Origin of the sequence: Acinetobacter sp. AR2-3 (assembly GCF_001878775.1) — a bacterium.
Lineage (GTDB): Bacteria > Pseudomonadota > Gammaproteobacteria > Pseudomonadales > Moraxellaceae > Acinetobacter > Acinetobacter lwoffii_D.
The window spans coordinates 1-53,569 of record NZ_MJIQ01000013.1 but is presented as its reverse complement, the minus strand read 5'-3'; the positions used below and the strand labels follow the sequence as shown (position 1 = coordinate 53,569).

The window sequence follows — 53,569 nt, the reverse complement described above, 5'->3', positions numbered from 1 at the left end:
AGATGTGTATAAGAGACAGAGATATGGTTTTATAACTAATATTATAGTCAGGGACAAAAGATTTATAACCATCCCCATTATGAACTGAAAAAACCTCATACCCTTTTCTTCGCAATGTGAGTGCTAAATTAGTATGGACTCCGGAATACTCGCCTAAAAGCAATATTTTCATATTAACTTACCTTAACTGCTTAAATACATTAAAACTCATTACTACCCAATACAATGCATAGTTTAATAAATAGGCAATTGAAACACCCTCAAAACCAAAAACTTGGACAAATATATAAGTTAATAAAACCAAACTAAGCGAGAATATAATTTCTGTAGTTACATACAGCTTCGTCATCGCTTTACTTAACATCAAATAGGCCAATATCCAACCACCAATTTTAAGTGAATCCCCTATCATTTGCCATAAAAACAAATCACGCATTGGCATAAATGCATGACTAAACAATAAAGTAATAATCCAATCACGCATAACATAAACACACAAACTTCCAATTACAGCTAAAGGAAAGATAAATTTATAGCCTAAATATACTTCTTTTTTTATTTCATCTAAATGAGTCAATTCAGCTAGTCTTGGTAAGTAATATACGCTTAGGGTTGTTGTAACCAACATTAAATAAGCTGCACTTAAGCGAATCATCGCTTCCCAATAGCCAGCGTAATTCAAACCAAACTCTTGTGATAAATAAGTACGGATTACCATTTGCGACAAAGGCACACAAATAGCACTTACTAATGCCATAAGTGCAAAAGCTGCAAATTTTTTAGCTATTTGTGATTCTATTTTTCCGAATAAATAAGAAAACTTAAACCAACTAGCCTTATAACACAAAAAAAGTGTTACAAAAAAGGCAATAGATTGATAGATTGATAGAGCAATTAAAGCACCGTATAAATGATATTGAACAGCTAAAATACCTGTTATTAATAATGAAAGTATACTACCTACAATATTTGCAGTGACTAATTTTAAAATTTCCTTTTTTCCATTCAAAATTGCCAAAAAAAGCGCATTTAAATTAAATAAAATCAAAGAGGCTGCAAACCAAACAAAAATAGACTGATAATCGGTAGTATGAAAAATATAAAGTGATAATTGTTTTTGAAAAGTTAAGATTATAAATGTAAAAATAAAACTAAAAATGAGGACTAAGCTACCCGCAGCTTTCCAAATTGCTCTTTGCTTAGTTTCATCTCCATGATATTCAGCAGTATATTTTATCACTGCTGTATTAATTGCACTTCCCGCAAAGGTTGTGACCATTTGTATAAAATTTTGAAACTGTCCTATTGCCGCATAACCTGAAGGGCCAACATATACAGCTAAAATTTTATTCAAAATAAACATTGTGGCTGTTTTAATTAAAACAGCCACGCCATTTAAGGCACTGGTCTTTAACAGATTCATCGTTTTTAAACTTGAAACTGATTACATAAAGTGATAATTCTCTCAGCATCCGCTATAGACAGAGTTGGCCCCATTGGTAAGCTCAACACTTCTCTATGTATCTGCTCAGAAATTGGATAATTCAAATCATTCCATTCTTTGTACGCTTGTTGCTTATGCGGTGGAATTGGGTAATGGATTAAAGTTTGAATACCATTTTCTGTAAAATACTGTTGTAAGTCATCACGATTTTTCGTTCTGATCACAAATAAATGCCAAACATGCTGCTCATAGGTTTCTGCATTTATATTTGTTAATGGAAGTTCAATGTTTGAGTGCTTAATTCCAGTCAAATATAAATTTGCAATTTGACGTCTATGTTGTATTTCCTCATTTAAAAACTTCAGTTTAATATCAAGCATTGCTGCCTGTATTTCATCTAAACGACTATTTACACCAGGGACTAAGTTTTTATATTTTTCATGTGAGCCATAATTACGTAGGGCTTTTAGCATGTTTGCCAACTCGGCATCATTCGTGGTAATTGCACCTGCATCACCCAATGCACCTAAATTTTTTCCAGGATAAAAACTAAAACCTGAAGCATCGCCCCAATTTCCAGCTTTTTTACCATTTAACTCTGCACCATGTGATTGTGCTGAATCTTCCAACACCAACAAATTATATTTTTTTGCAATTTCCATAATTTCAGGCATTGGCGCAATTTGACCATACAAATGGACAGGCAAAATGACACGAGTTTTAGCTGTGATAGCCTTTTGAATTCTAGTAGGGTCAATATTATAAGTATTAATATTAGGTTCAACTAATACAGGTGTTAAATTGTTAGCCGTGATGGCAAGAATACTGGCAATATAAGTATTCGATGGAACAATAACCTCATCACCATCTTTAAGTTCGCCCAACTCCTTCCATGCACGTAGGGTAAGGATCAGTGCATCTAGGCCATTTGCAACGCCTATGGCAAACTGTGTACCACAATATTCAGCAAAGTTGTTTTCAAAGCTTTCTAACTCTTTACCACCAATATACCAACCTGAATCAATAACACGACTACATGCATCTATTAACTCATTACGATATTGCTGATTAATATTTTTTAAATCAAGGAAAGGGATCATTATAAATTTACATCATTCAGGAATATAAAGTTCAGCCATACCCACAATACACTCTTGATCATTAGATATAGCAAGTGTCTTAAAAATGACGCGTTTCTTTTCTTGTAGAATATCTATAATTTCTACTTTAAAAAGAACTTTTGTATTTAAGTATATGGGTCTAAGAAATTTGTTTTCAGATTTTAAGTAAATACAACCAGCACCTGGTAAATTATTTGCAAATATAGAAGAAAATATACTTGATGCTAAAGCACCATGTACAATTCTCCTCCCAAAAGTAGTTGTTTTTGCATATTCTTCATCTAGATGTACTGGATTTTCATCGCCACTTAATTTAGAGAATAAATCCACATCATTTTCACTAAATGAGTGAGCAATTTCCGCACACATTCCTAATTTATATTCAGTAATCGACAACATATCTAATCAACCCAAAAACCGAGCATATTGAATCTTATTCTTTTCATATTTTTCTTTTGAAAAAATATAATATATATTTGTACTGTCTTCTGAAACTTTTTCAGCCCCCATTTTTAAATGAAATGAATGTACTTTATCATTACCTTTCATCACTTCATAATGACTTTGTTCAAAGCCAAGATAGGAAAATCCTGCTTCATAAACAAGTAGGGCACTCTCTACAGCTGCGTATTTTGTTTTGTTTTCTCCTAGAATCCAACTTCCCCAACAAAATGATTTTGGATTCTCCTTGAAATCGTAAAGCCGCACTGTGCCAACTGCTAAATCATCGCTATTTCTACAAATAATAAAATAATATTCCTCTGCAGCTTGTTCTCTTTTTTTATAATTTATAATCCATTTACGTTGAGCTTCTTCATCTGCTGTAGATTTAGAGATATAAGTATTTAACTCATCGTCATTTCTCAAATTACAAATAAATTCGGCATCATTTTCGTGTACTAACCGAAGATGAATCGTACTTGCTTTTAAGTTAAAATTTTTCATTTTAGCCTCTTATAGCCTGAAACTCTGCATATGTGCGAATATAATCACTCTCATCATAATGCTCACTTGCCAATACAAGTAAAATACAATCTTCCGAAAAATCATGCATTTCATGCCATACCATGGGGGGTATCCTTAACCCTTGATTAGGTTGGTACAATACAACCTTTTGCTTTTCTTTACCACTATCCATCAACATTTTACAACTACCTTGAATGCAAAAAGCAATTTGCTGTAATTGTCTGTGTGCATGGAATCCACGTGGAACATCAGGCTGAGCGCCAAAAATATAATAAAGCCTTTGAATATTGAATGGGATACTCTTATTAGCTTCAGCGACAACAAGGCTACCGCGATGATCACCTAAATTAGGCAATTCAATCCAATCGATAAGGCTCATATTTATTCACTCACCAATGAAATCAAATATTGACCATAATCATTTTTACTCATGCTTTGACCAATTTCTAAAACTTGTTCTTTACTTAACCAACCATTATTCAGCGCAATTTCTTCTAAACACGCGACTTTATAGCCCTGTCGCTTTTCAATAGTCTCTACAAACTGAGCTGCCTCAAGTAAACTTTCATGTGTACCTGTATCTAACCATGCAAAACCACGGCCTAGTAATTCCACATTTAGATCACCGCGCTCTAAATACATCTGATTAACTGTCGTAATTTCTAATTCTCCACGCTCAGATGGTTTTACTTGTTTGGCAATTTCAATTACATCATTGTCATAAAAATACAAACCGGTGACTGCAAAGTGGGATTTAGGTTGTTTAGGCTTTTCTTCTAAAGAAATTGCGCGCTTTTGTTCGTCAAACTCAACTACACCAAAACGCTCAGGGTCTTTCACCTGATAGCCAAATACCGTTGCACCTTTTTGACGTGCGACGGCTTGACGGAGCATTGGGGTAAAACCTTGACCGTAAAAAATATTGTCGCCAAGCACTAAGCAAACATTACTATCCCCAATAAAGCTTTCACCAATAATAAAAGCCTGTGCCAAGCCGTCTGGGCTAGGTTGGACGGCATATTCAAGCTGAATTCCAAATTGAGCACCATCACCCAATAAACGTTTAAAACCATCTATATCTTCAGGAGTACTAATAATGAGTACTTCACGAATACCTGCAAGCATAAGTACAGAAAGCGGGTAATACACCATTGGCTTGTCATAAATAGGCAATAGCTGCTTAGATACACCTTTAGTAATCGGATATAAACGTGTACCTGAACCGCCTGCTAAAATAATACCTTTTGTTGTATTTGACATTATGAATTTACACCTAATCTTTCGCGTTGGTAACTACCATCTTGCACTCGATGACACCAGTCTAAATTATTTAAATACCATTGCACCGTTTTACGGATTCCAGTTTCAAAAGTTTCTGCAGGCGTCCAACCTAGTTCATTTTGAATTTTTGTGGCATCAATCGCATAGCGTAAGTCATGTCCAGGGCGGTCTTTTACAAATGTAATCAGTGATTCATACGCCTGACCATTTGCCTGTGGTTTTAACTCATCCAAAATCTTACAAATAGTTTTGACCACTTCAATATTCTGCTTTTCATTATGACCACCAATATTATAGGTCTCACCTACTACACCCTCAGTGACCACTTTATATAAAGCACGCGCATGATCTTCTACAAATAACCAATCCCGAATTTGCTGACCATTCCCATATACAGGTAAAGGTTTAGCATCCAGTGCATTTAGAATCACCAATGGAATTAACTTTTCGGGGAAGTGATACGGACCATAATTATTTGAACAATTAGTCACAATTACTGGCAGACCATAGGTCCTATGCCAAGCACGTACCAAATGGTCTGAACTGGCTTTGGAGGCAGAATATGGAGAGCTTGGCGCGTATGAAGTTGTTTCTGTAAACAAATCTGTCGTGCCTTCTAAGTCACCATAAACTTCATCAGTTGAAATATGATGAAAGCGAAAGTTTTGCTGAGCTTCGGCGTCAAGCTCCATCCAATACTTTCGAGCGGCTTCTAATAAAGTATAAGTTCCCACAATATTGGTTTGAATAAATGCTGCCGGGCCATCAATTGAGCGGTCTACATGTGACTCTGCAGCCAAGTGCATAATTGCATGAGGCTGAAATGCATCTATTGCAGCTGTAATTTGTTCTGTATCGCAAATATCAATTTGTTTGAACTCATAGTTCGAGTGTTGATCAATTTCTTTTAACGATTCTAAATTTCCTGCATAAGTCAATTTATCAATATTAAAAACTTGATTATTAGTGTTTTGAATAATATGACGGATGACTGCTGAACCAATAAAACCGGCGCCACCAGTGACAAGAATTTTCATTTATATGACCTTAAATTTCTTTTTAAGAATTTTACCAACAGGAGTATAAAATTTTGCAGCTATTGTAGACATAAATTAAAAAAAAGATATTAATACAGTATTAAATTTTAACCAATCATCAAAAAAATAAAAAAATAAATATAAAAATCAAATAACTACATTAAAAATATAAATTAAAAATGTTTTGAAGATATTCAATAATTAGATTTTGCACTACAATCCTTTCTTAATAACGATGTATTAAAATTAAGGGCTTGAATGTGAAGTATCAACGCACATCCATTTTATTCACTATTTCAATATTATTCTCTGGTTGTACGCTTACTTCCGGCTTGCAAACCTATGATTTGCCTCCTCAAGGTAATTACAGAACCGATCAGGGCGCAGAGCTTTCAGTCATACAAATTACGCAAGACAATATTCCTCGTATCGAACTCAATAACGCTCAGAATTCCAATACTATTTTTCACTTATTTAACAAGCATCAACAAGTCTATAAATTGAGTTCAGGTGATGTTCTCTCAATTCAACTTTGGGCCTACCCGGAAATCACCCCCCCTATTCAGGATATTTCAAATGTAAAAGCTGCAGGTTATCCCATAGACTCTAGTGGCAACATACAATTACCTTTAGTGGGACAGGTACGGGTAGCCGGGAAAACACTGGCTGAAACCAATCGTTTTTTACGCAGTCAATTTGCACGCTATTTGAAACACCCTGATGTGGTGGTTCGAGTATTGTCTTATGAAGGTCGTCGCTATTTTGTCAATGGACAAGTCATGCGTAGTGGCCAATATACGCTAAATGATCAGCCCATTAGCATCTATACAGCACTCGGACAGGCAGGTGGTATTAATACTGAAACAGGTGACAATACCAATATTCAATTGATCCGGGAGGGTCAAACTTTTGACCTCAATGTACTACAACTAGAGAAACAAGGCCTATCTTTACATAATTTACTGATTCAACCGAATGATACTATTTTTGTGAATACTAAACAGAATCAAAAGCTTTATGTTATGGGTGAGTCGAGTAAAAGCCAAGCGCTGTCTTTACGTGACCAAGGTATGACCCTAAGTGATGTTTTGGGTGAGAGTGAAGGAATTAATCCTTACTCCGCAAGTGCGGCTAAAATCTATGTAATGCGCACCGATTTAGCCACCAAGCAGTCCACTGTGTATCACTTGAATTTAAGTAGTTTTGGTAATTTGGGCTTAGCTAATCAATTTCAAATGAAAAAAAATGACATCGTTTATATTGATGCGACTGGATTAACGCGCTGGCAACGTATTGTTAACCAGATTATTCCGTTCTCTAGTGCACTCTATAGCTTTGACCAACTAGGTAAATAAAATATGCAAATTCGGAATATTTTGGTCGTCTGTGTGGGAAATATTTGCCGTAGCCCTATGGGCGAGTTTTTTCTCAAGAAAAATCATCCTAATTTACATATTGAGTCTGCTGGTCTTTCTGCCATGGTAGGCCATAGTGCTGATGATAAGGCCATTGCAAGTATGACAAGAAAATCAATTGATATGAGATCACATGTCGCAAAACAAATTGATGCCAGCTTAATCAAAGCTGCAGATTTAATTTTAGTGATGAGTTCAAATCAACAAAAACATATAGAAAAGACATGGCCATTTGCTAAAGGTAAAGTGTTTCGTTTAGGACACTGGCAAGATCAGAATGTTCCTGACCCTTATAAGCTTGATCAAGCATTTTTTGAAGAAACATGTAATAACATCGAATCTTATGTTTCGGATTGGCAATCACATATTTAATTTTATCTAGTAGTTTATCCATGAATCAAAATTCAAGTACTAATGACGATACCATTGACTTAAAAGAATTATTTTTTTCGTTAATTGCACAATGGAAAGTGATCGCGCTTTGTATCATCCTGAGCTTAACCTTCGCATTACTTTATTTACGTGTTACTCCCTCAATTTATTCTGCTGATGCAATGGTTCTAGTAGAGGATAATAAAGGCGCTGGAGCTGCTGCCCTCTTGGGTGGGTTGAGTGATGCTATTCCAGGGGGAATGGGCGGAAAATCTCCGGCAGATGCTGAGATTGAAATCTTAAACTCACGCATGATTTTGGGACAAACGATTCAAAATTTGCACCTTGATATCCAAATTAAAGATAATAGTAATACTTTATTTAATCGTCTGATTAAAAACGACAAAGCTGAAGTTCTTTATAAAAAGGATAGGGTGGTTTTCCAAAAAGAAAATCAAGCCTTCTTAATCAAAACATTAAAAATTCCAAATTACTATCTAGATAAAAAGTTAGAGTTAAAATTCACGGATAACAACCAGTTTACTTTCTCTTATAAAGATGAAGTGATATTTAAAGGTCAATTGAATTCGAGTAATCAAGCCATAGATTCTAAGGGCCTTTGGGAAGTGGCAATATTTAGCAAATCTCCGTTTAAAGAAACATTTACTATTACTAAACTTGCACTACCTACAGCAATGCAGTTCTTAAAAAATGACTATGGTGTAGCAGAGAGAGGGAAAAACTCCGGTGTTATTGGTCTAAATTATAATGGCAATGATAAGGAACATATTACTCAAGTTCTGAATAATATTTTATCCGTCTATCAAATACAAAATATTCAACGCAAGTCTTTAGAATCTAAACAAACTTTAAATTTTCTAGACAAACAGCTGCCGGAACTTAAACAGCAACTTGAGGAATCAGAAATCAAGTTCAACCGTTTCCGTGAGCAATACAATACTATTGATGTAACTCAAGAAGCCGAGTTAATGTTAAAGCAAAATGTTGAACTGGAAAAGATGAAAATCCAATTACAACAACAGCAAGCGGAACTTTCTTCAAAATATACCCCTGATCACCCTCTAATGTCAGCCATTAATGCTCAACTTGCTGAAATTAATCAAAAAACATCAGAAATGACACAATCTATTAAACGTTTACCAGAAACACAACGATTATATTTACAGCTATATCGAGATGTGAAAGTAAACACTGAACTTTATACCGCTTTACTCAATAGCTATCAGCAATTAAAAATTGCAGAGGCTGGTGAAATTGGTAATGTTAGAGTTATTGACCAAGCTGTTGAACCTGTTAAACCAATTAAACCTAAGCCATTAATTACAATAATTTTATCAATTTTTGTTGGTGGTTTTATTGGAGTATTAATTGCACTACTACGCAATATGATGCGTTCAGGCATTAAAGACGCAGCGCAAATTGAAAATGAGCTTGATCTGCCAGTCTATGCCACTGTACCGCGCTCTGTTATTCAAGAAAGTCGTATTAACCTATTAAAGAAGAAAAAGAATATTCCTATTCTTGCGGTTAAAGATAGCAGTGATATCGCGATCGAAAGCCTCCGTAGCATGCGAACAGCAATTCATTTTGCCTTAATGAATGCGACCAATAATGTGATTGCAATTTCTGGCCCTGCACCTGAAGTTGGAAAATCATTCATTACCACTAACCTTGCTACTATTTTAGCGCAAGGGGGAAAACGGGTTCTGGTCATTGATGGTGATCTACGTCGTGGCTATTTACATAAGTACTTTAACGCCGAGGTACAGCCAGGTTTAGCAGAATTATTGAATCATCAAAACAGCTATGAACATGTCATACAAAGCTCTACAGTAGAAAACCTGTTCTTTGTGACACGTGGTAAGAGTCCGGTCAACCCATCTGAACTATTAAGTACTGATCAATTCAAGACTTTCCTGGATCAGGCCTCTGCTCATTTTGATCATATCCTGATTGACACGCCACCCGTCCTTGCAGTGACCGATGGTATTATTATTGCGCAATATGCGGGTGTAAATTTATTGATTGCCCGTCATGGTAAAACACAAATCAAAGAGCTGGAAATCACTGTGAATCGTTTTGAACAGGCCAATGTCAAAGTGAATGGCGTGATTCTGAATGATGTACAAAAAGGGGCGGCAGGTAGCTATGGTTATAATTATGCTTATGCTTATACCGCAAATAAAGACAATGACTAATTCATTGTAAGCTTTGATTTCACATCCTGCCTTGAGCAGGGTGTGAAATCACCCTCTATTACATTTATCTCAAATGATCATTGTTGAAAAAATCAACTAAAAACCCTATCTTGGTTACAGTTTAAAACTCCTGAGAATATACAAAAATGTTACCTAAAACACTGCTCGCCAGCTTGGCATTAAGTTCCTCACTAACCTTTGCTCAAGGCATCGTTTTAAATGACCAAAACCTGCGCACCGATTTAAACTGGTTAAATCAGCAAGGTGTGATTCAAGTTAGCACTTCGACCTGGCCAATGAGTGGTGATGAAATCCAACGCGCCCTTTCTCAGGCCCAAGTCAGCAATAATAATCAGCAAAGAGTCATTGATTCAGTCATGGCTCATTTGAATACCAACAACCAGTTACTTAAAGCATCACTATTTGCAGAGACAGATCAAAAAAATATTCCTCAAGTCTTTGGCGACCAGCAAAAAGCGCAATACCAAGCGGGTATAGAGTTAAATACAGGCAATCAAAATTGGGATGCCAGACTTCGCATAAATGCAGAAAAAGATCCCCAGATTGATAATGATCAAGATGTGAATGTGGAAGGGTCTTACCTCGCAGGTAAATTGTGGAATCAATGGCTGATTGCTGGACAAATTCCGACCTACTGGGGACCCGGCCATGATGGCAGCTTAATTCGGGGTGATGCTAGTCGCCCTGTATATGGTGTGACCATGCAGCGTGCTGAACAGAATGCTTTTGCGAATAAATGGTTCTCTTGGATTGGACCTTGGCAATATCAAGCCTTTGCCGGACAACTGGATGACTATGATGCTGTACCTGATGCTAAATTAATTGGCTTACGTCTCACTGCACAACCTTTACCCTATTTGGAGCTAGGTGCATCGCGTGCTATCCAATGGGGAGGTGAAGGACGACCTGAAAGCCTGAGCTCACTTTGGGATGCTTTTGTCGGTAATAAAGACAATGGTGGCACAGGTGAACCTGACCCATCCAATCAAATTGCCGGGTTTGATGCGCGCTTAAATCTACAGCCACTGCTGCAAGTCCCAATGGGGATGTATGCACAATATATTGGTGAAGATGAAGCGGGCGGCTTACCAGCCAAAAAAATGTATTTGGCTGGGGTAGATTATTCTTCTAGCTATAATAATATGCCTTTCCAGCTATATACCGAATGGGCAGACACCCGCACCAATGGCAAGGCCCAAGGTATTTCTTATAATCACACCAATTATATTGGTGGTTTTTATCAACATGGTTACCCATTAGCACATGCAATGGGTGGTGATGGTCAAATGGTTTCTGTGGGTGGTGATATTCGTTTCGATCGCCTGAACCGTGTTAATGCTCGAGTGCTGTTTGCCAAGTTGAATGAGTCTAACCGAACTACTAATTTAGCTTTTCCAGCGCAGGATGAATTAAAAGCTGTTGATGTGAGCTGGACCCATTATTTACGCCCAGATATTCCACTGAAACTAAATGGCTGGATCAGTGATTCAGACTTACGTGGTAATGATGGTGGTGCATCGATTGGAATTGAATTTCCTTTAGAAAAAAGCTTGTTTTCTTACTAAGCTCTTTGCAAAATACAATTTCGGTTAGAGCAATCTTTGTTCCTAGACATTCTCGAACAATGATTAAAATCTGAAAAATAAAAAAACCAGCCATTGCTGGTTTTTTTATATCTTCAAACTTCAACATAACTGCGGTGTCCACTTGCTAAAAAACCACCCATTCTGCAAGATTTCTCAAAATTTTCTGCTAAGATGGAATGAACCTCAACGATAACATTAGATTGGAATAATACATGAGTAAGGCCTTACCGATTGCTGTCGCTGTTCTTTTAGGCGGTGCCGCGCTAGTACCTGTTTACTATGCAACTCAAAACCCAGCTGCTCAAACCACAAAAGCATCTAAAGATGCCTCGGCTGTTTCTAAAATTAGCTATGCACTCGGTTATGAAGTCGCTCATCAAACTCCACCTGAGCTGGATATTAACAGCTTTGTGACAGGCGTTCGCGAAGGTCATGCCCGTACCGCTCCTGCTTATACTGAAGAAGAATTACAAGCAGCTTATGAGCAATTCCAAAAAGAAATGCAGCAGAAGCAAGTCGATAGTGCCAAACAGGCTCAGGCATCAAGTGATACTTTCCTGACTGAAAATGCCAAAAAAGCTGGGGTAAAAACTACCGCATCTGGTTTGCAATATGTAGTGACCAAAGAAGGTACAGGCAAACAGCCTGCAGCAACTTCAATTGTAAAAGTACATTACACAGGGAAATTAGTTGATGGTACCGTGTTTGACAGTTCGGTTGAACGTGGCGAACCGATTGAGTTCCCACTCAATCAGGTCATTCCAGGCTGGACCGAAGGTTTGCAACTGATGAAAGAAGGCGGTAAAGCAACCCTGTATATCCCATCTAAACTCGGTTATGGTGAACAGGGCGTGCCAGGTACGATTCCTCCACACAGTACTTTGATTTTTGATGTGGAACTCATCGAAGTAAAATAATCCACGAAAAGGAGAGCAACGCGCTCTCCTTTATTTTGAGAATTAATCATGAAAATACAAATAAGTTTGATGGTTTTACTGCTGAGTTCTGGCAGTCTGTTTGCCAAAGAAGTCACCAATAAGAGCCCTGAGGCTGAACAGGTCGGCTACAGCTTTGGTTATCTGATGGGAAAAAGTAATGCTGACTCCTTACAAGGCATTGATCTGGATGCCTTCAGCGCCGGTTTAAAAGCGGCAGCCGCTGGGAAACAGGCGACTTTAAGCGAGGAAGACATGGCGCGGGTGTTGACCCAATTTAAGCGTCAGGCTGAAGCCAAAGAGCTGATTACCTTGAAAAAGCAGGCGGATGAAAATGCCAAAATTGGTCAGGCTTTTCTGGCTGAAAATGCAAAAAAACCGGGGATAAAAACCACCAAATCAGGTTTGCAATATCAGATTCTTCAGGAAGGAAAAGGTAAATCGCCGAGCGCAAATAGTAATGTCCGTGTACATTATGAAGGCCGTTTGATTGATGGTACGGTTTTTGACAGCTCGATTGCCCGTAATCAGCCCGTGGTATTTCGTACCACCCAAGTCATTACCGGCTGGACCGAAGGTTTACAGCTGATGAAAGAAGGTGCCAAATATCGTTTCTTCATTCCGGCCGAACTGGCCTATGGACAGATTGGTTCAGGGGATGTAATTGAACCGAACAGTACTTTAATTTTTGATGTGGAATTACTGGAAATTACTAAATAATAAGTCCTATTTTTCCAGATCTAAAATCGGAGAGGTTCTATATTGGCCTCTCTTTTTTTATGGGCTTAAGTATCCTTAAATCGCAGGTTTTCATGTCACATTCCGATCAGTTTTGCTATGTTATGTTTTAATCAAGCAATTCAACAACAATAGAGGACGTCAGCATGGCAGCAATCAAGACTCGCGAAATTCATTATACTGCGCAGGATGGCAGCCCATTAATTGGTTATTTTGCCGCCCCAGAAACAGATACCCCTGTTGCCGGTGTACTGGTCGCACCCGAATGGTGGGGTCGGAATGAATATACCGAACAGCGTGCCCGTGAACTTGCAGAACATGGCTATGCGGCCTTGGCCATGGACATGTATGGTGATAAAAAAGTCACGACCAATTCTGATCAGGCTCATCAGTGGATGATGCAGACTTTTGAAGATCCTGACACTATCGTTAACCGTGCAACAGCAGCCTTGAATGCCCTGGCAGCACAGGATGAAGTCAATGCTGATAAGCTTGCAGCGATTGGTTTCTGCTACGGCGGCAAAGTCGTATTGGATCTGGCCCGTTCTAATGCACCTTTAAAAGCGGTGGCGACTTTCCATGCCATTCTGTCGCCAAAAGCACCTGCTCAGGAAGGTCAGGTACAGGCGGAAATCCTGGTGCTACATGGTGAACTCGACAGCATGGTAACCCTGGATGATGTCGCCAGTTTCCGTGAGGAAATGCATGCTGCCAAAGTCGAGCATGAAGTGATTGTTTTTGAAAATGCCAAACATGGCTTTAGCAACCCGCTTGCGGATGAACGGGCCAAAGCCAATGGTGTGGATCTTGGTTACAATGCAGAAGCGGAACAAAAAGGTCTGGCAGCAATGTATGCCTTGCTAGACTGCCATTTGGCATAAATAGAAACAACTATCCGGCTTGTTCACAGGCTGAATATTTTAGATACTTCATGAAGAAAAGAAGATAAATCCTACCAGAGGAGAATGTGTATGATGGCTGAAACCAACTGCCCCTACTGCAATTTTGACGAATATGATGTCATTGCCAAAAATGATTATGGTGTGGTGTTGCCTGAACCAAATTCATTGTCCGAAGGTCATTGTGTGATCATTCCATTGCGGCATGTGGCCTCATTTTTTGAAGTGACTGACAAAGAACGTAAAAGTTTGATGTCTTTATTGGAACAGGCACGCAATGAACTGCAATTACGCTACCAGCCTGCCGGTTTTCATGTCGGTTTTATTGATGGTGAAGTATTTCAGGAAAAGGTTGAACATCTGCATATTCATATTATTCCGCGTTATGCAGGCAAGACCTTGAAGCTGGATGAGCGCTGGGGAATTAACGATTAACCGGATTTTTGATCAAAAATAAATGCTCTCCGGAGCATTTATTTTTATGAAAGCTAAGTTCTATCAAGCTCGATGAACATCTACGTTTTTATCTCACTTTTCACATTCCCACCCTGCTGATTCCGCTATACTAGCTGCTGCTTATTCGGTTGCTATGTGTTCATGTTCGTATTTTCAGATGCCCTGTTGGAATGGTTTGATGTGCATGGTCGTCATGACTTACCTTGGCAGGTGACAGATGACCCCTATAAAGTCTGGGTCTCTGAAATCATGTTGCAGCAAACCCAGGTCAAAACTGTACTGCAATATTTCGAACGATTCATCCAGCGTTTTCCGACTGTTCAGGATTTAGGTCAAGCCTCATGGGATGAGGTTGCACCTTACTGGGCAGGTCTCGGCTATTATGCGCGCGCCCGCAATCTGCATAAAGCTGCCGACATCGTAACCGCACAGCAGCAGTTCCCTCAAACCCTGGAAGAATGGATGGCCTTGCCCGGCATTGGCCGTTCTACCGCTGGCGCCTTGATGTCACTCGGTTTACGTCAATATGGCGTAATCATGGATGGTAATGTCAAACGGGTATTGTCACGTTTCTTTGCGATTGAGGATGATCTGTCCAAACCCGTGTATGAGCGTGCCCTCTGGCAACTGGCGGAACAGCTCTGTCCTATCGAACGCAATCATGACTATACCCAAGCGATTATGGATCTGGGCGCGACCGTTTGTACGCCGAAAAAGCCTTTGTGTCTGTATTGTCCAATGCAGCAGCATTGCAAGGCACATCAGCAAGGACTGGAAAATGAATTGCCTTTCAAAAAGGCCAAAAAACCAGTTCCTGTACGCTCTGCTCAGGTCCTGCTAATCCAGTCCGGTACAGACTGGCTCTGGCAGCAACGTCCCAATAGCGGTCTCTGGGGCGGTCTCTGGTGTCTGCCAATTATTGAAAATGCACATGAATTGGAACAGCAATGCCAGCAACTTGGCCTGAAAAATATCGTCAAAAAAACCCAGATTAGCCACAGTTTTACCCATTTTACCTGGCACCTTGAAGCGATTGTTTTTACAGTAGATCAGGATCAGCAGGAACATCTGGCCATTGAACTGCAAGGCTGCTGGATGCGTCCAGAGACAGCCATTGATTGCGGTCTGCCAACAGCGATGAAAAAATTGATCTCTGCGGTAAATGTATGACATAGTCTGGACAAAGCAAAAAACCGATCAGCTCAGAATGAGCATTGCCAATATTTAAGGATGAATAGCGTGCGCCAATATCTTGCTTTGACCTGGGTGGCTTTAATTGCCATATTACTAACCGCCTGTAGCAGTACACCGAAAAAACCCCCTGCTGTACAGCTCAATCCTATCGTCGTGCAAAAACTGAAAAGTATGCGAGTGCCGTCCTCTCTGCCCATCCCGGTGGCACGCGTACAGGCACGTGAATTATCAGATACCTGGGGCGCTTCGCGCAGTCGCGGACGTTTACATGAAGGCATTGATATCATGGCTCCACGTGGAACCGAAGTCTTTAGCGCGACTGAGGGCCTGATTGCAGATTTACGTAACAACAATTTGGGTGGTAAAGTAGTCTGGATTCTGGGCCCGGGCGGCTCCTGGCATTATTATGCGCATCTGGATGGACATAAACGTGGCTTAAAAGTGGGCGACTATGTCAAAAAAGGCCAGCTGATCGGTTATGTCGGCAACAGCGGTAATGCCCGGCACACTGCACCACATCTACATTATGGAATTTATTTACAGGGTAAGGGTCGCGGTGTGGTCAATCCCTATCCCTATTTACGTTAATTTTAGGATATTTACATGTCAGAAGCGTTGATCAATCGTCTGGTGGAATTTGCTGAATCAGGCAATCAACAAAAAATTGTATTGAATGGTCAAACTTACCAGGGCTGGGTGATGGAAATTACCGAGGATGCGCTTCTGATCAGTACTGGTTATGCCGACAAGGCCGGTAAAGATATGTGGATTCTATTTAGCGATCTGGATCAGGCTGAATTGTCGTACTGGGACAATCAGCAGGATCAATGGACTGTGTTTAAATTATAAAACCATAAAAACAAGGAGCATCACATGACTGTGCAACGCTGTGGCTGGTGCTCCGATGATCCGCTGTATATCGCCTACCATGATCAGGAATGGGGACAGGCTCTGCTGAATGAAAATCGCCTGTTTGAAATGCTGTGTCTGGAAGGACAGCAAGCCGGTCTGGCCTGGATTACCGTGCTCAGAAAACGTGAAGCTTATCGTAAACATTTTTTTCAATATTCGATCGAATCTATCGCCTCACTTACAGATCAACAACTCCAAATAAAACTTGAAGATCCTAGCCTGATACGGCATCGCGGCAAACTCAATGCCATTCGGGAAAATGCCCAAGCATGGCTTAAGCTACAGCAGCAAGGGATCAATCTGGTGGAATGGCTCTGGTCTTTTACCCAGCAACCGCGATTGAATAATGATGTTGTGGATTATCGTCAGGCGCCTGCTCAAACCATTGAGAGCCAGAAGATGTCTAAAGCACTCAAACAGGCTGGTTTTAAATTTGTCGGACCCACCATTTGCTATGCCTTTATGCAGGCCGTTGGTATGGTCGATGACCATGAAAATCATTGTGACTTTAAAACAATATCCTCGCATTTAAATAAGAGCTGAAATCATGTCGAATAATATTATTCAAGCTTATGCTGCCATGTCCGCAGGTGCGGAACTGGAACCTTATCAATTCGATGCCGGAGAACTGCAGCCGCATCAGGTCGAAGTCAAAGTGGAATACTGCGGTCTCTGTCATTCTGATATTTCAGTCATTAACAATGACTGGGGTTCTTCAGTGTATCCGGTCGTAGCAGGACATGAGATTATCGGCACCATTACCCATCTGGGTGCAGAAGCCAAAGGCCTGAAAGTTGGGCAACGGGTTGGCATCGGCTGGACAGCGGAAAGTTGTCAATATTGCGATCCTTGTATTTCGGGCCAGCAAGTGCTGTGTACTGGTGGTCAGGTGGCTACCATTGTCGGACATGCCGGTGGTTTTGCCGACAAAGTGCGCGCCGGTTGGCAATGGGCCATTCCCTTACCTGAAGATCTTGATCCTGAAAGTGCGGGTCCCCTGCTCTGTGGCGGGATTACCGTCTTTGATCCGATCCTGAAACATCAGATTCAGGCCATTCATCATGTTGGTGTAATCGGGATTGGTGGTTTGGGTCATATCGCGATTAAATTACTCAAAGCCTGGGGCTGTGAGATTACCGCTTTCACATCAAATCTCGATAAAAGTGATGAGCTGAAAGGCATGGGTGCTGACCATGTGGTCAATAGTCGTGATTCGGCTGCCTTAAAAGCCCAGCGAGGCAAGTTTGATTTATTGCTGAGTACTGTCAATGTCACCTTGAACTGGCAGGCTTATCTGGCAACTTTGGCGCCGAATGGCACTGTGCATATGCTGGGCGTACCCTTGGAACCAATGCAGATTCCGGCTGGCATGTTGATTGGCGGAGCCAAGTCAGTTACCGGTTCACCGACAGGTTCGCCGGCGGCATTACGTCAGTTACTCCAATTTGCTGCACGTAAAAATATTGCTCCGCAAATTGAAGTCTTCCCGATGTCACAACTGAACCAAGCGATTGAACATCTGCATTCTGGCAAAGCCCGTTACCGGATTGTGCTTAAAGCAGATTTTACAGCTTAAATCCTGCTTATTTTCAGCTGTTAAAAAGACCCAGAAATTGGGTCTTTTTTATTGTAGAGCTTCAGGCAAGACCGCAATAGATGAAGGCTTGGCCAGCTCGGTCTTCATTTTCTGCAGCATCTGATAAGGTTGCTGTTGCACAAACATATTTACGAAGCTCAAAGGAATGGAACCTTCCGGATTGGCATAACCATAGGTAGAGACCTTGACTTTATTATTGGCCAGTTTCTGAAAAGTCCAGTCGCCCTGATAATCGGTTAAACGCACATAATCCGGGTTTAAAGGATAACCACTTTGGATGGCTTTATTCTTGATGGTGATCTGGCCATTGGCTTCCTTGATCATCTTACCCTGCACAATCAGGTCACGGTCTTTTAAGGGAAATGGAAAATCCAGCACCATATACAGGGTAAAGTCACCTTTTTTATCATCGCGGGACAGGACCTTGATGCTACCCATATAGGGAACCCACTGCACTGCATGCTCGACGTTCAGAATCAAGGACACGGCATTTTCAATGGGCGCAGTATAGGTGGTTTCAGCTTTATACAGAAAGACCGGATTTTGTTCATTCTGGTAGGTCCAGACCTTGATATTATTTTTATGAATACTGAGTTTAGGCGTCCCGACAGGCTTGGCCTGCGCAATGGCACCAAGCGCCACTGCACAGAGCAGGAAAATCATTTTTTGCATTTTTTATTCGTCTTATTTTAGTTTTAGATTTTTTTATAAATGATTTTGACTCGGTTTTAAACCTGAATATCGTTAAAACCAAGCACGTCCTTCATATCATATTTACGCGCTTCACGACCGACGACCCAAGCTGCAGCACGTACTGCACCAGAAGCAAAGTTCATGCGATTGGTGGCTTTATGAGTAATTTCCACACGTTCCCCATCGGCAATAAACATCGCGGTATGTTCACCGACAATATCGCCACCACGAATGGTCTGGAAGCCAATGCTCTTACGTTCACGCGGACCAGTATGACCTTCACGGCAATATACCGCATCTTCTTTCAGGTCACGGCCCAAAGTTTCCGCAATCGCCTCACCCCACATCAAAGCTGTACCCGATGGCGCATCTACTTTGTGACGGTGATGTGCTTCAATCACTTCGATATCTACGGTATCACCAAAAACTTTAGAGGCCAGTTCAAGCAGTTTGATTGAAACGTTCACACCCACTGAATAGTTGGCTGCATAAACTACAGGAGTTTCCGTCGCAGATTGATCCAGATAGGCTTTTTGCTCGTCATTCATACCCGTCGTACCAATCACGATGGCAACACCGGCTTCACGGCAGATTTTCAGATGATTGACGGTCGCTGCTGGCGCAGTGAAATCAATCACGACATCACAGTCTTTGACTACATCGGTAAGGCTACCCACGACCTTAACACCTGTTGCGCCAATTCCGGCAAGTTCGCCAGCATCTGCGCCTAATAGTGTACTTTCAGAGCGTTCTACCGCAGCCGCCAATTGATAACCTGCTTCATGCACAGCCTGAATAAGGATACGCCCCATACGACCGCCTGCACCCAAGATCCCAATGCGTGGTGTAGCTGACATAACATAGTCCTGATGTTGATCCAAAATTGCTCTTACTATAGCAAAACTGCGGAATAACACTAAGATGCATTGCATAAAAATCAATGAAAATACTCAAAGATCGAAATCACTGATATTGATAAGAGTTTCAATCCGGTCTTTGGAATTATGGGCTAGATTTCATCCAAGTCGTCGGATATGGATCAATAGCACGCATGAACGTAACCGTCTTCAAAAAGCAGCTTTCAAATCAGATGAAGAACATTCAAGCTTCGGGGCAGATTAGGATCGTCTAGAGTTTTTATTGTCTTTCAATTCAGCTCGGCTTATCTCTCATTGAAGCGACGAACCTGAGTCACTTAGGGATGATCTATACAATTTTGAAAATTTTTCCACTTAATGTACTTTGAAAGCACATTTCAAAACTGGGACGAATATCTTCACCATCTACAGTGATATGTTTTATATTGGAATGAGATTGTGTTTTAGAGAAATGATGATCGACTGTTGCTTGAATAGCCTGTTGAGCCCCAAACTGATCCTTTACACTGATACTTTGTTTAAGCATATCTATACCTTTAATAATAGTTAAAGTGGCAAAATATCCACTAAAAATTTGATGTTTCTTAATTTTATCTTTAAATAACTTTATGATTTAGCTTAAATAATTGATTTAGAGAAGTATAGAATGTACGGCCATCTAAGTTTAAATCTACCTCAACTCCAGATGAAAGAAGAACTCTTTTACCCACTTCAATTCTTTTTAAACCCTGACGTGTATTTTGCATTTTATTGAGAGGAATTAATGAAACAATAATTTCAGTACCATTTTTAGATTTTGCAATTAAATCATTTATTTTTAACAACTTGAATCCTGTTTTTCTAAAGATTTTTCCAATTTGGAAAATAACTTAAAATTAAATTTTGAACGATAAAAAAAGCACTTATTAAGTGCTTTTTTTACTGTTTATTCTTGCTTAGATAGCAACAATATTTACAGCATTCGGTCCTTTTTGACCTTGAGCTACACTGAATTCAACCAGTTGGCCTTCCATTAAGGTTTTAAAACCTGAACTCGCAATTTCGCTGAAATGAGCAAAAACATCTGGACCTGATTCTTGTTGAATAAAACCAAAACCTTTAGTTTCGTTGAACCACTTTACAGTACCTTTAACAACATTTGAGTTTGACATAATATATCCTACTAATTTTTTAATAATTTTTAGTCAATTTATTGACTGAATATAACTTTGAAATAATAAAGAATGAGACTTAAAATCTGAAAAAAACGAAGGATTATGACTAAAACTGCGATACTTAAAGAAGATTTACCGAAACAAGACTTTTTTCTAGTTAAGTTAACTATACACGAAAAATTTAATTAATCAAGTTTTCTTATATATATATTTATTTTATTTATTAAAAATGAAACTTTAAAAATTTATAGTGATTTCAATAAGATTAAGCTTTAATTGTCATGATAACAAAATAAGAGTAATCTGCTGTACTGGTAAATTTGATAAGTAATGAATGCGATTATATAGCTCTGTAATAACAATATTGGCCTTTTTAATTTCGGCAATGATGCTTTTTTCTCACTTACAAAATATCTATCACCCTCCAAATTTGGACTCATACTTTCTATTTAGATAATGAAATATAAAAACAGAAACCGCTTTTTAGGCGGTTTCTGTTTTTAAGCTATACCTATCAACTAATAAATAGCATCTTCTAATCTAGAGTATCTTATCTACATAATAAAAAAGGACGCCGCAGCGTCCTTTTTTATTTTCATTCGATCAATCAAACAGACGATCAAAGAATGATTTTTTCTTTGGTGATGATTTGCTGTCTTCACCATCCATAGTTTCTTGCAGTTCTTTCAACAGTTCACGTTGACGTGCAGTTAAATTCACTGGAGTTTCTACCACAATACGGCACAGCAAGTCACCTTGCATGCTGGTACGTACCGGTTTAACACCCTTACCACGTAAGCGGAACAGTTTACCCGTTTGCGTACCTTCAGGAATTTTCAAGCTAACACGGCCATCCAGCGTAGGAATCTGAACTTCCTTACCTAAGGCTGCATCAGCAATCGATACCGGCACATCCATATACAGGTCAGCGCCATCACGCTGGAAGATTTCGTGCTCACGCACCACCACTTCTACGTACAAGTCACCTGACTGACCATCACGGATCGCTTCACCCTTACCGGTCAAGCGTACGCGGTCGCCATTGTCCACACCCGCAGGAATAGTGACTTCCAGAGTTTGCTGACGATCCGACACACCCGAACCATGACATTTATTACATGGGTTCTTGATGATCTTGCCCTGACCACGACAGGTGCTACAGGTTTGCTGTACCGAGAAGAAACCTTGCTGCATACGCACTTGACCGGCACCATGACAGGTACGGCAGGTTTCCACATCATTTGGATTTTTTGAACCCTTACCATCACAGGCATCACACGGTGCCGGTGCAGTAAAGGTAATAGTTTTCTTGACGCCTTTGACCGCTTCTTCCAGGGTCAGTTCCATCACATAGCGTAAGTCAGAACCACGGCGTGCACGTTGCTGGCCACGACCACCGCCGCCACCAAAAGCGCCACCGAAAATATCACCGAACTGGCTAAAAATATCTTCTGCGCTGAAACCACCGCCGAAGCCGCCACCGCCGCCCATACCACCCTCAAAGGCCTGGTGGCCCATACGGTCGTACATGCTGCGCTTTTCACCATCAGAGAGCACTTCATAGGCTTCTGCTGCTTCTTTGAATTTATCTTCAGCTTCAGCATTGTCCGGGTTACGGTCTGGATGATATTTCATCGCCAACTTACGGTAGGCTTTTTTGATTTCATCATCACTAGCGGTTTTAGCGACGCCCAAAACCTCATAATAATCACGTTTAGCCATGTCTGGCGATGCTCCTCACGGAATTTTGTTTAATATTCAACTGAGGTCTGAAATTGGGGTCAAACCTGATTTTACAAGGGGAAATATGAAAAAAATTATATGCTTTAGAACACGGCTTTATTTTGAGAGAATTTATGCAGGCCTTTAAACCAGGCATTGAGCAGGAAAATAAAGGCAATAAAGCTGAAAATCACCCCGGTCACGACACAGGCCTTGACCCATAACTGGCTGTCCCAGGCAAAGAAAAACAGCGGAATAAACCACAGCGCAGCAAAGAGCGCCAAAATGGTATAAATCACGATATTTCGCATGATCCACAAGGCCTGCGCCTGTAACCAGACTTCGGCATAATCAACCTGGGTCACTTTACGGGCCAACCAGTAAGCAAAAAGTCCACTAAATAGCGTAAATAAGGCCAAAAACATGAAGACATAAGCCATCGCTACGGAACGTCGCATCTTGGTTAATGTATCTTGAGTCATGTTTGGTTCAACCTCGTTACCATATTGGCAGCTCGGCCAACACAGCAATTCCTTATTTTTTTAAATTATAAAAATCTCAGGTGTTACTATATTGAAAATTTCAAAATTTCGCACCTGAAATTATGACAATTTTAAACAGAATTTAAACTTTTTTTCACTTTAAACCACTGCGCGTATAAGGCAGGCAGGAAAAACAGGGTTAGCAGAGTGGCCACAATCAAGCCCCCCATAATTGCCACCGCCATCGGCCCGAAAAAAATACTCCGCGACAAAGGAATCATGGCCAGCACTGCAGCCAGTGCGGTCAATACAATTGGACGACAACGGCGTACCGTGGCATTGATGATGGCATCCCACTGCGACTCTCCGGCCTGAATATCCTGCTCAATCTGATCGATCAAAATCAGCGAATTGCGCATGATCATTCCGGATAATGCAATCGTCCCGAGCATCGCAACAAAACCGAAAGGTTTATTGAAAATTAACAGGAATAACACCACTCCGATAATGCCCAAAGGTGCGGTCAGGAACACAATAAAGGCACGTGAGATGCTTTTGAGCTGAATCATCAGCAGGGTCATGACCACTGCGAGAAATAAAGGCATGCCGGCATTAACCGAGTTCTGCCCGCGAGCCGATTCTTCAACTGTACCGCCCACTTGCAGCAGATAGCCATTCGGCAGCTCTGCCCGGATTTTTTCTAGTGGCTCTTTGAGTTCATTAACCACAGTAGCGGGCTGTAACTTGCTGCGAATGTCGGCACGCACGGTAATGGTCGGTAAACGATTCCGATGCCAGATCAGACCTTCCTCAAAGCTGTATTCTATTTTGGCCAGCTGCGCCAAAGGTACCGAGGGACCACGTGACGTCGGTATCGCCAGACTGCTTAAAGAAGCGACATCAACGCGTTCAGCCTGAGCACCACGCAAACGGATCTCGATCAGTTCACGTTTTTCACGATACTGATCAATGCCGGCCCCCAAAATCGAGCTGTTGAGTACATTGGCCAGTTCACTGCTGCTCACCCCCAACTGACGGGCACGATCCTGATCAATCTGCAATTTGATGACTTTGCTCGGCTCGCCCCAGTCCAGATGTACATTGGTGGTATTCGGATTTTCTCCCACGGTGGCTGCAACTTTCTGCGCCCATTCACGGACTAATCCTAAGTCTTCACCCGACACCCGGAATTGTAGTGGATAACCCACAGGTGGGCCATTTTCCAGCAAGGACACCCTGGTACGCACTTCTGGCAATAACTTTCGAATCTGGTCACTTAAGGATTTACGGATTTCATTTCGATCCTCTAAAGAGGATGCCAGCACCACAAACTGGGCAAAACTGGTTTGCGGCAACTGCTGATCGAGCGGTAAATAGAAACGTGGAGAACCCATCCCGACATAAGCCACATAGTTATCAATGCCCTCTTGTTTCGATAAAAAGGCTTCTACTTTTTTTACTGCAGCTTCAGTGGCCTTCAGTGAAGCACCTTCTTCAAGTTTGAGATCCACCAGAATTTCAGCCCGGTTCGAGGGTGGGAAAAACTGCTGCGGCACCAGCTTAAACATTAAAATAGACAGAATAAAAATTCCGACCGTGGCAACAATGACAGTTTTACGATAGGTCACACAGGCATCGACCCAACGGCGAAAGCCCTGATAAAACCGGGTTTGATAAGGGTCATAATGTTCTCCGGCATGATGCACAATCGGCTGAGGTTCTGGCTGTTTGCGTAGACGTGCCCAGAGACGCTGATACCACGGCGCTTTCTGAATTAAATCCTTGTTGAAATCCGGCAGAAGTTTATCGCCTAAATATGGCACAAACAGTACCGCGGCAATCCAGGACACCAGCAATGCAATGGTCACCACCTGGAAAATCGAACGGGTATATTCCCCGGTACTCGATGCTGCAGTGGCGATCGGCAGGAAACCGGCAGCGGTAATCAGGGTCCCGGTCAGCATTGGAAAAGCCGTGGTGCGCCAGGCATGCCCGGCTGCCTGTAAACGGCTATACCCCTGCTCCATCTTAATCGCCATCATTTCAATCGCGATAATGGCATCATCGACTAGCAGACCGAGGGCCAGAATCAGCGCCCCCAAGGAAATTTTATGCAGTCCGACATCAAACAGCTGCATACCGGCAAAGGTCATGGCCAGCACCAGCGGAATCGAGAAAGCCACCACCAGACCAGTCCGGAAACCGAGCGAGAAAAAACTGACCAGCAATACGATAATCACCGCTTCTGCCAGCACTTTCATAAATTCGTTAATACTGCGTTTAACTGCTACCGGCTGGTCGGAGACTTTTTGCAGCTCCATGCCGAGTGGCAGGGCTTTTTGCAGGCGGGCGAATTCCTGTTCCAGATTTTTACCCAAGGCAATGATGTCCCCACCCTTGCCCATCGATACAGCAATACCAATGCCGTTTTCGCCCATAAAGCGCATCCGGGGCTGTGCCGGATCACTAAAGCCACGATAGACTTCTGCTACATCTCCCAGCTGAATGGTTTTGCCATTGACCAGCAGCGGCATCTGTCTTAATTCTTCAACACTGTTTAATGCACCACTGACCCGCACCTGAATCCGGTCTGAACCGGTTTCAAAAAAACCGGACTGGGTTGTGGCATTTTGCTGCTGCAAGGCTTGCTGAATCGCCATGACTGGAACGCCCAGCTGAATGGCCTTGGTATTGGAAATCTCAATCCAGATTTTCTGGTCTTGCAGGCCAATCAGCTCAACTTTGGCAACATCTTTGACCCGTTGCAGTTGCAGCTGTAAGCGGTCGGCGTATTCCTTGAGGGTCGCATAGTCAAAATCTTTACCCTTGAGCACATAAATATTGCCAAAGGTGTCGCCAAATTCATCATTAAAGAACGGCCCTTGTACCCCTTGTGGCAATTCATGCCGGATATCGCCCACCTTCTTGCGCACGTTATACCAGACATCAGCGACATCTTTCGAAGCCAGGGAATCCTTGGCAACAAAAGTCACCATGGATTCGCCCGGACGCGAATAGGCCATGATACGGTCATACTGTCCCGTGGTCATCAGTTCCTTTTCAATCCGGTCAGTGACCTGCAGGGAGATTTCTTTGGCACTGGCACCGGGCCAGTAAGTCTGGATCACCATGACTTTAAAGGTAAAAGGTGGATCTTCACTTTGTGACAGTTTGGAATAAGAGACGATGCCGATCAGACCGAGCAGGATCATGAAATACAGCACCAGACCTTTATTTTTTAAAGCCCATTCCGACAGGTTAAAGTTCATGCTTAACTCCCTGCCTGAATGGTCACACGACGGTTTTCACGATCAATCGGATTGATTTTTTGCTGGTTACGCAGCAGATGTACGCCACCAATCACCACATAGTCTTCCGGCTTGAGCCCACTGAGTACAGGAACACTGTCCCGGCCATAGGCACCGAGCTGGACCGGGACTTTACGTAAGGTATGATCGGGCTGGACCACCATGACATAAGCCTGCTGATCCGTTGCCGAGACACTGGATAGCGGCACACTGAGCATATTGTCGCGGCTGTGCTGAAAAAACACCCGGGCACTTTGCCCCAGCTGGATCTGGCCATTGCCTTCACGTAAGGAAACTTTAACCCTGAAGGTACGCGACTGGTCCGCTGCCGGTGAAATCTCGCGGACAATGGCGGCAAATTTTTCTTCAGGTTTGGACCATAAGGTGACTAGGGCCGCTTGCCCCACCCTGATTTCAGCAATTGCCTGTTCCGGTACGCCAATCACCACTTCACGTTCGCCGGCAATCGCCAGTTCATACGCCGCCTGCCCGGCAGCGACCACCTGTCCTGTTTCAATATTGCGTGCCGTGATCACGCCGTTTCTGGTGGCAATCAGCTGGTTATAAGCAGTCTGGTTTTTAGCGGTATCATAGTTGGATTGTGCCTGCTTCAGATTTGACATGGCGGTCTTGTACTGATTTTCGATCGCATCATATTGTGAGCGGCTCACGGCATTGGATGGCAATAACTGCTTGAAACGTTGTAATTCATCCTGAGCAATCTTAGTGGCAGACTGCGCGCTTTCCAGCTGGGCACGTGCTGCATTCAGCTGCAGCTGGGCATCTTTGACATCCAGAGTTGCCAGGACTTGCCCGACTTTGACCTGGTCACCCACATCGGCGAAGCGCTGGGTCACCTGTCCAGCCACCCGAAATGCCAGCGCCGTTTGCTGGCGCGCCTGCACATCACCAGCATAACTTTTTAATTCATGCCGTGAAGAGGTGGGTGTGGCCACCATGACAAAGGGAACTTCCTGTTCTGCTGCAGCAGTATCTTTGCTGCACCCGCTTAAGGTCACGCTGCAAAGCACCACCATGCTAGCCAATACGCTGTAAATCCTGCTCATCTTATTCGCTCTTATCTGATCGTCTTTTTTAGGGCAAACTATGCTGATATATTGAATTGATTGTTTTTTAATTAATATACCACCCGGTACACTAATTACAACTCAAGCTTCAAAGCAATGACCGTGTTGACTTTTTTTGGAAGAAATTGTGCAAATACCTGTAGGACGACCCAAGGATCTGGAAAAGCGTCAGCGCATACTCAGCGTGGCCAAAGCGCTGTTTTTAGCGCATGGCTATCATGCCTCCAGCATGAACCAGATTGCACGTGAGGCAGGTGTGACCAAGCTGACGGTGTATAACCATTTTCAGGATAAGGCGACCCTGTTTAGCTGTGCGATTGAGGATACCTGTGAAGCCATTCTGCATGAACATCCTCAACTCTTGCAGCCGAGCAGTGACTTTGCGCAGGAGTTTTATCAGGCCTGTCAGCGCGCTTTAAATATTATTCATTTACCAGAAGCGATCAAGCTGGACCTGCTACTGATGGAACTGGCCTCGCAGCAAAGTCCTCTGGCAGAACAGTTTTATCAGGCCTCGCATAACAAACTGGATGCAGTCTGGAATGATTTCTTTGCTCTGGCCCAGCAATACCGCTTTATTCGGGTCGATCTTCCAGAAAAACAGACCGAGCTGATCGTGTCCCTGCTGACCGGAACCCGTCATCAGAAAATCCTGTTGGGTCTCAGCCCTCCCCCTTCAAGCGCAGAACAGCAACAGATTATTAGCGAGGCCATTGAACTGTTTATGCTGAAATATGCCCTGCCGGATTAACTCCTTTCTTTCGGACTGATCACCGATCACCGTATGTGGCCTAAAAGTTGCTAAAAAAGTAGCCAATGCTCTGCAACTTTTGTCTCTAGGGGACTTGGATTGTCATGCAGTCGCGGTATAGTCAAAGCATGCATGTGAGGGAATAAAAAATGATTCAACAGATTGATGCACCACTACGCGAAGACGTACGCTTACTGGGTAATTTGCTTGGGGAAACCTTAAAATTACATGCCGGGCAGGATTTGTTTAATCAGATCGAGCAGATCCGTGCCCTGTCCAAAGGCGCTCGCGATGGACAGGTCGAAGCAGAAAAACAACTGGAACAACTGTTTTTGAGTCTGGAAGATGCAGAAATCCTGCCACTGACCCGTGCTTTTACCCACTTTTTAAACTTTGCCAATATTGCCGAACAATATCATGTGGTGCGTCGTCGCCGTCAGAGCGAGTTTGATGACACTGCAGAATCTCCAAATCCTCTGGTGCCTTTATTTGAAAAATTTAAACAGCAGGAAATTTCTGCTGACACGCTGTATCAGCAAATCTGTGAATTAAAAATTGAACTGGTCCTGACCGCGCATCCCACAGAAGTCAGCCGCCGTACCCTGATTCAAAAATATGATGGCATCAATAATGCCCTGTCCAAGTTCGACCAGCAGAAACTGACTCCACGTGAACGTCAGGCAGTCCTGGCCGATCTGAAACAGCTAATCAGTTCTGCTTGGCAAACCGATGAAATCCGTCAGCATCGCCCGACTCCAATTGATGAAGCGAAATGGGGCTTTACCACCATTGAACAGACCCTGTGGAATGCAGTACCAAAATTTATCCGCGAACTAAATGGCATGGTTCAGGCGCAATGTGGCCAGAACCTTCCCTTAGATGTCGCACCAGTACGTTTTGCCTCCTGGATGGGTGGTGACCGCGATGGCAACCCGAATGTCACCCACACCGTCACTCAGGAAGTACTATGGCTGTCACGCTGGAAAGCAGCCGATCTCTATGTACGCGATATTGAAAACCTGCGCTGGGAACTATCCATTCAGCAATGCAGTCCGGAAATTTCCGCAGCCTTGGGCCAGCCCCATCCTGAACCCTATCGTGAATATCTACGTGACACCCGTACCCGCCTGAAAGCCACGCGGCACTGGCTGGCAGAAAAATTAAAAGGCAATGATGCCGATGACAGTCTGGTGATTAAAAGTAAAGACGAACTTTTACAACCGCTCCTGACCTGCTACCGTTCACTGATGGACTGCAATCTGGCCGAAATTGCCAATGGCAGCCTGCTGGACTTTATTTACCGGGTCAACAGCTTTGGGATCGAACTGCTAAAACTGGATATCCGCCAGGAATCCGGCCGTCACCGTCAGGCGATTTCAGCCATTACTGAATATTTGGGACTGGGGAATTTTGAAACCTGGACCGAACAGGCCCGTCAAAACTTTTTACTGCAGGAATTGCAAAGCAAGCGTCCGTTACTGCCGAAACATCTGAATGAACCGGCCGGCAGCCTGATTGAACATCCGGATGTACAGGAAGTCTTTGCCACCATGCGCACACTGGCCGAACAGCCGAGCGAGTCTCTGGGTGCCTATATTATTTCCATGGCAGAATATCCAAGTGATGTCTTGGCGGTACTGCTTTTACAAAAAGAAGCCGGCATCGAGCACGCCTTACGGGTGGTTCCCCTGTTTGAAACCTTGAAAGATCTGGATGGTGCAGCCGCAACCATGTCGACCCTGTTCAATATGCACTGGTACAAACAGCATATTCAGGGCAAACATGAGGTCATGATTGGCTATTCGGATTCTGCCAAGGATGCCGGTTTTATGTCGGCCAACTGGGCTCAGTATCGTGCCCAGGAAGAACTGACCGCAGTTGCCCAGCAACATGGCGTGCAATTGACCCTGTTTCATGGTCGTGGCGGTTCGATCAGCCGTGGTGGTGCGCCCACCCAGCAAGCCTTGTTCTCTCAGCCACCAGGTTCTATTTCCGGTGCGATCCGGGTGACTGAACAGGGCGAAATGATCCGCTTTAAATTCGGGTTGGAAGAAATTGCGCTGCAGAATCTGGAAATTTATACCGCTGCGACTTTAGAAGCGACGCTACTGCCGCCACCCGAACCAAAACAGGAATGGCGCGACCTGATGCATCAAATGACCGAACTGTCTGTTCAGGTCTATCGCCAGACCGTACGGGAAAATCCGTATTTTGTAAAATACCTGCGTACTGTTACCCCGGAGCTTGAACTGCAGATGCTGCCGCTGGGTTCACGGCCGGCCAAACGTAAGGTGAGTGGCGGGATTGAATCCTTGCGTGCCATTCCCTGGGTATTTGCCTGGACCCAGATTCGCCTGATGTTGCCAGCCTGGCTCGGTACCGGTGCCGCACTGAATGAGGTCCTGGATCAGGGACAACGTAATGTACTCGATGAAATGCTGGCCGAGTGGCCTTATTTCCAGACCTTGATTGATATGCTGGAAATGGTATTGTCCAAAGCCGACGCGCATGTGGCGCTCTATTACGAATCGCATCTGACCCAGGATGAAGATCTTAAAGTTCTGGGAACAGAACTGCGTCAGCGTTTGCAGGATGCTGTACAAACCCTGTTGAGCTTAAAAGGCGAATCGAAACTCCTGAGCAGTAACGGTGTACTGGATCAGTCGATGAAAGTACGTAAACCCTATTTGTTACCGCTGCACTTGCTGCAAGCTGAACTGATGAAACGTCGCCGTTTATATCTGGAACAGCAGCAGGCTGAAAATACCCCGGTCGATCATGCCTTAATGGTCAGCATTGCCGGCATTGCAGCCGGTTTACGTAATACCGGCTGATTTTTCGCCCTCGCATTCAAAGCACATCCTGGTGATGTGCTTTTTTTGTACATGAATTGGCCAAAACCACTCACTGCATCGTATTTTTTATAACTAAAATAACAAATCTTTATGAGTGAATTTTAAGCATAGCTATATGATTAATCCACTGATTTAACGCTACTTTTATATTAAAAACATTTACCAATTGATAAAAAATAAATAAAAGTCAATGAATTAACTTGAACAAAAAGTTGAAAGGAGTGATTAAAACTTCCAAAAAACCGGAGTATGATGTGCACAATTTATCTTTTGAGTGCTCATTTTATGTCCAGTTGGTTTCCCAAATGGCGCCCGTATGAGGGCAGTATCGATGCACGACCAGTAGGTACCGCAGAGTATTTGCCACCCGCACAAACGGTAGTTTTGGGTGTACAGCATGCCTTTGCCATGTTTGGCGCGACTGTACTGGCACCTTTTTTAATGGGCTTTGATCCTAACCTGGCGATTTTAATGTCAGGGATCTGTACTATTCTGTTCTTTTTAATCACCGGTGGCCGGGTTCCAAGTTATCTAGGTTCAAGCTTTGCCTTTATTGGTGTGGTCATCGCAGCAACAGGTTATGCGGGTGGTGGCGGACTGAATCCAAATATTGGCGTTGCAGCAGGCGGGATTATCGCATGTGGCATATTCTATGCGCTGATGGGCTTTCTGGTCATGGCGACGGGCACCCGCTGGATTGAAAAGCTGATGCCACCGGTGGTGACCGGTGCCGTGGTGATGATCATTGGGCTGAACCTTGCTCCAGTCACAGTGAAAAGCGTGATGGGCAATACCTTCAATATGTGGATGTCCCTGGTCACTGTGCTGTGCATGGGTTCAATTGCCGTATTCACCCGTGGCTTATTACAGCGCCTGCTGTTATTGGTCGGCCTGTTATTGGCTTATCTGATCTACTTTGTACTCAGTAATGTCATGGGTTATGGCACTGCGATCAACTTCCAGCCGATTCAGCAAGCGGCCTGGTTCGGTTTACCAACCTTCCACGCGCCAACCTTTGAATTAAACGCCATGCTGATCATTGCACCGGTTGCCTTGATTCTGGTGGCAGAAAATCTGGGCCATATTAAAGCGGTCAGCGCGATGACCGGAGAAAATCTGGATCCGCATATTGGTAAAGCCTTTGTTGCCGATGGTGTTGCGACGACCCTGGCTGGTGGTGTCGGTGCGCCGGGGATGACCACCTATGGTGAAAACATTGGGGTCATGGCCGTAACCCGTGTGTATTCAACCATCATCTTTGCCATCGCCGGTGTCTTTGCCATCTTCCTCGGTTTATCGCCAAAGTTTGGTGCAGTGATTCATACCATTCCAACGGCGATTCTGACCGGTGCTTCGATTGTGGTGTTTGGTCTGATTACCATTGCCGGTGCCAAAATCTGGATTGAAAACAAGGTCGATTTCTCGCAGAACAAGAACCTGATGGTGGCTGCGGTGACCATTATTTTAGGGACGGGTGATTTTGCCCTGACTTTCGGCAGCTTCAATCTGGGTGGTATTGGTACCGCAACTTTTGCAGCCCTGTTCCTCAACTGGTTCTTCAGCCTGGTCGATAAAAAATAAAATTCAGCGATGACCGGACACAACCTGTTGCAAGCAAAAAGACCGAACATTGATGTTCGGTCTTTTTGTGTCGCTTAAAACAGTCGGTCTAGAATGAACTGTTTTAAGTGACAGGCTATTGATTCGCGTTGGCTTATTTCTGTTTTTTAAGCGCTTGCTTCAGTTGCTTCAATTTGCCTTTATGTTTTGAAATCTTTTTCAAACGTGCTTTGATTTTCTGCTTTAAAGATTTAACTTGCTTAGCCATGGTATTACTCCCTAGTAAGGCTATTCGTTAGGCTTGTGTTGTTTCACAAAACCACGAATAAATTTTCTTAATTCACGAGCAGCACTCGTATCCAGTTCTTCGCAGAGACGAATAAATTCATCACGCTCCGTACTCTGAATACGAATTAAAAGTTGTCCATCTTTCTTGCCTGTCTTTATTTTTTTGATTTGCTCGCTCATTGCTTATCTCTCCAAAATAAAGACTGCTTTGCAAAAGATGTATATACAATATATATACTTGTTAAATTAAATCAAACCTACATTGTAAAAATATTTAATAAAATCAATTTATTTTTTTTACCATAATTTCTATAAAACCGTGCAAAGCCCGTCCAGGCAAGGCTTTAGGCACTTGGCTGAATGGGCTTTTTATGGATAAATTATTTTTGCAAAAAGGCGATGTTGTGCTTAAAAATGGCCACGATTACAGCAAGATCTCCTGCATAGCTTGAAGATCGTCCGGCGTAGTTGAACTGAAATGAGCCCGTTTAAGGACGAAACTCTTTCAGTTCACGTTGAATAAAGTATTGGAACATTTCACGGTATAGATGTTCAATAAACTCCTGATCGAGGCCCTGCTTTTGCGCCAATGCCCTAACATTTTCTACAATCTGTTCCATACGTTCTGGTGACTGCAAATCGGTTTCGGTTTTTTTGAAACGGGTGGTTTGATCAACATAAAATTGACGCGCAGCGATCAGCTCAACTAAAGCTGTATCAATGGCATCGATCTGTTGACGTGCATGTTCTAGTGATTCAGCTTTGATCTTTTCCATGTTTTTTCAGTTCACTTTCAGTTTGATTATTACTTTTATACTTTTCTTCTAACACATTACTGAAAATACTTTCAATCATCCAGACCCGATATAAGCTATTAAATGTATAACTTTGATCATCTATGCGCAGTTCCAGTACCGGAAAGTTCGGCTGCGACTTCATTTCACAGAGCATATCATTGTCCTGCAGCTTGGCCAGAATATCGTCCTGGCTCAGCTCGGCAATGTTGAGTTGCTGCTGCATACGCTTGAAATGCGGCGCATAAGACAGGTCTTCACCCCGAGTCCAGACTGCTTGCAGGATCTGGTACATTGCCTCAATCCGCTGTTCCTCAGGGCAGCTATAAAATAACTGCGCCATCGGGACAATCGCCTGTTCATTTGGCCGGCAGAACGGGGTAAATTCAACTTCCGTCCGTTTCGATAAGCGCGTGGCCAGACTCCAGTCAAACTCATCCCGACCGCGATAGGACAAGGGATAGACATTCAACTGGATATTATAATAATCCGCCAGTTCTTCCTTGATATAGGCCAGCAAAAGCCAGGAGATCGGATCTTCCAGCGCGATATACAAGTCCAGTTCCGGATCCATCGACTGGATCTCGTTCAGCTCTTCAGCATCACTGATCAGATGCTCACGCCATTCAATGTGATCGATCATAAAAATCGGATTACCGGTCAGCAGTTTTTGCTGCTCCAGACGCCGGGTCAGACGCAACAGGTCATCGACTGCCTGATACTGGCGTCCGCCTAAATTAAAATAGCTGGCCAGAATCGGGGTCTGGTCAAAAATACGTTCGGGAAAGTCCTGTGGCTGATGATGACGACTGGCCATGGCATAAAGGGTTCGTAATTTTCCGGTCTGTTTTTGCCACAACATATGAAACACATCTTCCAGCAAATACAGAAAATCCTGCCCGCGCAGCGGGGTATGCCGTAAAATCAGTTCCGCCTGTTGCAAGGCTTCAGCGCTGGGCAATTCTGGCGTGTCATGAAAACTAAAACGATGCTGTTTCGACAGAATCTTGGCATCATTTAGGGTGTAGTGCTGCCATTCATCAAAAGACATCTGATTTGGGGGGGCTGCATGCGAACTAGAAATAATTACTTTCAGCGGCTTGAGCTGCGGACTTAAAATTTCTTCGAGCTGGGGCAGCTGCTGTACCGCCAGATAGCTGTACACATCATCCAGTCTTAAATGGATACTCAGCCCATCTTGAATAGATAACACCGTTTGACGGATTGGTTTCTGGTAAAACCAACTCGATCGGATTGGATCAAACCAACGGCGTAACAGGGACATGAGTTCGGCCTCGACAAAGATGACGGTGTGCAGTTCAAAAAATTGAATCTGTACAGAATAATCTATTTTTAAGATCGCAGAGCAAAAGCCCTGCATGGTGTAAAAACTTATATCAAGTCTTGACATACTCCCCCCACTTTCGACTAGCTCAAGTGGGGGATTCTAAAAGCAAAAGCTCTTAGGTGACTTCCTCACGGATTTCACTTGCTTTCTGCTTCACAGGGCGATCTTTACCGCATCTTCCCTCGACAGACAAAACGGTGTGTCCCACCGCTAAAATGTTGCGAGAAGCATTAATATCTGCATTCTCGCTAAAACAACAACTGACACACTCAAAGTTTGCCTGAGTGAGCCTATTTTCTTTTGCAACGTGACCACATGAACTACAAGTCTGACTTGTATATTTAGGGTCAACTTTAACGAGTAAACCACCTCGCCATTGCTGTTTGTACACCAACATATTAACAAGCATTGACCAACCTTGATCTAGGATTGATTTGTTCAAGCCTGATTTAGCTTTAACATTCTTTCCTTTTTCTTCGATTGAGCCTTTGGCTGACTTCGACATATTGGCTACTTTTAAGTCCTCAACTACGATCATTGCGTGGTTTTTGCTGAGAGTTGTCGTGACTTTGTGCAAGTAGTCATGCCGAATATTGGTAATATGATGATGTAATTTATTGATCTTTAAATTAAGTTTTTTCCAATTTTGACTAAATTCGGTTTTCTTTCTCAACTTGCGTTGAAGCCTAGCCAACTTTACTTGATTGGCTTTAAAACTATTGATTGGGTCAAATACCTGACCTGTTGATATTGTAATTAATTTCTTAATGCCAAGATCAACACCAATTGCAGATTTTGATGGATGAATTGGTTGTTCGATTTCACGGTTAGTACAAAATGAAACATACCAAAGCCCACAAATTTTCTTAATTGTAATACTTGTGATTTTACCAACAATTTCTTGTGATTTTTTAAATCTTATCCAACCTGTTTTTTTAGGCAAAGAAACTCGATCACCAATAACCTCACAATCTGCAAATGGAAGTCTAAAAGATTGCTCACCATCTAATTTCTTCTTGAATCTTGGCATGAGTGGTCTAAGCTCAATCTCACCACCATCAGCCAATTTAAAAAAATTGGGTTTACGTGGTTTCCGCTTGTTTTGCTTTAAACGAGCTTGTTCTTTTTTGTTGTAAAACTTACCCCATGCTTGAGCAAGATCACGTATTTTTTGCTGTAAGCAAGCTGAATATGTTTGACCAAGAAAAGAAAATTCAGGTGTTTTTTTAAGGGGTACTAATTTTTTTTCAATGCTTTCGTAACGAATATATTCATCTTTAGCAAACATTTCAAATGATTTAGCGAGAATTTGATTCCACACAAAACGAGCAGAACCTATTGCTTGATTAAGCAATATTTCCTGTTCTTGGTTAGGCAGAAGCCTAAACTTGTAGTGTTGTAAAATCTTCATTAAATCATTGTTTATAAAAGAATTGTAGTGTTTGAATTATAGCAAAAATAAGCAATAAAACCAAGAAAACATTATCTTTAATATGGCTATCGCCACTCGCTTGTATCCCCCACCTGACTGTCGGTGAGGGTCTTACGCCCGATTAAGATAAACAAATGTTCAATGTTTAACAATGGATTAGAGGTCAAGATTCAAGTCAGTGACCGCCCCGGTTTCTGCACCTGAGGTCAGTTTGGCGAATTTGGCCAGTGCTCCATGGGTATAGTTCGGTTTTGGTTTGATCCAAGCTGCTTGACGTGCTGCAATCTCCGGCTCATCCACATGCCAGGTCATTTCCCGGGTTTCCGCATTAATTGAAATCTGGTCGCCATTTTGTACCAGACCAATCGGGCCGCCATCATAAGCTTCGGGGGTGACATGACCAATCACAAAACCGTGACTGCCACCCGAGAAGCGTCCATCGGTAATCAGGGCAACTGAAGCGCCTAAGCCCTTCCCGATAATCGCAGAGGTCGGTTTCAGCATTTCTGGCATTCCCGGGCCACCTTTGGGACCAACGCCACGAATCACCACCACTTCACCCGGCTGGACTTCGCCATCCAGAATACCGCGCATGGCACCCTGCTCACCTTCAAACACGCGAGCCGGGCCAGCAAAATGCAGTCCTTCCTTACCGGTAATTTTGGCGACCGCGCCCTTCGGTGACAGATTGCCTTTTAGAATCACCAGATGTGAGTCTTTTTTCACTGGCGCATCAAAAGGCAGAATAATCTGCTGGCCTTCCGGATAGTCCTGCACATCGGCCAGATTTTCTGCCAGCGTCTTACCTGTGACCGTCAGACATGAGCCATCCAGCATGCCGGCATCCAGCATGCGCTTCATCAGTGGTTGAATTCCACCAATCGCAATCAGTTCTGACATCAGATATTTACCTGATGGACGCACGTCGGCCACCACCGGAATATCTTTACCAATCCGCACGAAATCATCCAGACTCAATTCCACTCCTGCTGTATGTGCCATGGCTAAAAGATGCAGTACACCATTGGTCGAACCACCCAGCGCAATCAAGACTTTAATCGAGTTTTCAAAGGCGGCTTTGGTCATGATGTCGCGCGGCTTAATATCCAGTCGCAACAGGTTCATCACCGCTTCACCGGCCCGGGCACAGTCAATTTGCTTGTCTTCCGATACCGCTTCCTGTGCCGAAGAGCCCGGCAGGCTCATACCTAAAGCTTCAATCGCAGAGGCCATCGAGTTGGCCGTGTACATACCGCCACACGAACCCGGACCTGGCAAGGAAACCTCTTCAATATGCTTGACCTGAATCGCGTTGATTTCACCTTTGGCATATTGACCCACCGCTTCAAACACTGAAATCATGTCGGTATGACCTTCACCCGGTTTGATGGTTCCGCCATAAATAAACAGCCCCGGACGGTTGAGGCGCGCCAATCCCATGATGCAGCCGGGCATATTTTTGTCACAGCCACCAATGGCAATCACACCATCATAAGCCTGACAGCCGACCACGGTTTCAATCGAATCTGCGATCACTTCCCGTGACAGCAGGGAATATTTCATGCCTTCGGTGCCATTGGAAATGCCATCTGAAATGGTAATGGTATTAAAGATAATGCCCTTGCCACCCGCCGCACTCACGCCCTGCTCTACGGTTCTGGCCAGACCATCAATATGCATATTACAAGGCGTGACATTGGCCCAGGTCGAAGCAATGCCGATAAATGGCCGGTTAAAATCGGCATCCTGAAAACCGGTGGCACGCATCATGGAACGCGCCGGTGCATTTTCAATACCTTCATAAACGGGGGCAGAATGCTCGCGGATATTATCTTTACTCATTATTCTCTTCCTGGGCGATGACCGATTTTAAGCGTCGGTCTTGGACAATTTATTTTAAGATCATTGTTTGACATACTCCCACCACTTTCACTTTATTCAAGTGGGGGATTCTAAAAGCATCAGCTCTTAGGTGACTTCCTCACGGATTTCGCTTGCTTTCTGCTTCATCGGGCGACCTTTACCGCATCCACCCTCCACAGACAAAACGGTGTGTCCCACCGCCAAAATATTACGAGAAGCGTTAATATCCGCATTCTCGCTAAAGCCACACGCAACACATTCAAAATGTGCCTGAGTAAGCCTATTTTCTTTTGCAACATGACCGCAGGAGCTACACGTTTGACTTGTGTATTTCGGGTCAATCTTAACGAGTAAACCACCTCGCCATTGTTGTTTGTACTCCAATATATCAACAAGCATTGACCAACCTTGATCTAGGATTGCCTTGTTTAAGCCCGACTTGGCTTTGACATTCTTTCCTTTTTTCTCGATTGTGCCACTTGCTGACTTCGACATATTGGCTACTTTTAAGTCCTCAACTACGATCATTGCGTGGTTTTTGCTGAGAGTTGTCGTGACTTTATGTAGGTAGTCATGCCGAATATTAGCAATATGATAATGTAGCTTGTTAATTGTGGTGTTCAACTTTTTCCAATTTTCACTAAACTTCAATTTTTTGCTCAACTTACGTTGAAGTTTAGCTAATTTAATTTGGTTGGTTTTAAAACTGTTCTTTGGGTTAAATACCTCACCCTCAGATGTTGTGACTAATTTCTTGACACCTAAATCAACACCAACTGCGGTTTTGGATGGATGTACTGGATTTTCCAATAACTCTTTTTCACTGCCAAATGAAATATACCAATGACCTGATCTCTTACTGATTGTCACATTCTTAATTGTGCCTAGAATATCTTGTGATTTTCTAAATTTCACAAATCCTATGCCATTTGGCAGCTTAACTCGATTACCCTCAATTCGACAATATTTATCAAATTGCACCAATCTAATTGAATCGTAACCATCTGATTTTTTCTTGACATACTCCCACCACTAAACTGAAAGTTATAGTGGGGGAATCTTTGCGACCCATGCAATCAAATTGATTACACCTTTCGATGCCACACTTGCGCTGACAAGTATTGTGGCACAGGAACTCTTTACACAGCACGAAGCCCTAGTGCATCAGCTAAAGCGAAATTACGGATATTTATACTCGCATTCACATCACGATCTTCAACCAAGTTGCAACTTGGACATTCAAACAATCTGACACTTAGCGGTAACTTTTCCATCTTATAGCCACAGCAAGAACAAGTTTTTGAACTTGGTACAAATCGACCAATTTTCAAAACATTCTTGCCATACCATTCAGCTTTGTATTGTAACAGCGTTAAGAATTGCCCCCATGCCACATCCGAAATGGACTTGGCTAGTTTACTGTTCTTAACCATGTTTTTAATTCCTAAATCTTCTAATGCATACGTGGTCGCTTGGTTTTCACAGATCAAGTGATGCGTTAGTTTGTGATGTAGGTCTAAGCGTTGCAAACGTACCTTTTCATAGATACATGCAACATTTAATTTCTGACGTTGATAATTCTTGGATTCTTTTTTCTTTCGAGCAAATATCTTTTGCTGAATTGCTAATCCATTTTGAGCTTGTCGTAAATATTTTGGATTTTCAATTTTTTGACCATCCGACTGAATCAACAAGTGATTTAAGCCCAAATCAATACCAATGGTTTTATCTGCCTCAATTATTGATGCTGTTACTTTGGCTTGATTAGTTTCAACTAAAATTGATGCGTAATACTTTCCTGTTGCTGTTTTACTAATAGTGACAGTTTTAATCTTTCCATCAAATTGACGACTAAATACAGCTTTAATGCCTTTTAATTTAGGTAGATTCAGTGTGCCTTTTTCAAAATCAACACTACCATGTTGAGGGCATTGATATGATCGTTGTGGAATTTTCTTAGACTTGAACTTGGGGAATTTCGCCCGACCTTTGAAGAAGTTTCCAAAAGCCGTATAAACATGAAGTAATCCACTAAGTAGGGTTTGACTGTTCACCTCATTGAGCCATGAGTATTGTTCTTGCTTTTTCATACTCACAAGCTGATCCTGAATATCTTTTCGGCTCAGTGATTTTTTATGTTCATCATAATATTTTTGTTGAAGTGCTAAAGCCCAGTTGTAAGTAAACCTAGCACAGCCGAAGTGCTTTTCGATTAGCACTTTTTGCTCACCATTCGGATAAATACGATACTTGTAGGCTTTCATTTGAACTTCATTCATACCTATAATTTAACAAGTATTAATCTTGGTGTAAATAACATGAAGTCACATTACCACTGTGTTTATAAGCTAACTTATCATTTAGTGTTGGTAACAAAATACAGGAGAAAATGCTTTACAAATGAAATGCTCAATCGCCTTGAAGAAATCGTAAGAAAGAACTGTCAAGATTGGGAAATTGACTTGCTTGAGTTTAATGGTGAAGCTGACCACATTCATTTATTACTAGAAATGCACCCTAATATCATGCCAAGCAAGTTTATAAATAACCTCAAAACGGTATCTAGCAGACTTATACGCAAAGAATTTGATGCAGAACTAAAGCAGTATTATTGGAAGCCTGTACTTTGGACTAGGGCTTATTGCTTGCTTACAACAGGTGGTGCGACAATTGATGTAATTCGTGAATATATAAAAAATCAAGAAAGACCCGAATAACGAAAAGTCGTGCTATCCATCCCCACCTAAATTGAAGATTATAGATGGGGAATTTCGCACAGTTAGTTAAATCTAGGCATCAGTGGGCGTAACTGGATTTCAGAACCATCAGTGAGTTTGAGGAATTTGGGCTTGCGTGGTTTACGCTTATTTTCTTTTAATCTTGCATGTTCTTTTGCATTGAAAAACCTTGTCCAAGCCGAAGCCAGATCACGAATTTTTTGCTGTAGGGAAACAGCATTAGAATGATTTGCTAAAAAAGCATATTCAGGATTCTTTTTAAGACTGGTGATTTTATTCACCAAATTGGTTGCATTGATAAATTCATTCTTTGCAAACATTTCAAATGACACAACTAAAATTTGATTCCAAACAAAACGCGCAGAACCAACAAGATTGTTTAAAATAACCTCTTGCTCTTCATTAGGCTCAAGCCTAAATTTATACGCCTTGTTGATTTTCATTTTTTTTAAAACTTATTTAAATACAATGTTATATTTCTTTTATTTTAACATAAAAACGAATTAAAGCTAAATTAAAAAACTTACGAAATTCACCTCCACCCTGACTGTCGGGTGGAGTCCTCTTTCATTTTAAGATAGTTTCTTGTATAAAAAAAGCACCCCATCTGGAGTGCTATTTAAATCTGTAAAATTACAAATTAGATATCACGTACCGCACCTTTCGACGCACTAGTAGTATGCATCGCATACGCTTTCAGTGCTTTAGACACTTTACGCGGACGCTGTTCAGCAGGCTGCCAGCCTTTGGCTTCTTGTGCTTCACGGCGCGCTGCCATGGTTGCATCATCCACTGCCAGGTGAATGGTACGGTTTGGAATATCAATTTCGATACGGTCGCCATCTTCCACCAGACCAATTGCACCGCCTTCAGCCGCTTCAGGCGACACGTGACCAATCGACAGACCAGACGAACCACCCGAGAAACGGCCATCCGTTAAAAGTGCGCAGTCTTTACCCAAACCTTTCGATTTTAAGTAACTGGTTGGATACAGCATTTCCTGCATACCCGGGCCACCACGTGGACCTTCATAGCGAATCACGACGACATCACCCGCAGTGATTTTGCCGCCAAGAATGGCTTCAACTGCAGCATCCTGACTTTCAAACACACGTGCAGTCCCGTTGAATTTCAGGATTGAATCATCCACACCCGCAGTTTTTACGATACAGCCTTCTAGCGCGATGTTGCCGTAAAGTACCGCTAGACCACCATCTTGTGAGAAGGCATTGGCTGCATTACGGATCACGCCATTGTCACGGTCACCATCTAAGCGCGCATAGTAACGGTCTTGCGAGAATGCGGTCTGGGTCGGAACACCGCCCGGTGCCGATTTGAAGAATTGATACACCTCTTCATCTTCGGTACGGATGATGTCCCATTTATCCAAGGCATCTTTTAAAGTTTTTTCATGCACGGTTGGAACAGAAGTATCCAGCAAGCCCGCGCGATCCAGTTCACCCAGGATCGACATGATGCCACCGGCACGGTGTACATCTTCCATATGCACGTCCTGCTTCGCCGGCGCAACCTTACAAAGAACTGGCACATTACGTGACAAACGATCGATATCAGTCATGGTAAAGTCGACTTCTGCCTCGTGTGCTGCTGCCAACAAATGTAGAACCGTATTGGTTGAACCACCCATGGAAATGTCTAAAGTCATCGCATTTTCAAACGCTGCTTTGGTCGCGATTGAACGTGGCAATAAGCTGTAGTCATTTTGCTCATAATGACGTTTAGTGATTTCAACAATCAATTGACCCGCACGCTCGAATAATTTTTTACGGTTGGCATGGGTTGCCAGCGTTGAACCATTGCCCGGAAGCGATAAACCAAGTGCTTCAGTCAAACAGTTCATCGAGTTTGCGGTAAACATGCCTGAACATGAACCACAGGTTGGGCAAGCTGAACGTTCATATTCAGCAACTTCTTCATCAGTGAAGCTGTCATCTGCTGCAACAATCATGGCATCAACCAGATCAATGGCTTTTTCATTGCCACGGATTTTGACCTTGCCCGCTTCCATTGGACCGCCAGAGACAAATACTACTGGAATGTTCAGACGCATCGCGGCCATTAACATGCCTGGGGTGATCTTGTCACAGTTCGAGATACATACCATCGCATCGGCACAATGGGCATTGACCATGTACTCGACCGAGTCTGCAATCAGGTCACGCGAAGGCAATGAATACAACATGCCATCATGACCCATCGCGATGCCGTCATCGACCGCAATAGTATTGAATTCTTTGGCCACGCCGCCTGACGCTTCAATTTGACGTGCCACCAGCTGACCCAGGTCTTTAAGATGCACATGACCCGGTACAAACTGGGTGAACGAGTTCACCACCGCAATAATCGGCTTACCGAAATCTTCATCTTTCATGCCGGTGGCACGCCATAAACCGCGTGCGCCAGCCATATTTCTTCCGTGTGTCGATGTTTTTGAACGATAGTCAGGCATTTTATATTTCCAACAAAGTTTGAGCTTGCAATGAATCGGGCAGATCCACTCTGGCTAAATCATACTGACAAGGAGCTTAAATCAGTTGAATTTTAAACCTATCATACTACAAGCCCTTGATTTACAAGATGGCCTTTTGGGTGTAGATACAGGCAAAAATGTCTATAGAGAGATTTGGATGATCTGACGATAAAAATTTCTTAATGAAATCTACTATACCGCCATCATCATCATCAGGACAATACAAAACTTTCATGAATAATTTTTACAATTTGCATGAGTTTTTTTTATATAAAAATTCCACTGAAATTCAAGCACTCACCAAGCTTCTCGGATGAGTTTTTGCAACGATTAGGCTGAAATTTGGCTTTTGGCTTATAATAGCTTTTAAGTTTATTTGGAATTTCATGTGTGAAGATCATATTTGCAGGCACACCAGAATTTGCAGCGACTGCATTGGCTGCGTTGCTTAGAACCGAACATGAAATTGTGGCGGTCTATACTCAACCGGACCGCAAGGCCGGACGTGGACAAAAGCTCACGGCATCTGCGGTGAAGCAGTTAGCGCTTGAACATCATCTTTCGGTCTATCAGCCTTTACATTTCAAGTCATCGACTGAAGAAGGTCTGGCGGCGCAAGCGGAACTTAAAGCCTTAAATGCAGATGTGATGGTGGTGGCAGCTTATGGCCTGATCCTGCCACAAGTGGTTCTGGATACGCCAAAATATGGTTGCCTGAATATTCATGGTTCGCTGTTGCCACGCTGGCGCGGTGCAGCCCCGATTCAGCGCGCGATTGCTACCGGCGATATCGAAACAGGTGTGACCATTATGAAAATGGCAGCCGGTCTGGATACCGGGGACATGATGTATAAAACACTGTGCCCGATTAGCGCCGAAGATACATCTGCCAGCCTGCATGACAAACTGGCGCTGCAAGGTGCTGAGGCGATTGTGGCCGTGCTCGAATCGGAACAGACTTTACAGCACTATCTTGAGACCCGTGAAGTTCAGGATGAAAATCTGACTGTCTACGCGCATAAACTGACAAAAGCCGAAGCACAAATTGACTGGACCCAGCCTGCAGCAGATATTGACCGTAATATTCGTGCCTTTAATCCCTGGCCAGTGGCATTCACCCCGCTAGATGACGGCAACAATTTACGCATCTGGAATTCATCACTTTCCACACAAAAGGCAAGCAATGCCCTGCCTAGTGAAGTGATTGCCCTGGATAAAGACGGCGTGCATGTGATGTGTGGTGATCAACATGCTATTTGCATCACCAATCTGCAATGGCCAGGTGGCAAAGCCCTGAATGCTGTTCAAATTAATCAAACTCAAAAACTATCGGTAGGACATAAATTCGCATGAGCCAAATTCAATCATCAGCTAAAAACTTGAATTTGCGCGCGCAAGTTGTAAAAACGCTATTGGCTGTACAAAATGGCCAATCACTTGCTTCTGTACTCAATCAACATATCAATATCGTATCTGAACGTGACCGTGGCCTATATCACGAGTTAACTTTAGGCTGTTTACGTCAGTGGCACGGCCTGAAAGCCATCACCCTGCCGTTATTAACCAAACCTCTTGATAACCAGGCTCTAGAAAGCTGCTTATATTTGGGTTTGTACCAGATTCTATGTACCCGTATTCCGGCACATGCTGCGATTTCAGAAACCGTCACTGCAGCCAAACAGCTGGGATTTGAACCTTTAAGCGGTCTGGTCAATGCGGTACTGCGTCGTGTTTCACGTGAAACAGAAGAATTTGACCTGGCTTTAAATCAGGCGCATGGCCTGCCAAGCTGGCTCTACAAGCGTTTAAAGAAAGACTGGCCGGAACAGCTTGCCGAGCTGTCACATGACTTGAAACAGATTGCGCCGCTTACCTTGCGTGTCAATATCAATCAGGTCAGCCGTGATGAATATCTGGAAATTCTGGAAGAAGAAGGCTATGAAGCACGTGCCTGTACTCTTTCTGAAGTTGGGATTGTACTGGAACAGAATGTGCATATTCCGAACCTGCCGGGCTATGAAGCCGGCGGTTTCTCGGTGCAGGATGAACATGCCCAGCTGTGTGCGACCTTAGTTCCTGACCTTGAAGGCAAAATCGTAGTAGATGCCTGCGCTGCGCCAGGGGGTAAGACTGCGCATATCTTGGAAAAATACAGCCCGAAAAAACTCTATGCCATTGATCAGGATGCTAAACGTTTAGTCCGTGTGGCAGAAAATCTGGAACGTTTACTGTTAACTGAATATGCCGACGTTGAAATTATCGCGGCTGATGCGATCACCTGGACCGCTCCGGAGCCGGTCGATTGTATCGTACTGGATGCACCATGCTCTGCAATTGGTGTGATCCGTCGTCATCCGGATATTCGCTTGTTACGTCACTCTACCGATATTCCGCAAACGGTACAGCTGCAAAAGCAGATTCTGGAAAATATGTGGCAGCAACTGAAAGTTGGCGGTACGTTGCTGTACATCACCTGTTCAATTCTGAAAGCCGAAAACGAACAGCAGATGGTCGAATTCTTTGCTCAACATGCCGATGCCAAAGAAATCAAGATCGAAGCCGATTGGGGCATCGAACAGATTCACGGTCGTCAGTTGTTGCCGAAAGCGGATCAAGGCGACGGTTTCTTCTATTGCCGTATAGAAAAAACGGCATAAATCATGCGTTAAAAATGAAAGGCAGCCTAAGCTGCCTTTTTTTATATCTCGTGATTTAGTGAATATGAGGTTTATTGAATAAACTTAAAAATCACCAGACTGCTGGCCAATGCAGCCATGCCACTGACCAGCCCATATACCGTTTCATGTCCTTTGGCATAGCGTTTTGCCGTCGGCAATAATTCATCCAGTGCCAGATAAACCATCACGCCGCCAATCACCCCAAAGATCAGACCATAGACGGTTTCACTCATATAAGGTGCCAGAATAAAATAACCGAGCGCTGCCCCCAATGGTTCGGCCAGGCCCGAGACCAGACTGGCCCAGAGCGCATAATCTTTACGGCCGGTGGCCATATATACCGGCAAGGCTATCGCCACACCTTCTGGCACATTATGAATCGCAATTGCCACCGCCAACGGCGCACCTAAAGCTGGGCTTTCTAGTGTGGCAAAAAACGTCGCCAGTCCTTCTGGCAGGTTATGTGCGCTAATCGCAAACAGGGTCAGCATACCGGTACGCAGTAATTGGGGGGAACTGACGCCCTTGGCAGAATGGGTTTCAATCGTGTCATGCGGATTCGGCACAAAGCGATCCAGCAACAACACCAGAACTACGCCCAGTAAAAAAGCAAAAGTGCCAAAGGCAAAACCGGTTTTTTCATCAAAGTCCAGACTAAAGGACGCGATCGATTTGTTCAGAATTTCGGTTAAAGAGACATAAATCATGGCCCCGGCAGCAAAGGCCAAACCAAAGGCTAGCAAACGGAAATTAGGTTTTTTTAAGAATAATACCAGTCCCCCACCCACCACGGTGGCCAGCCCGGCAAATAAAGTCACGGCAAAGGCTGTATGGACTTGTCCATCTGAAACGGAAATCATGTCAAAGCATCAGCCATTAAAAAAGTCATTATCATCAAGGATGATAATGACTTCTATTTATGGTAACAGTAGGTTTATGTGAAGATTTTTAGTCTTCTGGTTCTTCCGGATTCTTTGCCAGATGAATCACAGCCAGTACCAGACCACCCCATAATAAAACGATAGAGATGATCATCATGATTAGTGCAGATGTATTCATAGTCGCTCTCCTAGCTGTGACGGTCTTTGATCAGGCTGAATAGAATGGCACCCAGAATAAAGAATGCCATTACTCCTCCACCTACCATCCATAGGGTACTGGCAGCATAGCCACCATAACCTTCTGCCATGATCGATTTCAGGGTCAGGCCCAATGCCAGCAATAATGACAAAGGCGTGATCACCGTTAGCATGAAGTTCCAACTGGCACCCAGTTTCACGCTGGCAAACTCATTCACATGGCCTTCCAGCTGTTTCATTAATGGACGACGGAACCACGACAACAGAATAATCGATAACAGACCGCCACCGACAATACCGATGTTATTGGCAAAGTAGTCGATGATATCGACAAAGGTAATGGCACTATGTGTCGAGAACATCAGGGTAGAAATCACTGCTGAACCACCCGCAATAATGGTCACTGACTTGTTCTTTGACCAGCCCAGTTTGTCCTGGAACGCAGCAATCGGAACTTGCAGGATACTGACCATCGAGGTAATACCAGCAACCGTCAATGAACCAAAGAACAGGAAACCGAACAGGTCACCACCTGCACCTAAACTGGAAATGATTTTCGGAAACGCAATAAAGGCCAGACCGATACCGCCAGATACTACATCTTCAACTTTCGCGCCTGAGCTGAACGCCATAAAACCAAGCGCGGCAAAGACACCAATACCCGCCAGAATTTCAAAAGACGAGTTGGCCAATGCCACCACAATCCCTGAACCGGTCAGGTTAGTTTTGCGTTTCAGGTAAGATGCATAGGTCAACATGATCCCGAAGCCCACTGACAGTGAGAAGAAGATATGACCAAAAGCGGCTAACCAGACTTTATAGTTGGCCATCGCTTCCCAGTTCGGCGTGAAGAAAGCATTTAAACCATCGACTGCACCCGGTAAACGTACTGCCTGAATCACTAGGATCGTGAATAAAATCACCAGCAATGGCATAAAAATTTTATTCGCCAGTTCCACCCCACGACGTACTCCACCGTAAAGAATCAGCATGACTGCTGCCCAAACGACCACCAGACCAAAGAACAGCACAGGTACAAAACCAAGAGTTAGACCCTCACCATTTTGCAGGTAAGTATTGAAGAAGAAGCCTTGGGTATCTGTGCCCCACTGCTGTCCAAAGGAATAGAACATATAACTGCCGGCCCAGGACAAGACGCTGGCATAGTAAATCCCAATGATCAGGGTCACCATCACCTGCCACCACCCTAGGAATTCGGCATTCATGAGTTTTTTATAGGCCATAGGCGGCGCTTTGCGGAACTTGTGTCCGACCGCATAGTCTAAAAACAATAAAGGTAAACCTGCTGCGAAAATCGCAATCAGATAAGGGATCAGGAATGCCCCGCCACCATTTTCATAGGCAACATAGGGGAAACGCCAGATATTCCCCAAGCCAACGGCGGAACCAATCGCTGCAATAATGAATCCTGATCGTGCGGACCAATTCTCACGAGTTTCTGTCATAGAACACCTAAACTTTTAACCCCTTCAGATGCTGCTTATTATGGTTATGACGCAAGCAAAAAAAGAAGTATTTTCAATAATTTTGGGTGTTTGAATTAGAGGGCACCTTGTGGGCGTCGAATTCTAATGTACAAACAGGTCAGCAGGTCTTACATCTTGCTTAAAGTCTGATCGAAAAACTGACCTTGTAGATGACTCAACAATACTGACTTTTTTAAATTTTTTCTGTAAATTCTGCTTAAAATATTCGTTATTTATAATCTATTCGAATTAAGCGTTCAATAATTCTGCGAAATAAGCCAGATTAAACAAGTTATATATTGACAAACTTTTTGGAATATATTTTTTTAAGTTTTACTACAGGGTCGCTGTTTCAAAAAATGTATTCCAAGACTCCAATCCAGCATCTGTTTTTAGATCATTATTTGATGATGAAACGGCTTGTAGTAAGGCGCGTGACCAAGCCGTAATATGGGAAATCAAAGTCTCTCATGGAACTTTAACCTCCCTAAAAACCGGCTCAGATATCACATGCAGATTTAAAAACCAGCCACCTGTGATATCGAAGCGATGAATTGAATATTCTGAACCTAGGCTTTAATCACCAGCATGCGCTCTTCCTGCATATCGCGAATGGCTGACTGAATTCCTTCACGACCCAGACCTGAATCTTTGACCCCGCCATAAGGCATGTTATCGACCCGGAAAGACGGAATATCATTGATAATGACACCGCCGACATGCAGATGATCCCAGGCATACAGCATCTTGTTCAGATTCTGAGTATACACTCCAGCTTGCAAGCCAAAACGGCTGCGGTTGATACAGGCAATACCGGATTCGAAATCAGCATGCGCTTCCAGAATTGCCACCGGGCCAAAGGCTTCATCACGGTAGATTTCCAGACTGTGGTCTACATTTTCCAGCAAGGTCGGTGCGAACATCACACCATTCAATTCGCCTCCAATCAGGATTTTCGCGTCTTTTTCCACGGCTTTATCCAGCCATTTTTTCAGGCGTTTGGCTTCATCTTCCTTGATCATCGGACCAACCAAGGTTGTGCTCAGATTCGGATCAGCGGCTTTAATCGTTTTCAGTTTCGCCAGCAGTTTGTCCTTCACTTCAGTATAAATCTGCTGATGCACCAAAATGCGTTGCACACTGATACACACCTGTCCGGCATGGTTATACGCCCCGCCAATTAGACGGTTAATCAAGGCATCGTTAATTTCGGTATCTGGCTCAATCATGACAGCAGCATTGCCACCCAGCTCCAAGACCACTTTTTTGCGTCCGGCACGCGCTTTCATATCCCAGCCCACAGCATCGGAACCGGTAAAACTGAGTAATTTAAAACGCTCATCAGTGACCAGTAGATCGGCCAGCTCTCGCGGACAGGGCAATACCGAAAAGGCACCTTGCGGTAAATCGGTTTCCGCCAGAATTTCGGCAATTTTTAAGGCAGAAATCGGGGTTAGACTCGGTGGTTTCAGCACAAAGGGACAACCGGCTGCAATCGCAGGAGCAATTTTATGCGCGGTCAGGTTTAAAGGAAAATTAAACGGACTGATCAGAGACACTGCACCAATTGGCACCTGCTTCACAATACCCTGATAACCGGATGCTGCCGCAGTCACGGCCAAAGGCAGCATACGTCCCTGATCAACCTGGGTCACGGCATCTGCGGCAATCTGAAAGGTATTAATCAGACGCTCAACTTCAGCTTCGGCCGCTTTACGCGGTTTACCGCCCTCTGCAATCAGAATTTCGGTCAGTTCTTCATGAATCTCACGAAAACGGCGTACGCAATGCAGCAGAATTTTCTGTTTCTGGAACGGCTCTAAGGCAGCCATTTCGGCTTCTGCGTCTACGGCAGACTGAATCGCCTGTTCCAGTGTGTTGGCATCTGCCAAAGCGACACGGGCATACAGTTCGTGGTTATATTTATGTTTGACCTCTAGCCATTCACCCGTCTGAGCCACCTGACCGGCGACATATAATGCATACTCTTTCGCTTGTTGTGTGCTTCTCGCTACCATCTTATTGTCCTGCAAAATCTAAGGATATACATTTTTGAAATTCTCTATATCATGCACTTGCTACTCCATATTAAGAAGATGCTTTTAAGTAACCAGACACTTCCAATTTTAATAAAGCTTTAGGGAATAGAGCCATGCGCGCAAAAATACTCACCACCTTATTCTTCGGTTTTGGACTCAGTACGCTCAGTCATGCAGATGTAATCGGCGTGAAAGCAGATCTCAGTTACTGGGATTTTGACGGCTATAGTCAGGATAACAATTTCAAGCATGAGCTAGATCGACAAGGTACAGCGCAGCTATCTGTCGCTGTAGAACATCCTGTGCCATTGTTACCAAATGCCAAGATTAAATACGTCAATCTGGACAGCACCAGCGAACAGAGTTCTCCTGTCAATGCCTCAGATATCGAGCTGAACAATATTGACTATATTCTGTATTACGAATTGCTGGATACCATTGTGCATGCGGATATAGGTGCAGGTTTAACCAATCTGGATGGTACGGTGGAAAACCGGACTGCCGGCGCTTTCACGCAATACGATCTGGATGAATACAGCCCACTGCTCTATGCAACAGCCGGGGTTAAATTGCCATTTACCGGTATGAGTGCCAAAGCAGAAGCGGTTTACAGTCGCGGCAGCGATACCCGAAAAACCGACGTACAGGCAGAATTCCAATATGATTTCATTGATAATCTGCTGGTCGATGTCGGTGCCAAAATCGGTTATCGCCTCATGCAGGTAGATTTTGAACAGGATCAACGTCCAGACTTACAGCTGGAATTTAAAGGTCCTTATATCGGCTTAGATATACATTTTTAATGCAATACAACCGGTTAAGTTTGCACAGCTCAATTTCTCTGCGCTGATGTAAGCCAAAGCGTACAGCAATAACCGCAATCTGCTGCTAGTGCGCCACTGGGATGTGTATTACTTTATAAACATAGAGAGCAGGATGCTCCAGAAGACCTAAAAACAAGAATAACATCGCAACACCAGGACGTGAGGTACGACAGGAGTTATACCTAAATCACGAGATACGAAAAAGCCCCGACAGGATGTCGGGGCTTTTTTTTCTGCCTATTATTTTATTTATCATTGCTTAACAGTTCCGAGCTAAAACTCCAACATTGTAAGAATCCCCTTGTTGTTAAGCTAAAAATCCTCACATTTTTTGGGAACAGCAATCATGGTAAAAAAGGTCCTCTTTATTACATCCAATCAAGGCATTGAACATGATGAACTCACTGAGCCTTTAAATTTTCTAAAGTCCAAAGGTTTTGAAGTGATTCATGCTGCCGAAAAAAATGAAGATGTCGCGACGGTCAAAGGTGATACCAAAGCTGCCACCCAATATACGCCGGATACCAGTCTTGAACACGTCGATCTGAATGATTATGATCTTTTGGTGATTCCCGGCGGTACAGTCAATGCGGATACCTTGAGAATCAATCAGGATGCGCAAAAAATCATTCAGCATTTTGCCGACAATCACAAACCGATTGCCGCGATCTGTCATGGGCCATGGACTTTGATTGATGCACAGCGCATCAAAGACAAAAATCTGACTTCATATAAGAGCATCAAGCTGGATCTGGAAAATGCCGGTGGGAAATGGGTCGATGAACAGGTTCACCGCTGCAATACCGGTGACTGGGTACTGATTACTTCACGCAATCCGGACGATTTACCGGCTTTCAATGAAGCGATCTTAAAAGAGCTTGAAGGCGAAGTTGCCTAAGTTCCTACAATATAAAAAAGAACCTCAACACTGAGGTTCTTTTTTATATTTAGACACCACCGGCCAGACTTTTCAGATAAGTCACAACGTCTTTATTTCCGGCCATTTCGGCCAATTCTAAAGCAGTATTAGGACTGCGATGTGCAATATCAGCACCCTTGCTGACCAAGAGTTTGACCACTTCCAGATGATCATTTTCAGCAGCGGCCTGTAAGGCACTATAGCCTTCTTCATCAGCGGAGTTGACGTCCAGGCCTTCCTGTAGCGCCTGCTCGACCTGTTCAACATCACCTAGAGAAGCCCAGTATACCAATTCAGGAAGATGCAGTTCATCATCGTCTTCAGGGATTGGGGAGAATGAGTTAAGTTTCATAATTGTATTACCTAATTAAATCTGATTTTAGTCCAAAGTGTAGCCCTGATAATTGCTCAGATAGCTCTTTTAAAACATCATGAATCTCATTCAAAGCTTCGTTATCACTAACGTATGATTCTACAATTTCATCATTACCATCATGAATAAGTAAAAAGATATTAGATTTTGATGTTTTTTTCGACTCCTTTGGAGCCTTTCCTTTTATCAGATCACAGCTTTTGAATGTTGATTTTTGATAGTCTAGACTTGCATCCATACTTATAGGATATCTAAACATTGTGGAATTACTATCAAATTCCTCTATTTTACTAGGTCCTGTCATCAATTAGCTTGAGAAAATCTAACCTGTCCTCATTATTTTTTCATGACTAAACGCTATGCATTAAGAGATGATCAGTGGGAGCAGATTAAGGATCTGTTACCTGGACGAGCGAGTACTGTTGGAGTAACTGCCAAAGATAACAGGCTATTTGTTGAAGCAGTATTGTATCGGTATCGTTCAGGTATTCCATGGCGAGACTTACCCGAACGCTTTGGGGATTTTAGAGTC

Annotated in this window: 51 protein-coding genes and 2 pseudogenes; 22 read left to right on the top strand and 31 right to left on the bottom strand. The window is 43.2% G+C overall.

Features of this window, described 5'->3' with window-relative positions; genetic code table 11:
- Positions 1–178: 178 nt before the first annotated feature.
- Genes BFN00_RS00685 through rfbB form a run of 7 tightly spaced genes read right to left on the bottom strand, consistent with a single transcriptional unit; the run spans position 179 to position 5,849 of the window.
- Positions 179–1,423 carry an O-antigen translocase gene (locus BFN00_RS00685; protein WP_071850158.1) on the bottom strand — a complete coding sequence of 415 codons (1,245 nt, stop codon included), beginning with the start codon at positions 1,421–1,423 and terminating at the stop codon, positions 179–181.
- A gap of 5 nt (positions 1,424–1,428) precedes the next feature.
- Complete coding sequence (locus tag BFN00_RS00680) at positions 1,429–2,544, bottom strand: DegT/DnrJ/EryC1/StrS family aminotransferase (protein ID WP_071850157.1); 1,116 nt, start codon at positions 2,542–2,544, stop codon at positions 1,429–1,431.
- A gap of 12 nt (positions 2,545–2,556) precedes the next feature.
- Positions 2,557–2,964 (bottom strand): MaoC family dehydratase, encoded by a 408-nt coding sequence (locus BFN00_RS00675; protein ID WP_071850156.1) that lies wholly within the window; start codon positions 2,962–2,964, stop codon positions 2,557–2,559.
- Positions 2,965–2,970: 6 nt separating this feature from the next.
- A complete protein-coding gene (locus BFN00_RS00670) occupies positions 2,971–3,510 on the bottom strand; it encodes a GNAT family N-acetyltransferase (protein WP_071850155.1) in 540 nt (179 codons plus the stop codon).
- A gap of 1 nt (position 3,511) precedes the next feature.
- Positions 3,512–3,910 (bottom strand): sugar 3,4-ketoisomerase, encoded by a 399-nt coding sequence (locus BFN00_RS00665; RefSeq protein ID WP_071850154.1) that lies wholly within the window; start codon positions 3,908–3,910, stop codon positions 3,512–3,514.
- 2 nt (positions 3,911–3,912) lie between these two features.
- Positions 3,913–4,791 carry a glucose-1-phosphate thymidylyltransferase RfbA gene (gene rfbA, locus BFN00_RS00660; protein ID WP_071850153.1) on the bottom strand — a complete coding sequence of 293 codons (879 nt, stop codon included), beginning with the start codon at positions 4,789–4,791 and terminating at the stop codon, positions 3,913–3,915.
- Positions 4,791–5,849, bottom strand: coding sequence for a dTDP-glucose 4,6-dehydratase (gene rfbB, locus BFN00_RS00655; RefSeq protein WP_071850152.1), 1,059 nt, complete (start codon positions 5,847–5,849; stop codon positions 4,791–4,793). The genes rfbA and rfbB overlap by 1 nt, the downstream gene beginning before the upstream one ends.
- 260 nt (positions 5,850–6,109) lie before the next feature.
- Between rfbB and BFN00_RS00650 the strand changes: the two genes are divergently transcribed.
- The 13 genes from BFN00_RS00650 (at position 6,110) to ahr (ending at position 18,172) form a co-directional block, all read left to right on the top strand.
- Positions 6,110–7,204, top strand: a complete 1,095-nt coding sequence (locus BFN00_RS00650) for a polysaccharide biosynthesis/export family protein (RefSeq protein WP_071850151.1) — start codon at positions 6,110–6,112, stop codon at positions 7,202–7,204.
- 3 nt (positions 7,205–7,207) lie between these two features.
- Complete coding sequence (locus tag BFN00_RS00645) at positions 7,208–7,636, top strand: low molecular weight protein-tyrosine-phosphatase (RefSeq protein ID WP_071850150.1); 429 nt, start codon at positions 7,208–7,210, stop codon at positions 7,634–7,636.
- Positions 7,637–7,656: 20 nt separating this feature from the next.
- Entirely contained in the window at positions 7,657–9,855 is a 2,199-nt protein-coding gene (locus tag BFN00_RS00640) for a polysaccharide biosynthesis tyrosine autokinase (protein WP_071850149.1), read from the top strand.
- Between the two features lie 146 nt (positions 9,856–10,001).
- Complete coding sequence (locus tag BFN00_RS00635; protein ID WP_071850148.1) at positions 10,002–11,441, top strand: capsule assembly Wzi family protein; 1,440 nt, start codon at positions 10,002–10,004, stop codon at positions 11,439–11,441.
- Between the two features lie 233 nt (positions 11,442–11,674).
- On the top strand, positions 11,675–12,379 hold the full coding sequence (bamJ, locus tag BFN00_RS00630; protein ID WP_005245452.1) for a BamJ family beta-barrel-assembly machinery protein: 705 nt from the start codon (positions 11,675–11,677) through the stop codon (positions 12,377–12,379).
- A gap of 48 nt (positions 12,380–12,427) precedes the next feature.
- Complete coding sequence (gene bamJ / locus BFN00_RS00625; RefSeq protein ID WP_005264533.1) at positions 12,428–13,117, top strand: BamJ family beta-barrel-assembly machinery protein; 690 nt, start codon at positions 12,428–12,430, stop codon at positions 13,115–13,117.
- A 164-nt stretch (positions 13,118–13,281) separates the two neighbouring features.
- Entirely contained in the window at positions 13,282–14,016 is a 735-nt protein-coding gene (locus BFN00_RS00620) for a dienelactone hydrolase family protein (protein WP_005264532.1), read from the top strand.
- A gap of 93 nt (positions 14,017–14,109) precedes the next feature.
- Positions 14,110–14,469, top strand: a complete 360-nt coding sequence (locus tag BFN00_RS00615) for an HIT family protein (protein ID WP_026055739.1) — start codon at positions 14,110–14,112, stop codon at positions 14,467–14,469.
- A 162-nt stretch (positions 14,470–14,631) separates the two neighbouring features.
- On the top strand, positions 14,632–15,660 hold the full coding sequence (mutY, locus tag BFN00_RS00610; protein ID WP_071850147.1) for an A/G-specific adenine glycosylase: 1,029 nt from the start codon (positions 14,632–14,634) through the stop codon (positions 15,658–15,660).
- Positions 15,661–15,729: 69 nt separating this feature from the next.
- Positions 15,730–16,272: a M23 family metallopeptidase gene (locus BFN00_RS00605; protein WP_005245456.1), complete on the top strand. Its 543-nt coding sequence runs from the start codon at positions 15,730–15,732 to the stop codon at positions 16,270–16,272.
- A 15-nt stretch (positions 16,273–16,287) separates the two neighbouring features.
- The gene (locus BFN00_RS00600) at positions 16,288–16,533 is read left to right on the top strand and encodes a hypothetical protein (RefSeq protein ID WP_071850146.1); all 246 of its coding nucleotides are present in this window, start codon (positions 16,288–16,290) and stop codon (positions 16,531–16,533) included.
- Positions 16,534–16,557: 24 nt separating this feature from the next.
- Positions 16,558–17,139: a DNA-3-methyladenine glycosylase I gene (locus BFN00_RS00595; RefSeq protein WP_071850145.1), complete on the top strand. Its 582-nt coding sequence runs from the start codon at positions 16,558–16,560 to the stop codon at positions 17,137–17,139.
- A gap of 4 nt (positions 17,140–17,143) precedes the next feature.
- Positions 17,144–18,172 carry an NADPH-dependent aldehyde reductase Ahr gene (ahr, locus tag BFN00_RS00590; RefSeq protein ID WP_071850144.1) on the top strand — a complete coding sequence of 343 codons (1,029 nt, stop codon included), beginning with the start codon at positions 17,144–17,146 and terminating at the stop codon, positions 18,170–18,172.
- Between the two features lie 48 nt (positions 18,173–18,220).
- Here ahr and BFN00_RS00585 read toward each other — a convergent pair whose 3' ends face one another.
- From BFN00_RS00585 to BFN00_RS00545, 9 genes are all read right to left on the bottom strand, one after another.
- Entirely contained in the window at positions 18,221–18,865 is a 645-nt protein-coding gene (locus BFN00_RS00585; protein ID WP_071850143.1) for an START domain-containing protein, read from the bottom strand.
- Positions 18,866–18,921: 56 nt separating this feature from the next.
- The gene (dapB, locus tag BFN00_RS00580; protein WP_071850142.1) at positions 18,922–19,743 is read right to left on the bottom strand and encodes a 4-hydroxy-tetrahydrodipicolinate reductase; all 822 of its coding nucleotides are present in this window, start codon (positions 19,741–19,743) and stop codon (positions 18,922–18,924) included.
- Between the two features lie 349 nt (positions 19,744–20,092).
- A complete protein-coding gene (locus BFN00_RS00575) occupies positions 20,093–20,290 on the bottom strand; it encodes a hypothetical protein (protein ID WP_004728908.1) in 198 nt (65 codons plus the stop codon).
- A gap of 70 nt (positions 20,291–20,360) precedes the next feature.
- Positions 20,361–20,588, bottom strand: a complete 228-nt coding sequence (locus tag BFN00_RS00570) for a hypothetical protein (RefSeq protein ID WP_004647679.1) — start codon at positions 20,586–20,588, stop codon at positions 20,361–20,363.
- Positions 20,589–20,699: 111 nt separating this feature from the next.
- Positions 20,700–20,915, bottom strand: a complete 216-nt coding sequence (locus tag BFN00_RS00565; protein WP_004280856.1) for a cold-shock protein — start codon at positions 20,913–20,915, stop codon at positions 20,700–20,702.
- Positions 20,916–21,521: 606 nt separating this feature from the next.
- Positions 21,522–22,640 (bottom strand): molecular chaperone DnaJ, encoded by a 1,119-nt coding sequence (gene dnaJ / locus BFN00_RS00560; RefSeq protein ID WP_071850141.1) that lies wholly within the window; start codon positions 22,638–22,640, stop codon positions 21,522–21,524.
- Positions 22,641–22,744: 104 nt separating this feature from the next.
- Positions 22,745–23,122, bottom strand: a complete 378-nt coding sequence (locus tag BFN00_RS00555; RefSeq protein WP_071850140.1) for a hypothetical protein — start codon at positions 23,120–23,122, stop codon at positions 22,745–22,747.
- A 131-nt stretch (positions 23,123–23,253) separates the two neighbouring features.
- Complete coding sequence (locus tag BFN00_RS00550; RefSeq protein ID WP_071850139.1) at positions 23,254–26,391, bottom strand: efflux RND transporter permease subunit; 3,138 nt, start codon at positions 26,389–26,391, stop codon at positions 23,254–23,256.
- A 2-nt stretch (positions 26,392–26,393) separates the two neighbouring features.
- Positions 26,394–27,497 carry an efflux RND transporter periplasmic adaptor subunit gene (locus tag BFN00_RS00545; RefSeq protein ID WP_071850138.1) on the bottom strand — a complete coding sequence of 368 codons (1,104 nt, stop codon included), beginning with the start codon at positions 27,495–27,497 and terminating at the stop codon, positions 26,394–26,396.
- Between the two features lie 148 nt (positions 27,498–27,645).
- Here BFN00_RS00545 and BFN00_RS00540 point away from each other — a divergent pair, with 148 nt between their 5' ends.
- The 3 genes from BFN00_RS00540 to BFN00_RS00530 all read left to right on the top strand — a co-directional run bounded on the left by BFN00_RS00540 (position 27,646) and on the right by BFN00_RS00530 (position 32,705).
- Complete coding sequence (locus BFN00_RS00540) at positions 27,646–28,269, top strand: TetR/AcrR family transcriptional regulator (RefSeq protein WP_071850162.1); 624 nt, start codon at positions 27,646–27,648, stop codon at positions 28,267–28,269.
- Positions 28,270–28,418: 149 nt separating this feature from the next.
- Positions 28,419–31,103 (top strand): phosphoenolpyruvate carboxylase, encoded by a 2,685-nt coding sequence (ppc, locus tag BFN00_RS00535; protein ID WP_071850137.1) that lies wholly within the window; start codon positions 28,419–28,421, stop codon positions 31,101–31,103.
- Positions 31,104–31,409: 306 nt separating this feature from the next.
- On the top strand, positions 31,410–32,705 hold the full coding sequence (locus BFN00_RS00530) for a solute carrier family 23 protein (protein ID WP_071850161.1): 1,296 nt from the start codon (positions 31,410–31,412) through the stop codon (positions 32,703–32,705).
- Positions 32,706–32,972: 267 nt separating this feature from the next.
- Here BFN00_RS00530 and BFN00_RS00525 read toward each other — a convergent pair whose 3' ends face one another.
- The 7 genes and pseudogenes from BFN00_RS00525 to BFN00_RS00495 form a co-directional block, all read right to left on the bottom strand.
- Positions 32,973–33,152 (bottom strand): hypothetical protein, encoded by a 180-nt coding sequence (locus tag BFN00_RS00525; protein WP_004280844.1) that lies wholly within the window; start codon positions 33,150–33,152, stop codon positions 32,973–32,975.
- A gap of 308 nt (positions 33,153–33,460) precedes the next feature.
- The gene (locus tag BFN00_RS00520; RefSeq protein WP_004647685.1) at positions 33,461–33,748 is read right to left on the bottom strand and encodes a chorismate mutase; all 288 of its coding nucleotides are present in this window, start codon (positions 33,746–33,748) and stop codon (positions 33,461–33,463) included.
- Positions 33,729–35,051: a hypothetical protein gene (locus tag BFN00_RS00515; RefSeq protein ID WP_071850160.1), complete on the bottom strand. Its 1,323-nt coding sequence runs from the start codon at positions 35,049–35,051 to the stop codon at positions 33,729–33,731. The genes BFN00_RS00520 and BFN00_RS00515 overlap by 20 nt, the downstream gene beginning before the upstream one ends.
- 178 nt (positions 35,052–35,229) lie before the next feature.
- The gene (locus tag BFN00_RS00510; RefSeq protein ID WP_071850136.1) at positions 35,230–36,525 is read right to left on the bottom strand and encodes an RNA-guided endonuclease InsQ/TnpB family protein; all 1,296 of its coding nucleotides are present in this window, start codon (positions 36,523–36,525) and stop codon (positions 35,230–35,232) included.
- A gap of 177 nt (positions 36,526–36,702) precedes the next feature.
- Complete coding sequence (gene ilvD / locus BFN00_RS00505) at positions 36,703–38,388, bottom strand: dihydroxy-acid dehydratase (RefSeq protein WP_004280835.1); 1,686 nt, start codon at positions 38,386–38,388, stop codon at positions 36,703–36,705.
- 126 nt (positions 38,389–38,514) lie between these two features.
- Positions 38,515–39,426 (bottom strand): annotated as a pseudogene (locus BFN00_RS00500) (RNA-guided endonuclease InsQ/TnpB family protein); the annotation flags it as partial.
- Between the two features lie 122 nt (positions 39,427–39,548).
- Entirely contained in the window at positions 39,549–40,673 is a 1,125-nt protein-coding gene (locus tag BFN00_RS00495; protein ID WP_249449770.1) for an RNA-guided endonuclease TnpB family protein, read from the bottom strand.
- Between the two features lie 54 nt (positions 40,674–40,727).
- On the opposite strand from BFN00_RS00495, the gene tnpA reads away from it, so the two are divergent.
- Complete coding sequence (gene tnpA / locus BFN00_RS00490; protein ID WP_071850135.1) at positions 40,728–41,126, top strand: IS200/IS605 family transposase; 399 nt, start codon at positions 40,728–40,730, stop codon at positions 41,124–41,126.
- 68 nt (positions 41,127–41,194) lie between these two features.
- Here the strand turns inward: tnpA and BFN00_RS00485 are convergent.
- Positions 41,195–41,590 (bottom strand): annotated as a pseudogene (locus tag BFN00_RS00485) (helix-turn-helix domain-containing protein); the annotation flags it as partial.
- A gap of 197 nt (positions 41,591–41,787) precedes the next feature.
- Positions 41,788–43,617, bottom strand: coding sequence for a dihydroxy-acid dehydratase (gene ilvD, locus BFN00_RS00480; protein ID WP_026055737.1), 1,830 nt, complete (start codon positions 43,615–43,617; stop codon positions 41,788–41,790).
- Positions 43,618–44,028: 411 nt separating this feature from the next.
- On the opposite strand from ilvD (BFN00_RS00480), the gene fmt reads away from it, so the two are divergent.
- Together fmt and rsmB are read left to right on the top strand one after the other, a co-directional pair.
- A complete protein-coding gene (fmt, locus tag BFN00_RS00475) occupies positions 44,029–44,991 on the top strand; it encodes a methionyl-tRNA formyltransferase (RefSeq protein WP_071850134.1) in 963 nt (320 codons plus the stop codon).
- Positions 44,988–46,295, top strand: coding sequence for a 16S rRNA (cytosine(967)-C(5))-methyltransferase RsmB (rsmB, locus tag BFN00_RS00470; RefSeq protein ID WP_004280818.1), 1,308 nt, complete (start codon positions 44,988–44,990; stop codon positions 46,293–46,295). The genes fmt and rsmB overlap by 4 nt, the downstream gene beginning before the upstream one ends.
- A 71-nt stretch (positions 46,296–46,366) precedes the next feature.
- Here rsmB and zupT read toward each other — a convergent pair whose 3' ends face one another.
- The 4 genes from zupT to BFN00_RS00450 all read right to left on the bottom strand — a co-directional run bounded on the left by zupT (position 46,367) and on the right by BFN00_RS00450 (position 50,900).
- The gene (zupT, locus tag BFN00_RS00465; RefSeq protein WP_005094805.1) at positions 46,367–47,176 is read right to left on the bottom strand and encodes a zinc transporter ZupT; all 810 of its coding nucleotides are present in this window, start codon (positions 47,174–47,176) and stop codon (positions 46,367–46,369) included.
- Positions 47,177–47,264: 88 nt separating this feature from the next.
- Positions 47,265–47,375, bottom strand: coding sequence for a methionine/alanine import family NSS transporter small subunit (locus tag BFN00_RS00460; protein ID WP_004647694.1), 111 nt, complete (start codon positions 47,373–47,375; stop codon positions 47,265–47,267).
- A 10-nt stretch (positions 47,376–47,385) separates the two neighbouring features.
- A complete protein-coding gene (locus BFN00_RS00455; RefSeq protein WP_071850133.1) occupies positions 47,386–48,861 on the bottom strand; it encodes a sodium-dependent transporter in 1,476 nt (491 codons plus the stop codon).
- A gap of 590 nt (positions 48,862–49,451) precedes the next feature.
- Positions 49,452–50,900, bottom strand: coding sequence for an aldehyde dehydrogenase family protein (locus tag BFN00_RS00450; protein WP_071850132.1), 1,449 nt, complete (start codon positions 50,898–50,900; stop codon positions 49,452–49,454).
- Positions 50,901–51,034: 134 nt separating this feature from the next.
- Between BFN00_RS00450 and BFN00_RS00445 the strand changes: the two genes are divergently transcribed.
- Both BFN00_RS00445 and BFN00_RS00440 read left to right on the top strand, forming a co-directional pair.
- The gene (locus BFN00_RS00445; protein WP_071850131.1) at positions 51,035–51,724 is read left to right on the top strand and encodes a TIGR04219 family outer membrane beta-barrel protein; all 690 of its coding nucleotides are present in this window, start codon (positions 51,035–51,037) and stop codon (positions 51,722–51,724) included.
- Positions 51,725–52,091: 367 nt separating this feature from the next.
- A complete protein-coding gene (locus BFN00_RS00440) occupies positions 52,092–52,643 on the top strand; it encodes a type 1 glutamine amidotransferase domain-containing protein (protein ID WP_071850130.1) in 552 nt (183 codons plus the stop codon).
- Positions 52,644–52,692: 49 nt separating this feature from the next.
- Here BFN00_RS00440 and BFN00_RS00435 read toward each other — a convergent pair whose 3' ends face one another.
- Entirely contained in the window at positions 52,693–53,016 is a 324-nt protein-coding gene (locus tag BFN00_RS00435; RefSeq protein ID WP_071850129.1) for an ankyrin repeat domain-containing protein, read from the bottom strand.
- 7 nt (positions 53,017–53,023) lie between these two features.
- On the bottom strand, positions 53,024–53,341 hold the full coding sequence (locus BFN00_RS00430; RefSeq protein ID WP_249449769.1) for a hypothetical protein: 318 nt from the start codon (positions 53,339–53,341) through the stop codon (positions 53,024–53,026).
- Positions 53,342–53,383: 42 nt separating this feature from the next.
- Between BFN00_RS00430 and BFN00_RS00425 the strand changes: the two genes are divergently transcribed.
- Positions 53,384–53,569, top strand: a 186-nt coding sequence (locus tag BFN00_RS00425) for a transposase (RefSeq protein ID WP_143115402.1), incomplete at its 3' end; no start/stop codon positions are given.

What these genes read in the sequence shown, in the direction of transcription:
- tnpA (WP_071850135.1), top strand. Translation starts at nt 40,728, where the DNA reads ATGAAGTCACATTACCACTGTGTTTATAAGCTAACTTATCATTTAGTG.
- BFN00_RS00445 (WP_071850131.1), top strand. Translation starts at nt 51,035, where the DNA reads ATGCGCGCAAAAATACTCACCACCTTATTCTTCGGTTTTGGACTCAGT.
- bamJ (WP_005264533.1), top strand. Translation starts at nt 12,428, where the DNA reads ATGAAAATACAAATAAGTTTGATGGTTTTACTGCTGAGTTCTGGCAGT.
- BFN00_RS00530 (WP_071850161.1), top strand. Translation starts at nt 31,410, where the DNA reads ATGTCCAGTTGGTTTCCCAAATGGCGCCCGTATGAGGGCAGTATCGAT.
- BFN00_RS00450 (WP_071850132.1), bottom strand. Translation starts at nt 50,900, where the DNA reads ATGGTAGCGAGAAGCACACAACAAGCGAAAGAGTATGCATTATATGTC.
- BFN00_RS00615 (WP_026055739.1), top strand. Translation starts at nt 14,110, where the DNA reads ATGGCTGAAACCAACTGCCCCTACTGCAATTTTGACGAATATGATGTC.
- ilvD (WP_026055737.1), bottom strand. Translation starts at nt 43,617, where the DNA reads ATGCCTGACTATCGTTCAAAAACATCGACACACGGAAGAAATATGGCT.
- ppc (WP_071850137.1), top strand. Translation starts at nt 28,419, where the DNA reads ATGATTCAACAGATTGATGCACCACTACGCGAAGACGTACGCTTACTG.
- BFN00_RS00495 (WP_249449770.1), bottom strand. Translation starts at nt 40,673, where the DNA reads ATGAAAGCCTACAAGTATCGTATTTATCCGAATGGTGAGCAAAAAGTG.
- BFN00_RS00515 (WP_071850160.1), bottom strand. Translation starts at nt 35,051, where the DNA reads ATGTCCCTGTTACGCCGTTGGTTTGATCCAATCCGATCGAGTTGGTTT.
- rfbB (WP_071850152.1), bottom strand. Translation starts at nt 5,849, where the DNA reads ATGAAAATTCTTGTCACTGGTGGCGCCGGTTTTATTGGTTCAGCAGTC.
- bamJ (WP_005245452.1), top strand. Translation starts at nt 11,675, where the DNA reads ATGAGTAAGGCCTTACCGATTGCTGTCGCTGTTCTTTTAGGCGGTGCC.
- BFN00_RS00565 (WP_004280856.1), bottom strand. Translation starts at nt 20,915, where the DNA reads ATGTCAAACTCAAATGTTGTTAAAGGTACTGTAAAGTGGTTCAACGAA.
- BFN00_RS00430 (WP_249449769.1), bottom strand. Translation starts at nt 53,341, where the DNA reads ATGACAGGACCTAGTAAAATAGAGGAATTTGATAGTAATTCCACAATG.
- BFN00_RS00675 (WP_071850156.1), bottom strand. Translation starts at nt 2,964, where the DNA reads ATGTTGTCGATTACTGAATATAAATTAGGAATGTGTGCGGAAATTGCT.
- dnaJ (WP_071850141.1), bottom strand. Translation starts at nt 22,640, where the DNA reads ATGGCTAAACGTGATTATTATGAGGTTTTGGGCGTCGCTAAAACCGCT.
- BFN00_RS00555 (WP_071850140.1), bottom strand. Translation starts at nt 23,122, where the DNA reads ATGACTCAAGATACATTAACCAAGATGCGACGTTCCGTAGCGATGGCT.
- BFN00_RS00545 (WP_071850138.1), bottom strand. Translation starts at nt 27,497, where the DNA reads ATGAGCAGGATTTACAGCGTATTGGCTAGCATGGTGGTGCTTTGCAGC.
- ahr (WP_071850144.1), top strand. Translation starts at nt 17,144, where the DNA reads ATGTCGAATAATATTATTCAAGCTTATGCTGCCATGTCCGCAGGTGCG.
- rfbA (WP_071850153.1), bottom strand. Translation starts at nt 4,791, where the DNA reads ATGTCAAATACAACAAAAGGTATTATTTTAGCAGGCGGTTCAGGTACA.
- BFN00_RS00640 (WP_071850149.1), top strand. Translation starts at nt 7,657, where the DNA reads ATGAATCAAAATTCAAGTACTAATGACGATACCATTGACTTAAAAGAA.
- BFN00_RS00520 (WP_004647685.1), bottom strand. Translation starts at nt 33,748, where the DNA reads ATGGAAAAGATCAAAGCTGAATCACTAGAACATGCACGTCAACAGATC.
- BFN00_RS00595 (WP_071850145.1), top strand. Translation starts at nt 16,558, where the DNA reads ATGACTGTGCAACGCTGTGGCTGGTGCTCCGATGATCCGCTGTATATC.
- BFN00_RS00680 (WP_071850157.1), bottom strand. Translation starts at nt 2,544, where the DNA reads ATGATCCCTTTCCTTGATTTAAAAAATATTAATCAGCAATATCGTAAT.
- BFN00_RS00665 (WP_071850154.1), bottom strand. Translation starts at nt 3,910, where the DNA reads ATGAGCCTTATCGATTGGATTGAATTGCCTAATTTAGGTGATCATCGC.
- mutY (WP_071850147.1), top strand. Translation starts at nt 14,632, where the DNA reads ATGTTCGTATTTTCAGATGCCCTGTTGGAATGGTTTGATGTGCATGGT.
- BFN00_RS00585 (WP_071850143.1), bottom strand. Translation starts at nt 18,865, where the DNA reads ATGCAAAAAATGATTTTCCTGCTCTGTGCAGTGGCGCTTGGTGCCATT.
- dapB (WP_071850142.1), bottom strand. Translation starts at nt 19,743, where the DNA reads ATGTCAGCTACACCACGCATTGGGATCTTGGGTGCAGGCGGTCGTATG.
- rsmB (WP_004280818.1), top strand. Translation starts at nt 44,988, where the DNA reads ATGAGCCAAATTCAATCATCAGCTAAAAACTTGAATTTGCGCGCGCAA.
- BFN00_RS00685 (WP_071850158.1), bottom strand. Translation starts at nt 1,423, where the DNA reads ATGAATCTGTTAAAGACCAGTGCCTTAAATGGCGTGGCTGTTTTAATT.
- BFN00_RS00460 (WP_004647694.1), bottom strand. Translation starts at nt 47,375, where the DNA reads ATGAATACATCTGCACTAATCATGATGATCATCTCTATCGTTTTATTA.
- BFN00_RS00670 (WP_071850155.1), bottom strand. Translation starts at nt 3,510, where the DNA reads ATGAAAAATTTTAACTTAAAAGCAAGTACGATTCATCTTCGGTTAGTA.
- BFN00_RS00600 (WP_071850146.1), top strand. Translation starts at nt 16,288, where the DNA reads ATGTCAGAAGCGTTGATCAATCGTCTGGTGGAATTTGCTGAATCAGGC.
- BFN00_RS00440 (WP_071850130.1), top strand. Translation starts at nt 52,092, where the DNA reads ATGGTAAAAAAGGTCCTCTTTATTACATCCAATCAAGGCATTGAACAT.
- zupT (WP_005094805.1), bottom strand. Translation starts at nt 47,176, where the DNA reads ATGATTTCCGTTTCAGATGGACAAGTCCATACAGCCTTTGCCGTGACT.
- BFN00_RS00510 (WP_071850136.1), bottom strand. Translation starts at nt 36,525, where the DNA reads ATGAAGATTTTACAACACTACAAGTTTAGGCTTCTGCCTAACCAAGAA.
- BFN00_RS00620 (WP_005264532.1), top strand. Translation starts at nt 13,282, where the DNA reads ATGGCAGCAATCAAGACTCGCGAAATTCATTATACTGCGCAGGATGGC.
- ilvD (WP_004280835.1), bottom strand. Translation starts at nt 38,388, where the DNA reads ATGAGTAAAGATAATATCCGCGAGCATTCTGCCCCCGTTTATGAAGGT.
- BFN00_RS00455 (WP_071850133.1), bottom strand. Translation starts at nt 48,861, where the DNA reads ATGACAGAAACTCGTGAGAATTGGTCCGCACGATCAGGATTCATTATT.
- BFN00_RS00635 (WP_071850148.1), top strand. Translation starts at nt 10,002, where the DNA reads ATGTTACCTAAAACACTGCTCGCCAGCTTGGCATTAAGTTCCTCACTA.
- BFN00_RS00525 (WP_004280844.1), bottom strand. Translation starts at nt 33,152, where the DNA reads ATGAGCGAGCAAATCAAAAAAATAAAGACAGGCAAGAAAGATGGACAA.
- BFN00_RS00575 (WP_004728908.1), bottom strand. Translation starts at nt 20,290, where the DNA reads ATGCTTAAACAAAGTATCAGTGTAAAGGATCAGTTTGGGGCTCAACAG.
- BFN00_RS00435 (WP_071850129.1), bottom strand. Translation starts at nt 53,016, where the DNA reads ATGAAACTTAACTCATTCTCCCCAATCCCTGAAGACGATGATGAACTG.
- BFN00_RS00550 (WP_071850139.1), bottom strand. Translation starts at nt 26,391, where the DNA reads ATGAACTTTAACCTGTCGGAATGGGCTTTAAAAAATAAAGGTCTGGTG.
- BFN00_RS00645 (WP_071850150.1), top strand. Translation starts at nt 7,208, where the DNA reads ATGCAAATTCGGAATATTTTGGTCGTCTGTGTGGGAAATATTTGCCGT.